Source organism: Actinorectispora metalli (assembly GCF_056323685.1).
Window position 1 is genome coordinate 2,836,893 of the sequence record NZ_JBREYE010000001.1, and the last position, 57,671, is coordinate 2,894,563.

51 protein-coding genes (2 of these 51 cut by a window edge) are annotated in these 57,671 nt (G+C 69.5%); 40 read left to right on the forward strand and 11 right to left on the reverse strand.

Annotated elements, in window-relative coordinates; genetic code table 11:
- Nucleotides 1–525 carry the 3' portion of an adenylate kinase gene (locus ACU6XJ_RS13365; protein ID WP_476313995.1) on the forward strand. The gene continues 30 nt to the left of window position 1, outside the view, so the window shows 525 of its 555 coding nt (coding positions 31–555); the start codon falls outside the window, past its left edge; the stop codon is at nt 523–525.
- A 58-nt stretch (nt 526–583) separates the two neighbouring features.
- On the forward strand, nt 584–1,354 hold the full coding sequence (map, locus tag ACU6XJ_RS13370; RefSeq protein WP_476313997.1) for a type I methionyl aminopeptidase: 771 nt from the start codon (nt 584–586) through the stop codon (nt 1,352–1,354).
- 4 nt (nt 1,355–1,358) lie between these two features.
- Here map and ACU6XJ_RS13375 read toward each other — a convergent pair whose 3' ends face one another.
- Nucleotides 1,359–2,576 (reverse strand): exonuclease domain-containing protein, encoded by a 1,218-nt coding sequence (locus ACU6XJ_RS13375; protein ID WP_476310500.1) that lies wholly within the window; start codon nt 2,574–2,576, stop codon nt 1,359–1,361.
- A gap of 248 nt (nt 2,577–2,824) precedes the next feature.
- Here ACU6XJ_RS13375 and hrpA point away from each other — a divergent pair, with 248 nt between their 5' ends.
- From hrpA to truA, 12 genes are all read left to right on the forward strand, one after another.
- Nucleotides 2,825–6,697, forward strand: a complete 3,873-nt coding sequence (gene hrpA, locus ACU6XJ_RS13380) for an ATP-dependent RNA helicase HrpA (protein ID WP_476313998.1) — start codon at nt 2,825–2,827, stop codon at nt 6,695–6,697.
- 10 nt (nt 6,698–6,707) lie between these two features.
- Complete coding sequence (locus tag ACU6XJ_RS13385; protein WP_476310503.1) at nt 6,708–7,583, forward strand: class I SAM-dependent methyltransferase; 876 nt, start codon at nt 6,708–6,710, stop codon at nt 7,581–7,583.
- Between the two features lie 57 nt (nt 7,584–7,640).
- Nucleotides 7,641–8,078 (forward strand): DUF1707 SHOCT-like domain-containing protein, encoded by a 438-nt coding sequence (locus ACU6XJ_RS13390; protein ID WP_476310506.1) that lies wholly within the window; start codon nt 7,641–7,643, stop codon nt 8,076–8,078.
- A gap of 143 nt (nt 8,079–8,221) precedes the next feature.
- Nucleotides 8,222–8,662: a DUF1707 SHOCT-like domain-containing protein gene (locus ACU6XJ_RS13395; protein WP_476310509.1), complete on the forward strand. Its 441-nt coding sequence runs from the start codon at nt 8,222–8,224 to the stop codon at nt 8,660–8,662.
- Nucleotides 8,663–8,867: 205 nt separating this feature from the next.
- The gene (gene infA / locus ACU6XJ_RS13400) at nt 8,868–9,089 is read left to right on the forward strand and encodes a translation initiation factor IF-1 (RefSeq protein ID WP_009948665.1); all 222 of its coding nucleotides are present in this window, start codon (nt 8,868–8,870) and stop codon (nt 9,087–9,089) included.
- 59 nt (nt 9,090–9,148) lie between these two features.
- Nucleotides 9,149–9,262, forward strand: coding sequence for a 50S ribosomal protein L36 (gene rpmJ / locus ACU6XJ_RS13405; protein WP_010148647.1), 114 nt, complete (start codon nt 9,149–9,151; stop codon nt 9,260–9,262).
- A gap of 173 nt (nt 9,263–9,435) precedes the next feature.
- Entirely contained in the window at nt 9,436–9,816 is a 381-nt protein-coding gene (gene rpsM, locus ACU6XJ_RS13410; RefSeq protein WP_476310517.1) for a 30S ribosomal protein S13, read from the forward strand.
- Between the two features lie 36 nt (nt 9,817–9,852).
- A complete protein-coding gene (rpsK, locus tag ACU6XJ_RS13415; RefSeq protein WP_476310520.1) occupies nt 9,853–10,260 on the forward strand; it encodes a 30S ribosomal protein S11 in 408 nt (135 codons plus the stop codon).
- 23 nt (nt 10,261–10,283) lie between these two features.
- Nucleotides 10,284–10,889, forward strand: coding sequence for a 30S ribosomal protein S4 (gene rpsD / locus ACU6XJ_RS13420; RefSeq protein ID WP_476310523.1), 606 nt, complete (start codon nt 10,284–10,286; stop codon nt 10,887–10,889).
- A 146-nt stretch (nt 10,890–11,035) separates the two neighbouring features.
- Nucleotides 11,036–12,088, forward strand: a complete 1,053-nt coding sequence (locus ACU6XJ_RS13425; protein ID WP_476310526.1) for a DNA-directed RNA polymerase subunit alpha — start codon at nt 11,036–11,038, stop codon at nt 12,086–12,088.
- A 35-nt stretch (nt 12,089–12,123) separates the two neighbouring features.
- Nucleotides 12,124–12,837 (forward strand): 50S ribosomal protein L17, sunset domain variant, encoded by a 714-nt coding sequence (gene rplQ / locus ACU6XJ_RS13430; RefSeq protein WP_476310528.1) that lies wholly within the window; start codon nt 12,124–12,126, stop codon nt 12,835–12,837.
- Between the two features lie 89 nt (nt 12,838–12,926).
- Complete coding sequence (truA, locus tag ACU6XJ_RS13435; protein WP_476310531.1) at nt 12,927–13,712, forward strand: tRNA pseudouridine(38-40) synthase TruA; 786 nt, start codon at nt 12,927–12,929, stop codon at nt 13,710–13,712.
- On the opposite strand, the gene ACU6XJ_RS13440 is transcribed toward truA, so the two are convergent.
- Both ACU6XJ_RS13440 and eccE read right to left on the reverse strand, forming a co-directional pair.
- Complete coding sequence (locus ACU6XJ_RS13440) at nt 13,709–14,434, reverse strand: hypothetical protein (protein ID WP_476310533.1); 726 nt, start codon at nt 14,432–14,434, stop codon at nt 13,709–13,711. The two genes, truA and ACU6XJ_RS13440, sit on opposite strands and share 4 nt — an antisense overlap.
- Complete coding sequence (gene eccE, locus ACU6XJ_RS13445) at nt 14,431–15,669, reverse strand: type VII secretion protein EccE (RefSeq protein ID WP_476314000.1); 1,239 nt, start codon at nt 15,667–15,669, stop codon at nt 14,431–14,433. Before eccE ends, ACU6XJ_RS13440 begins: the two co-directional genes overlap by 4 nt.
- Nucleotides 15,670–15,890: 221 nt before the next feature.
- Between eccE and eccB the strand changes: the two genes are divergently transcribed.
- The 3 genes from eccB (at nt 15,891) to ACU6XJ_RS13460 (ending at nt 18,898) form a co-directional block, all read left to right on the forward strand.
- The gene (eccB, locus tag ACU6XJ_RS13450; RefSeq protein WP_476310535.1) at nt 15,891–17,462 is read left to right on the forward strand and encodes a type VII secretion protein EccB; all 1,572 of its coding nucleotides are present in this window, start codon (nt 15,891–15,893) and stop codon (nt 17,460–17,462) included.
- A 72-nt stretch (nt 17,463–17,534) separates the two neighbouring features.
- Nucleotides 17,535–17,852: a type VII secretion target gene (locus ACU6XJ_RS13455; RefSeq protein ID WP_476310537.1), complete on the forward strand. Its 318-nt coding sequence runs from the start codon at nt 17,535–17,537 to the stop codon at nt 17,850–17,852.
- An 11-nt stretch (nt 17,853–17,863) separates the two neighbouring features.
- Complete coding sequence (locus ACU6XJ_RS13460; protein ID WP_476310539.1) at nt 17,864–18,898, forward strand: WXG100 family type VII secretion target; 1,035 nt, start codon at nt 17,864–17,866, stop codon at nt 18,896–18,898.
- A 38-nt stretch (nt 18,899–18,936) separates the two neighbouring features.
- Here the strand turns inward: ACU6XJ_RS13460 and ACU6XJ_RS13465 are convergent, their stop codons facing one another.
- The gene (locus ACU6XJ_RS13465; protein ID WP_476310541.1) at nt 18,937–20,196 is read right to left on the reverse strand and encodes a tetratricopeptide repeat protein; all 1,260 of its coding nucleotides are present in this window, start codon (nt 20,194–20,196) and stop codon (nt 18,937–18,939) included.
- A gap of 558 nt (nt 20,197–20,754) precedes the next feature.
- On the opposite strand from ACU6XJ_RS13465, the gene ACU6XJ_RS13470 reads away from it, so the two are divergent.
- A complete protein-coding gene (locus tag ACU6XJ_RS13470; protein WP_476310544.1) occupies nt 20,755–21,411 on the forward strand; it encodes a bifunctional DNA primase/polymerase in 657 nt (218 codons plus the stop codon).
- A gap of 220 nt (nt 21,412–21,631) precedes the next feature.
- On the opposite strand, the gene mycP is transcribed toward ACU6XJ_RS13470, so the two are convergent.
- Complete coding sequence (gene mycP / locus ACU6XJ_RS13475) at nt 21,632–23,098, reverse strand: type VII secretion-associated serine protease mycosin (RefSeq protein ID WP_476310546.1); 1,467 nt, start codon at nt 23,096–23,098, stop codon at nt 21,632–21,634.
- Between the two features lie 44 nt (nt 23,099–23,142).
- Complete coding sequence (gene eccD, locus ACU6XJ_RS13480) at nt 23,143–24,537, reverse strand: type VII secretion integral membrane protein EccD (protein WP_476310548.1); 1,395 nt, start codon at nt 24,535–24,537, stop codon at nt 23,143–23,145.
- Nucleotides 24,538–24,857: 320 nt separating this feature from the next.
- Here eccD and eccCa point away from each other — a divergent pair, with 320 nt between their 5' ends.
- From eccCa to ACU6XJ_RS13540, 12 genes are all read left to right on the forward strand, one after another.
- Nucleotides 24,858–28,862 carry a type VII secretion protein EccCa gene (gene eccCa, locus ACU6XJ_RS13485; RefSeq protein WP_476310551.1) on the forward strand — a complete coding sequence of 1,335 codons (4,005 nt, stop codon included), beginning with the start codon at nt 24,858–24,860 and terminating at the stop codon, nt 28,860–28,862.
- Nucleotides 28,859–30,553, forward strand: coding sequence for a type VII secretion-associated protein (locus tag ACU6XJ_RS13490; protein ID WP_476310554.1), 1,695 nt, complete (start codon nt 28,859–28,861; stop codon nt 30,551–30,553). The genes eccCa and ACU6XJ_RS13490 overlap by 4 nt, the downstream gene beginning before the upstream one ends.
- Before the next feature lie 30 nt (nt 30,554–30,583).
- Nucleotides 30,584–30,970: a hypothetical protein gene (locus tag ACU6XJ_RS13495; RefSeq protein WP_476310557.1), complete on the forward strand. Its 387-nt coding sequence runs from the start codon at nt 30,584–30,586 to the stop codon at nt 30,968–30,970.
- A gap of 144 nt (nt 30,971–31,114) precedes the next feature.
- Nucleotides 31,115–31,429, forward strand: coding sequence for a WXG100 family type VII secretion target (locus ACU6XJ_RS13500; protein ID WP_476310559.1), 315 nt, complete (start codon nt 31,115–31,117; stop codon nt 31,427–31,429).
- Between the two features lie 79 nt (nt 31,430–31,508).
- Entirely contained in the window at nt 31,509–31,796 is a 288-nt protein-coding gene (locus ACU6XJ_RS13505) for a WXG100 family type VII secretion target (RefSeq protein ID WP_476310562.1), read from the forward strand.
- A gap of 242 nt (nt 31,797–32,038) precedes the next feature.
- Nucleotides 32,039–32,482 (forward strand): 50S ribosomal protein L13, encoded by a 444-nt coding sequence (gene rplM, locus ACU6XJ_RS13510; protein ID WP_476310565.1) that lies wholly within the window; start codon nt 32,039–32,041, stop codon nt 32,480–32,482.
- Complete coding sequence (gene rpsI / locus ACU6XJ_RS13515) at nt 32,479–33,078, forward strand: 30S ribosomal protein S9 (RefSeq protein WP_476310567.1); 600 nt, start codon at nt 32,479–32,481, stop codon at nt 33,076–33,078. Before rplM ends, rpsI begins: the two co-directional genes overlap by 4 nt.
- A 157-nt stretch (nt 33,079–33,235) precedes the next feature.
- On the forward strand, nt 33,236–34,570 hold the full coding sequence (gene glmM, locus ACU6XJ_RS13520) for a phosphoglucosamine mutase (protein WP_476310569.1): 1,335 nt from the start codon (nt 33,236–33,238) through the stop codon (nt 34,568–34,570).
- Nucleotides 34,571–34,771: 201 nt separating this feature from the next.
- Nucleotides 34,772–35,101 (forward strand): hypothetical protein, encoded by a 330-nt coding sequence (locus tag ACU6XJ_RS13525; RefSeq protein ID WP_476310573.1) that lies wholly within the window; start codon nt 34,772–34,774, stop codon nt 35,099–35,101.
- A 161-nt stretch (nt 35,102–35,262) separates the two neighbouring features.
- Nucleotides 35,263–35,571, forward strand: a complete 309-nt coding sequence (locus ACU6XJ_RS13530) for a hypothetical protein (RefSeq protein WP_476310576.1) — start codon at nt 35,263–35,265, stop codon at nt 35,569–35,571.
- Nucleotides 35,571–38,366 carry a hypothetical protein gene (locus tag ACU6XJ_RS13535; RefSeq protein ID WP_476310579.1) on the forward strand — a complete coding sequence of 932 codons (2,796 nt, stop codon included), beginning with the start codon at nt 35,571–35,573 and terminating at the stop codon, nt 38,364–38,366. The genes ACU6XJ_RS13530 and ACU6XJ_RS13535 overlap by 1 nt, the downstream gene beginning before the upstream one ends.
- Before the next feature lie 26 nt (nt 38,367–38,392).
- Nucleotides 38,393–38,794 (forward strand): hypothetical protein, encoded by a 402-nt coding sequence (locus tag ACU6XJ_RS13540; protein ID WP_476310581.1) that lies wholly within the window; start codon nt 38,393–38,395, stop codon nt 38,792–38,794.
- Between the two features lie 57 nt (nt 38,795–38,851).
- Here ACU6XJ_RS13540 and ACU6XJ_RS13545 read toward each other — a convergent pair whose 3' ends face one another.
- Both ACU6XJ_RS13545 and ACU6XJ_RS13550 read right to left on the reverse strand, forming a co-directional pair.
- Nucleotides 38,852–39,556 carry a hypothetical protein gene (locus tag ACU6XJ_RS13545; protein WP_476310584.1) on the reverse strand — a complete coding sequence of 235 codons (705 nt, stop codon included), beginning with the start codon at nt 39,554–39,556 and terminating at the stop codon, nt 38,852–38,854.
- Nucleotides 39,557–39,637: 81 nt separating this feature from the next.
- Complete coding sequence (locus ACU6XJ_RS13550) at nt 39,638–40,468, reverse strand: dienelactone hydrolase family protein (protein WP_476310587.1); 831 nt, start codon at nt 40,466–40,468, stop codon at nt 39,638–39,640.
- 62 nt (nt 40,469–40,530) lie between these two features.
- Between ACU6XJ_RS13550 and glmS the strand changes: the two genes are divergently transcribed.
- The 5 genes from glmS to tsaE all read left to right on the forward strand — a co-directional run bounded on the left by glmS (nt 40,531) and on the right by tsaE (nt 46,768).
- On the forward strand, nt 40,531–42,393 hold the full coding sequence (gene glmS / locus ACU6XJ_RS13555; protein ID WP_476310589.1) for a glutamine--fructose-6-phosphate transaminase (isomerizing): 1,863 nt from the start codon (nt 40,531–40,533) through the stop codon (nt 42,391–42,393).
- Nucleotides 42,394–42,458: 65 nt separating this feature from the next.
- Nucleotides 42,459–43,925 carry an NAD(P)H-hydrate dehydratase gene (locus ACU6XJ_RS13560; protein ID WP_476310592.1) on the forward strand — a complete coding sequence of 489 codons (1,467 nt, stop codon included), beginning with the start codon at nt 42,459–42,461 and terminating at the stop codon, nt 43,923–43,925.
- 94 nt (nt 43,926–44,019) lie between these two features.
- Nucleotides 44,020–45,183: an alanine racemase gene (gene alr, locus ACU6XJ_RS13565; protein ID WP_476310595.1), complete on the forward strand. Its 1,164-nt coding sequence runs from the start codon at nt 44,020–44,022 to the stop codon at nt 45,181–45,183.
- Nucleotides 45,180–46,286 carry an alpha/beta fold hydrolase gene (locus ACU6XJ_RS13570; RefSeq protein ID WP_476310598.1) on the forward strand — a complete coding sequence of 369 codons (1,107 nt, stop codon included), beginning with the start codon at nt 45,180–45,182 and terminating at the stop codon, nt 46,284–46,286. Before alr ends, ACU6XJ_RS13570 begins: the two co-directional genes overlap by 4 nt.
- Nucleotides 46,283–46,768, forward strand: coding sequence for a tRNA (adenosine(37)-N6)-threonylcarbamoyltransferase complex ATPase subunit type 1 TsaE (gene tsaE, locus ACU6XJ_RS13575; protein ID WP_476310601.1), 486 nt, complete (start codon nt 46,283–46,285; stop codon nt 46,766–46,768). Before ACU6XJ_RS13570 ends, tsaE begins: the two co-directional genes overlap by 4 nt.
- Here tsaE and ACU6XJ_RS13580 read toward each other — a convergent pair.
- Nucleotides 46,765–47,190 carry a hypothetical protein gene (locus ACU6XJ_RS13580; protein ID WP_476310604.1) on the reverse strand — a complete coding sequence of 142 codons (426 nt, stop codon included), beginning with the start codon at nt 47,188–47,190 and terminating at the stop codon, nt 46,765–46,767. The two genes, tsaE and ACU6XJ_RS13580, sit on opposite strands and share 4 nt — an antisense overlap.
- A gap of 16 nt (nt 47,191–47,206) precedes the next feature.
- Nucleotides 47,207–48,421 (reverse strand): FAD-dependent monooxygenase, encoded by a 1,215-nt coding sequence (locus ACU6XJ_RS13585; RefSeq protein WP_476310607.1) that lies wholly within the window; start codon nt 48,419–48,421, stop codon nt 47,207–47,209.
- Between the two features lie 150 nt (nt 48,422–48,571).
- Between ACU6XJ_RS13585 and ACU6XJ_RS13590 the strand changes: the two genes are divergently transcribed.
- Nucleotides 48,572–49,492 (forward strand): TetR/AcrR family transcriptional regulator C-terminal domain-containing protein, encoded by a 921-nt coding sequence (locus ACU6XJ_RS13590; protein ID WP_476310610.1) that lies wholly within the window; start codon nt 48,572–48,574, stop codon nt 49,490–49,492.
- On the opposite strand, the gene ACU6XJ_RS13595 is transcribed toward ACU6XJ_RS13590, so the two are convergent.
- On the reverse strand, nt 49,442–50,608 hold the full coding sequence (locus tag ACU6XJ_RS13595) for a lytic transglycosylase domain-containing protein (protein ID WP_476310612.1): 1,167 nt from the start codon (nt 50,606–50,608) through the stop codon (nt 49,442–49,444). The genes ACU6XJ_RS13590 and ACU6XJ_RS13595 overlap by 51 nt on opposite strands.
- Before the next feature lie 875 nt (nt 50,609–51,483).
- Between ACU6XJ_RS13595 and ACU6XJ_RS13600 the strand changes: the two genes are divergently transcribed.
- From ACU6XJ_RS13600 to ACU6XJ_RS13615, 4 genes are all read left to right on the forward strand, one after another.
- On the forward strand, nt 51,484–54,354 hold the full coding sequence (locus tag ACU6XJ_RS13600) for a plastocyanin/azurin family copper-binding protein (protein ID WP_476310615.1): 2,871 nt from the start codon (nt 51,484–51,486) through the stop codon (nt 54,352–54,354).
- Nucleotides 54,355–54,439: 85 nt separating this feature from the next.
- Nucleotides 54,440–55,561: a multicopper oxidase domain-containing protein gene (locus ACU6XJ_RS13605; protein WP_476310617.1), complete on the forward strand. Its 1,122-nt coding sequence runs from the start codon at nt 54,440–54,442 to the stop codon at nt 55,559–55,561.
- Between the two features lie 73 nt (nt 55,562–55,634).
- On the forward strand, nt 55,635–56,321 hold the full coding sequence (locus tag ACU6XJ_RS13610) for a YcnI family protein (RefSeq protein ID WP_476310620.1): 687 nt from the start codon (nt 55,635–55,637) through the stop codon (nt 56,319–56,321).
- Nucleotides 56,322–56,333: 12 nt separating this feature from the next.
- Nucleotides 56,334–57,671, forward strand: partial view of a copper resistance CopC/CopD family protein gene (locus ACU6XJ_RS13615; protein WP_476310622.1) — the 5' portion only. 393 nt of this gene lie beyond the right edge of the window; 1,338 of the gene's 1,731 nt are visible here — the first part of the coding sequence; its start codon is at nt 56,334–56,336; its stop codon lies off the right edge, out of view.

Here is a 57,671-nt window from a genome sequence, read left to right on the forward strand (position 1 = left end):
GGAGCGGGCAAGGGTACTCAGGCTGCTGTGCTCAGCGAGCAGCTCGGTATCCCGCACATCTCAACGGGCGATCTGTTCCGCGCCCACATCAGTCAGCAGACCGAGCTGGGCCAGCAGGTTCAGGAGTACCTCGACGCCGGTGAACTCGTACCGGACGAGCTGACCAACGAGATGGTGCGGGAGCGGCTGTCGCGGGACGACGTAGCGCCCGGGTGCCTGCTGGACGGGTTCCCGCGCAACGTCGCCCAGGCCATGGTGCTCGGCGAGGTCCTCGCCGAGCAGGGCCACTCGCTGGACGCGGTGCTGGAGTTCCGGATCGACGAGGACATCGTGGTCGAGCGCCTGCTCGCCAGGGGCCGGGCGGATGACAAGGAAGAGGTCATCCGCCACCGGCAGAAGCTCTACCGCGAGGAGACCGCGCCCATCCTCGACTACTACGGCGACCTGGTCATCACCATCGACGCGGTCGGCGAAGTCGAGGAGATCACCGACCGCGCACTGGCCGCCCTGCGGAGCAGGAAGTAACCCCGCGATGGGGCTGCTCGGTGCGCTCACCGCACCGTGGAAACGGATGCGTGGACGCATGATCGAACTGAAGACCCCCGGTGAGCTGGAGGCGATGCGGGAGGCAGGCCTGTTGGTCGCCCGCACCCTCCAGCTCGTCGCCAAGCACACCCGCCCTGGTGTGAGCACCGCCGAGCTGGACGAACTCGCCGAGCAGAACATCCGCGACGCGGGCGCCATCCCCTCGTTCAAGGGCTACCACGGCTTCCCCGCCTCGATCTGCGCCTCCGTCAACGAGCAGGTCGTGCACGGCATCCCCTCCCACGACCAGCTACTCGCCGACGGCGACCTGATCTCGGTGGACTGCGGCGCCATCCTGGACGGCTGGCACGGCGACTCGGCCGTCACCCTGGCCGTCGGCACCGCGTCCGAGGTCGACCTGGCCCTCTCCGAGGCCACCAGGAGCTCCCTCTACGCGGGCATCGAAGCCGCCAAACCCGGCAACCGCCTAGGCGACATCTCCCACGCCATCGAGACGGACATCCTCGCCTCGATCCAACGCGACGGCCGCGAGTACGGCATCGTCGCCGACTACGGCGGCCACGGCATCGGCACCCAGATGCACATGGACCCATTCCTCCCCAACCGCGGCGAACCCGGCAAGGGCATCCTGCTGCGCCCCGGAATGGCCATCGCCATCGAGCCCATGCTCACCCTCGGCACCGACCAAACCGAGGAACTGGACGACGAGTGGACCGTCATCACCACCGACGGCACCCGAGCCGCCCACTGGGAACACTCCGTCGCCATCACCGACAACGGCCCCTGGATCCTCACCGCGTTGGACTAGGGCACTAGCCCGGCAGCAGGTCGGCGAAGGTGTCCTCACCGACGATGGGGATGCCGTAGGTCCGAGCCTTGCGGGCCTTTCCGGAAAGCGAGTCGAGGTCGGCTGCTATGACCAGGCGGGTCTTCTTACTGACATTCGTCGGACGAACGGACAGTCCGGCCTCCACAGCCTGCCGTTCAAGGCCTTCCCTTGACTGTTCGCTCGCGCCGGTGAAGACGACGTGGTCGCCCGCCCTCAGCGAAAACCTCTCAAACCCTGCGGCCCGGCCAGCCCGCGTTCGCGCGGAAGCGATGGCATCGTCCACGGCCGACGTTGGCAGCCCGAGAAGCCGCGCGACCAGGGCGAGGTCGGCGTGCTCGGCAACCGTGATCACCCCGTCCGACAGCGCGATGGCGGACAGCGAAGCCAGGTAGTCGCGGTGCAGCAGCGCGACTGTCTGCCGGGACAGCTCGAGGCAACTCGCCAACTCGACGAGCTGGTCCTCTTCGGAGTCCGTCAGCACGCGGTCCACCAGAGCGGCATCCAGCAGAGCCAGGTAGGAATCGGCTTGCGGCGGGTTCGGAACCCGCGGCAGGCGATCGACAAGGCGCGAGAGGAAGTGCGCCGCCGAGGCGGCCTGTCCGGTGCCGCGGCGGACCGCGCGGGTCACCCCCGCCGGAATCGGTTGCCCACCGACTGCTGCCGCGGTGTGCACGAGCTGCTGCCAGGGCGCCGGGCAGCCCGCAGCCGCGAGGTAGTTCGTAAACAGGTCTGCCGTCGCACGGGCGTCGTCCAAGGCGGAGTGGGCGTTGTGCAGTGGAACTCCGGCGGCAGTGCAGCAGGCGGCCAAGGAGCGGCCGACCGGGCCCAGGAACTCGGACGCCAGCCGCATGGTGCAAAGCCCATGCTCGGGTTCCACCGGGAGTGGTTCTCCCGTCCGGCCGAACTCGACCGTGAGGAAGCCGCGGTCGAATGCCAGGTTGTGGGCGACAAGCACCCGTCCCGCGATACGGGCGCCGATCTCGGTGGACAGTTCGGCGAAAGACGGCGCCCTCCGGACATCCCGGGCCGTGATCCCGTGAATGGAGACCGGGCCGAGGTCGCGTCGGGGATTGACCAGCGAGCACCACTCGTCGACCACGTTGCCTGCTGCGTCCAGTCGGATCACCGCGATTTCCACTATTCGATCGGTCCGCCAGCGGAGACCTGTGGTTTCGGTGTCAATGACAGCGTATCCAGACAAGGGTCACTCCTCGTGAGTGGGCGATGACGTTCCGCCCGCCTTGTCCTAAGCGGACCTCGGTTCATTAGCTGGCTGACACGGATCGTGACGGAGCGGATGCGGAGTGGATACACCGGTGATCAGGGTTCGACCGTCTCCTGGAGAATTAATCCGCTGGCCGATCGGCGTCGGTTGCCTATGCTTGCCGGGGTTTGTCGGAAGGGCCGCTGGTGAGAGTTGCTGATCTGCAGGGACGCCTGCCGGATCTGATGTTGCGTGACCAACGCAGGTTGCGGCGCAGGATCGACGGCATTCGCAAGATGCGGGACGAGCAGGGGCGGCAGCGGGTCGCCGAGCAGATCCTGGGCGAGATCGAGAACGCCGAGCGGCGGGTCGAGCGGCGGCGGGCCGCGGTGCCGAAGATCTCATACCCCGCCGAGCTGCCGGTGAGTCAGTGCAAGGACGAGATCCTGGCGGCGATCCGGGACAACCAGGTCGTGATCGTGGCCGGTGAGACGGGGTCGGGCAAGACCACCCAGCTGCCCAAGATCTGCCTTGAGCTGGGACGGGGCGTGCAGGGGCTGATCGGGCACACCCAGCCGCGCAGGCTGGCCGCGCGGACCGTGGCCGATCGGATCGCCGAGGAGTTGGCGACGCCGTTGGGTGCCGCGGTGGGGTACAAGGTCCGGTTCACCGACAAGGCCAGTGAGAACACGCTGGTCAAGCTGATGACCGACGGCATCCTGCTGGCCGAGCTTGGGCAGGACCGGGCGCTGCACCAGTACGACACGCTCATCATCGACGAGGCGCACGAACGCAGCCTCAACATCGACTTCATCCTCGGCTACCTCAAGCAGCTGCTGCCGCGTCGGCCCGACCTGAAGGTGATCATCACCTCGGCGACGATCGACCCGGAGCGGTTCTCGCGGCATTTCGACGACGCGCCGATCGTGGAGGTGTCCGGGCGGACCTATCCGGTCGAGGTGCGGTACCGGCCGGTGGTGGACCCCGACGACCCGGCGGCCGATGAGGACCGCGACCAGGTCCAGGCGATCGCCGACGCGGTGGACGAGCTGGCCGCGCAGGGGCCGGGGGACGTGCTGGTGTTCCTCTCCGGGGAGCGGGAGATCCGGGACACCGCGGACGCGCTGGCCAAGCAGGAGCTGCGCAACACCGAGATCCTGCCGCTGTACGCGCGGCTGTCCACCGCGGAGCAGCACCGCGTGTTCCAGCCGCACGGTGGGCGGCGGGTGGTGCTCGCGACCAATGTGGCGGAGACCTCGCTGACCGTGCCGGGCATCAAGTACGTCATCGACCCCGGCACGGCGCGCATCTCGCGGTACAGCCACCGCACCAAGGTGCAGCGGCTGCCCATCGAACCGATCTCGCAGGCCTCTGCCAACCAGCGCAAGGGGCGCTGCGGGCGCACCTCGGACGGCATCTGCATCCGGCTCTACACCGATGACGACTTCGACGCGCGGCCCGAGTTCACCGACCCGGAGATCCTGCGCACCAACCTCGCCTCGGTGATCCTGCAGATGACCGCGCTGGGCCTCGGCGACATCGCGGCGTTTCCGTTCATCGACCCGCCGGACCAGCGCAACATCAACGCGGGCATCCAGCTGCTCGAAGAACTCGGCGCCCTCGATCCGACCGTGTCGGACCCGAACAAGCGGCTCACCCCCGTCGGGCGCAAGCTCGCCCAGCTGCCGGTGGACCCTCGGCTGGGTCGGATGGTGCTGGAGGCCGACCGGCTGGGCTGCCTGCGCGAGGTGATGATCATCGCGGCAGGGCTCACCATCAACGACCCCCGCGAGCGGCCCGCCGACGCGCAGCAGGCCGCGGACGCCAAACACGCCCGCTTCGCCGAGCCGGACTCCGACTTCCTCGCCTACCTCAACCTCTGGAACTTCCTGCAGGAGCAGCAGAAAGAGCTCTCCTCCAACCAGTTCCGCAGGCTGTGCCGGTCCGACTTCCTCAACTACCTGCGGGTCAGGGAGTGGCAGGACATCAACAGCCAGCTCAAACAGGTTGCCAAGGACCTGGGGCTGACCATGAACGACAACCCGGCCGAGCCGCAGCGCATCCACTTCGCCCTGCTGGCCGGGATGCTCTCCCACATCGGGCTGAAGGACGTGCCGACCAAGGGCACGCCCGCCAAAAGCGCCGCCAAGGCCGACTACCTCGGTGCGCGCGGCGCGCGGTTCGCGGTCTTTCCCGGTTCGGCGCTGTTCAAGAAGCAGCCGCGCTGGGTGATGGCCGCCGAACTGGTGGAGACCTCGCGGCTGTGGGGCCGGGTCTGCGCGCGCATCGACCCGGAGTGGATCGAGCCGCTGGCCGGGCACCTGATCAAACGCACCTACAGCGAACCGCACTGGGAACGCAAACAGGGCGCCGTGCTCGCCATGGAGAAGGTGACCCTCTACGGCGTGCCGATCGTGGTGGCCCGCAAGGTCAACTTCGGCCGGATCGACCCCGGGCTGTGCCGGAGCCTGTTCATCCGGCACGCGCTCGTCGAAGGCGACTGGGAGACCCGGCACCGGTTCTTCCACGACAACCGCAAGCTGCTGGCCGAGGTGGAGGAGCTGGAGAACCGGGCCCGGCGCCGCGACATCGTGGTGGACGAGCAGACCCTGTTCGAGTTCTACGACCGGCGCGTCGGCGACGAGGTCGTCTCCGCCCGGCATTTCGACACCTGGTGGCGCAAAGTGTCGCGAGAGCAGCCGAACCTGCTCGACTTCGACAAGACCATGCTGCTCAACGAGACCGCGGACGGCATCACCCCCGAGGACTACCCGGACAGCTGGTCCTCCGAGGGCCTGCGGGTGCCGCTGACCTACCGGTTCGAGCCCGGCAAAGTCACCGACGGCGTGACCGCGCATGTGCCGCTTCAGGTGCTCAACAAGGTCGGCGGCGACAACTTCGCCTGGCAGGTGCCCGGTCTGCGCGAGGAGCTCGTGGTCACGCTGCTCAAATCGCTGCCCAAGCAGCTTCGCCGTAGCTTCGTGCCCGTCACCGACTACGCCAAGGCGCTGGTGCCACACCTGAACCCCGGCGACGAACCGCTGCTCGACGTGCTGGAACGGGAGATCCGCAGGCACTCCGGGGTGGTCATCAACCGCGACGACTGGCAGCTTGACCGCGTCCCGGAGCACCTGCGGCTGACCTTCCGCGTGGTGGACGAGCAGAACCAGACGCTGGCCCAGGGCCAGGACCTCGGCGTGATCAAGGAGCAGCTCAAACCCGAGCTGCGCGCCACCCTCTCCGCCGCGGCGGAGGGCCTGGAACAACGCGGGCTCAAGGACTGGACCTTCGGCGAGCTGCCCCGCAAGGTCGAACGCGAACGGTCGGGCTTCCTCGTCACGGCCTACCCGGCGTTGATCGACGAAGGCGAGAGCGTCGCGATCAGGATGCTGGAGACGCCCGGCGAGCAGGCCGAGGCGATGTGGCGCGGCACCCGCAGGCTGGTCCTGCTTGGCCTGCCCGTGCCCAACAAGCAGCTGGTGAGGGGCCTGGACAACCAGGCGAAACTCACCCTCGGCCGCAATCCGCACGGCGGGGTGGCCGAACTGCTCGACGACTGCGTGAGCGCCGCCGCGGACGCGTTGATCGCGAAGGCGGGCGGCCCGGTGTGGACGCAGGAGGCCTTCAGCTCGCTCAAGGAGCGGGTGAAAGCAGGCCTGATCGGCACCGCCTTCGGGGTGTTGCAGCAGGTTCGCTCGGTGCTGACCGCCTGGCACACCGCCGAGGCCAGGCTCCAGTCGATGCCGGGCCACCAGAGCACCCGCGCCGCGTTGGAGGACGTCCGGGAACAGCTGGCCGGGCTGGTATACCCCGGTTTCGTCACCGCGACCGGGCTTGTCCAACTGGCCGAGCTACCGCGCTACCTCCAGGCCGTCGAGCGCAGGCTGGACAAGCTGCCCGAGAACCCCGCCCGCGACGCCGAGTCCATGGACCGGCTGCACGCGGTGCTCGAGGAGTACGCCGAGCTTCGCAAGGCCCTGCCGCCGAGCCCGGCGTTGGACCGCATCCGCTGGATGATCGAGGAGCTTCGGGTCAGCTACTTCGCGCAGACCCTGCGCACCGCGTACCCCGTCTCGGACAAGCGGATCTACCGCGCCATGGACGAGGTCGCCGGATAGGGTGATCACCGTGGGTTCCCACCATCACCATCATGAGATCGACTGGGCAGCGCGGCTGGTGCAGATGCGCCGCGCCGACGCCATCGAGGCCGACCACAACCGGCGGCTCGCGGCGCGGCTGATCGAGGACGGCACCAGGGCCGTCGTGGACATCGGCCCCGGTGCGGGCGGCATGAGCGCGGCGCTGGCCGCGGAACTGGCCGAGCGCGGCGGCGGCGAGTTGGTGCTGGTCGACCAGACCGAGTTCGTGCTGGAGACCGCGGCCGCAGCGGCCTCGGTGGCGGGCGGTGCGAGCGTCGAGGTCAGGACCGTCAACGCCGATGCCGCGGGCGAGCTGGAGCCGCTGCTGGGCCCGGTCGACCTGATCTGGGCCTCCCGCGTCGTGCACCATCTGCCGGACCAGCAGCAGGCCGTCACCAGGCTGGCCGGGCTGCTGCGACCGGGCGGCAGGCTGGCGCTGGCCGAGGGCGGTCTCGAGGCGAGGACGCTGCCCTATGAGCTGGGCATCGGCGAACCCGGCCTCGAACTGCGGCTGCTGGCCGCCCGCAACGCCTGGTTCGCCGAGATGCGCGCCGACATCCCCGGCGCGGTGCCGATGCCGTTCGGCTGGCCGGTCGCGCTGGCCGTCGCCGGGCTGACCGACGTCAGCGCGATCAGCTACCTCATCGACTTCCCGGCACCCGTCGAGGACGCCGTGCTGGAGACCATCCTCGACCGCGTCCGCTTCTTTCGGGAGGTCCTCGGGGACCGGCTCTCGACCGGCGATGTCGCCGCACTCGACGTGTTGCTCGACCCGGGGCACGCCGACTATCTGGGCTCCCGCCCCGACCTCTACCTGCTGGAAGCCCCCACCGTGCACCTCGGGCGCCGCACCGAGACCGAATAACGCCCTGTCCTACCCGCCGCCACTTCTGTAACGTTGTTATCGGAAGGGGTGGTGGACATGAGCGAGCCCGTGCGAAGAGATGGTCTGCGTGCCTCCGACGCCGACCGCCAAGCCGTCGTGGACCGGCTTACCCAGGCGCAGGCCGAGGGCAGGCTGGACCTGTACGAGTTCGACGACCGGGTGCGGCAGGCCTGGGCCGCCCGCACCTACGCGGACCTGGGCGCCCTCACGGCGGATCTGCCTGCCGCGCGACCGGTGACCGCGGCGGGCACGCGGCGCTCCTGCGCATCGAGGTCCCGCGACCCGCGGGCGATGTTCGTGCCGTGGCTGGTGGCTGGCGGGATCAACTTCGTGATCTGGCTGATCGTGTGGGTGGCCAGTGGCTTCGGCAATGTCCATCCTTGGTGGATCTGGGTGGTCGGACCCTGGGGTGTGGTGCTGGCCGTGAAGTGGCTCGGAAACAGGTACTCCACAGTTCCCAGAGTGGCCCGCTGAGGGCCGAACAGTGCGCGTTTCCTACAAAGCGTCCGCCGATACTTGCGCCTACCGGCAGGGTCTCGCACAGCGTCATTGAGCGATTTCCCTCGGCGTCGTTAGCGTGCCGAGACCACCAGTTTTCGGCACCTACAGGGGTTGCGATGGGCAGGCGAACGACCGGCCGTGATGTGCGGGCTTCGGATTCGGACCGGAAGGTCGTCGTCGACCAACTGCACCAGGCTCAGGCCGACGGCAGGCTGGACCTGTACGAGTTCGACGACCGGGTCCGGCAGGCCTGGGCGGCCACCACCTATCGCGAACTGCGCAGGGTGACCTCCGACCTGCCCGCCCAGTCCCGCAACGGCGGCGGCGCGGAGCCTGCGCCCCGTGGTGGGCGGCCCGGCTGGGCGCGGCTGACGCTGCGCATCATGGTCGCGGCTTGGGCGTTCGTGAGCGTGCTGAACGTGGTCATCTGGGCACTGACCCTGGCGGGCAGCGGCGGCAGGCTGAGCTACCCCTGGTGGATCTGGGTTGCGGGACCGTGGGGCCTGGTGATTCTGGGCTTCTGGTACTTCACCCGCCCGGGGCAGTGGCGCCGATAGCGCACTCGCGACCCGCAGGCAAGACCCCGGTTTGGTGGCATCACCGGCCGCGGCCTACACTAGGTATTCGGCGCATGTTCTCGTGCGGTTCCGTTGTGTCGTCACAAGCCTGTTTCGGCTGGAAACACTCATCGGGGCGGACCAGACGTGTGCCTGCTACATGCACTGAACCTGTTGATGAACACCGTCACGAAACGCGGAGGACATGGGCAAGAAAGACGGGGCCATCGAGGTCGAAGGCCGCGTGATCGAGCCGCTACCCAACGCGATGTTCCGCGTCGAGTTGGAAAACGGCCACAAGGTCTTGGCTCACATCAGCGGCAAGATGCGGCAGCACTACATCCGTATTCTGCCCGAGGATCGAGTTGTCGTGGAGCTTTCGCCCTACGACCTGTCTCGCGGCCGAATCGTCTACCGCTACAAGTGACGTGACGTGCGCGTCCGGGCGCCGCCCGGACGTACGGCCGAACCAGGAGAGCGACAGCTGTGAAGGTCCAGCCGAGCGTCAAGAAGATCTGCGACAAGTGCAAGGTGATCCGCCGTCACGGCCGGGTCATGGTGATCTGCGAGAACCTGCGTCACAAGCAGCGTCAGGGCTGATCAAGCGCCTGTTCGGAGAGACTTCCGGCGCTTAACCAAAGAAGAGCCTCCCCGCTCCTGCCAGACCACACGGGACTGGTACACCCCCGGACTCCAGGCCGGGGCCCTGATCTTTGAGTCGATCAGGGACGGAAGGGGAGCAGACCTGGAGCGAGAAGAGGAGACAACGCCGAATGGCACGACTCGCTGGCGTCGACCTCCCCCGCGAAAAGCGGATGGAGATCGCGCTGACCTACATCTACGGCATTGGCCGTACCCGCTCGAAGGAGCTGCTGGCCTCCACCGGCATCAGCGCCGACCTGCGCGTCAAGGACCTGTCCGACGACGACCTGGTCAAGCTCCGGGACTACATCGAGAACAACTTCAAGGTCGAGGGTGACCTCCGCCGCGAGGTTCAGGCCGACATTCGCCGCAAGATCGAGATCGGCTGCTACCAGGGGCTGCGGCACCGCCGTGGCCTGCCCGTGCGTGGTCAGCGGACCAAGACCAACGCCCGCTCGCGCAAGGGCCCGAAGAAGACCGTTGCTGGCAAGAAGAAGGCCGGAAAGAAGTAAGACTTCGCCTCGCTTTAGGTAGGAGACCACCCAAGAATGCCCCCCAAGACTCGCCAGGGCGCCGGAGTCAAGAAGGTCCGGCGCAAGGAAAAGAAGAACGTCGCGCACGGCCACGCGCACATCAAGAGCACGTTCAACAACACCATCGTGTCGATCACCGACCCGACCGGTGCTGTGATCGCGTGGGCCTCCGCCGGACACGTCGGCTTCAAGGGTTCGCGCAAGTCGACCCCGTTCGCCGCGCAGATGGCCGCCGAGAACGCTGCCCGCAAGGCCGCCGAGCACGGCATGCGCAAGGTGGACGTGTTCGTCAAGGGCCCCGGCTCCGGCCGGGAGACCGCGATCCGTTCGTTGCAGGCCGCAGGCCTCGAGGTCGGCACGATCCAGGACGTGACCCCGCAGCCGCACAACGGCTGCCGCCCGCCCAAGCGGCGTCGGGTCTGAGGGCCGGAAGGAGTAGATAAGAAATGGCTCGTTACACCGGTCCTTCTACGCGTATCTCCCGTCGTCTCAAGGTCGACCTTGTCGGCGGTAGCCAGGCCTTCGAGCGTCGCCCCTACCCGCCCGGCCAGCACGGCCGAGCGCGGACCAAGGAGAGCGAGTACCTGCTCCAGCTTCAGGAGAAGCAGAAGGCTCGCTACACCTACGGCATCCTGGAGCGCCAGTTCCGCAACTACTTCGAAGAGGCCCGCAAGGTCACCGGCAAGACCGGTGAGGCCCTGCTGCGCATCCTCGAGTCGCGACTGGACAACGTGGTGTACCGGGCGGGCATCGCCCGTACCCGCCGCCAGGCCCGTCAGCTCGTCAGCCACGGCCACTTCCTGGTCAACGGCCGCAAGGTCAACGTCCCCAGCTTCCGGGTGAGCAAGTTCGACATCATCGATGTCAAGCCCAAGTCGCTGAAGACGCTGCCCTTCGTGGCTGCCAAGGAGTCGGTCGGCGACCGCCCGATCCCGGCGTGGCTGCAGCTGGTCCCGTCCAACCTGCGGATCCTGGTCCACCAGCTTCCGGAGCGTGCGCAGATCGACGTTCCGGTTCAGGAACAGCTGATCGTCGAGCTCTACTCGAAGTGACGTGATCCTCCGGCTCCGGCTGGAGGGCACTCACGGGCGGCGGCGCGAAGGGTGTGCCGCCGCCTTGCCGGGTCTCCAGGGACCCGGTACGCCATCCCTATCGGCGTCATATGGCGGGCGTCGGTGTGGAAAGGAACCAGAACACCATGCTCATCTCTCAGCGACCCTCACTCGCCGAGGAGTCGATCAACGACACCCGGTCCCGGTTCGTCATCGAGCCGCTCGAGCCCGGCTTCGGCTACACGCTCGGCAACTCGCTGCGCCGGACCCTGCTGTCCTCGATCCCCGGTGCCGCGGTGACCAGCATCCGTATCGACGGTGTGCTGCACGAGTTCACCACGGTCCCCGGTGTCAAGGAGGACGTCACCGACATCATCCTCAACCTCAAGGAGCTGGTGGTCAGCTCCGAGGAGGACGAGCCGGTGACGATGTACCTGCGCAAGCAGGGCCCCGGTGAGGTCACCGCCGGTGACATCGTGCCGCCCGCCGGCGTCACGGTGCACAACCCGGACCTGCACATCGCCAGCCTGAACGCCAAGGGCAAGCTGGAGATCGAGCTCGTCGTCGAGCGCGGTCGCGGCTACGTCCCGGCGGTGCAGAACAAGCAGGCGGGCGCCGAGATCGGCCGCATCCCGGTCGACTCGATCTACTCGCCCGTGCTGAAGGTGACCTACAAGGTTGAGGCCACCCGTGTCGAGCAGCGGACCGACTTCGACAAGCTGATCCTGGACGTCGAGACCAAGCCGTCGATCACGCCGCGGGACGCGGTCGCGTCGGCCGGTAAGACGCTGGTGGAGCTGTTCGGTCTGGCCCGCGAGCTCAACATCGACGCGGAGGGCATCGAGATCGGCCCGTCGCCCGCGGAGGCGGACACCATCGCCGCGTTCGCGATGCCGATCGAGGACCTCGACCTGACGGTGCGTTCGTACAACTGCCTCAAGCGCGAGGGCATCCACACGGTGGGTGAGCTGGTCAGCCGCAGTGAGGCGGACCTGCTGGATATAAGGAATTTCGGGGCCAAGTCCATCGACGAGGTCAAGATGAAGCTGGCCGGCCTGAGCCTGGCGCTCAAGGACTCGCCTCCCGGCTTCGACCCCGGCCTGGCCGCCGCGGAGTACCCGGAGACCAGCTGGACCGCCGCCGTGGACCACAACCACCACGACGACGGCCACGACTACGCCGAGACTGAGCAGCTGTAGCGGCTCGACCGCCAGCCTTTGACTAGGAGCGAGAAATGCCCACCCCAACCAAGGGTGCCCGACTCGGTGGGTCGCCTGCGCACCAGCGGCTGATGCTGGCCAACCTGGCCACGTCGCTGTTCGAGCACGGCAAGATCAAGACCACCGAGGCCAAGGCACGTCGGCTGCGTCCGTTCGCGGAGAAGCTGATCAGCAAGGCCAAGCGCGGCGACCTGCACAACCGCCGCGAGGTCCTGAAGGTCATCCGCGACAAGGACGTGCTGCACAAGCTGTTCGCCGAGATCGGCCCGCAGTTCGCCGAGCGCAACGGTGGCTACACCCGGATCACCAAGACGATGCCGCGCAAGGGCGACAACGCGCCCATGGCGGTCATCGAGCTGGTGGCCGAGCAGACCGTCACCGCCGAGGCGGAGGCCGCTCGCAAGACCAAGTTCGCCAAGGACGCCAAGAAGAGCGCGTCCGCGGCGGAGGGCCCCTACGGTGCGGGCAGTGTCGCCGCACCGGAGGACGGCTCGCAGCCCGAGGGCTTCCCGGTGAAGGGCAACGAGGACTCGAAGCTGTACCACGTGCCCGGCAGCGCCTTCTACGACCGGACCGTCGCCGAGGTGTGGTTCGCCACCCCCGAGGACGCCGAGAAGGCGGGCTTCGCCCTGCCGCCGTCGCAGCAGGACGACCAGGATGCCGACGCGCCCGAGTCGGCCACCAAGGACGCCACGGAGGAGCCCGCCGAGGGCGCCGACAAGTCCTGACGCTTATCCCGACGAGCCCGCCGCCTCTTTCCGGACGCGGCGGGCTCGTCCTTTTGTTGACCTCGCCAGGCCTCCCTAGGGTGTGTTCGATGCGCATTCGGCTCGACCTCGGCTACGACGGCACCGACTTCTCCGGCTGGGCCCGCCAGCCGGGGCAGCGGACCGTGCAGGCCGTCCTCGAAGAGGCGCTCAGCCTGGTGCTGCGCACCGACATCGCGCTGACCGTCGCGGGCCGCACCGACGCGGGCGTGCACGCCACCGGCCAGGTCGCCCACTTCGACGCCGAGCCGTTCGACGCGGATCTGGTCCACCGGCTGGCCAGGATGCTGCCACCCGATGTGCGGGTCTTCACCGCCCGCGAGGTGCCAGCGGCGTTCGACGCCCGCTTCGGCGCCCTGCGCCGCCACTACGAATACCGCGTCAGCACGGCCCCCTACGGCGCGATGCCATTGCGCGCCAGGGACACCCTCGCCTGGAGCCGCCCCCTCGACCTGGCCGCGATGAACGCGGCGAGCGCGCTGCTGCTGGGCGAGCACGACTTCTGCGCCTTCTGCAAACGCCGCGAGGGCGCGACCACCGTCCGCGAACTCCAGCGCTTCGAGTGGATCACCGCACCCGACGGCGTGCACACCGCCCACGTCTCCGCGGACGCCTTCTGCCACTCCATGGTCCGCAGCCTCGTCGGCGCCCTGCTGGCCGTCGGCGAGGGCCGCAAGGAGATCACCTGGCCGGCGACCCTCCTGCACGCCACGGAGCGTTCCAGCGCCGTCTCGGTGGCCCCGGCGCACGGCCTCGCCCTCGTCGGCGTCGACTACCCGCCGGACGAGGACCTGGCCGCACGCGCCGACCTCACCCGCAACGTCCGCGTGCGTTAGTCGCCGCGGCGGACGGGGCCCAGGATCTGGGTTTCCTTCTGGTTGGACACCAGCGTGACCGGGGCCCACAGCATGTTGCCCAGGGCGATGATCTGGTTGTCTTTCAGCGTGGTGAGCTGCTGGACCATCTGCGGGCTCAGGTTCCACATGCGCTGAGCGACCTGGCCCTGCTGGGCGGGCAGGCGCTGAAGCAGCACCAGGTCCGCGGAGTTCGCGGTCTGCCCGGACTGGGGATGCAGGTAGGGCAGCACGTAGAGGGTGGTCTGCCACGGGGACCGAGGTGGGAACAGCTCCTGCGGGACCGCGCCGCCGTCGTGGATCACCAGCAGCGGGCCGTCCTCGGAGGCGCGGGGCAGTTCGACAGGGGACAGCCTGCGGATGTGCACCAGCGGCGACGGCTTGCCGTCCGGGCCCTGGCCCGCGGCTTGGGTGAGAACCTGCCAGGCGGCCGGCCGGCCGGTGGCGATGACCACCCAGGCGCCGGTGGCCATGGCGCGCAACGCGACCTGGCGGGCCAGGTACAGCCCGCCGATCAGGGCGATGCGGGTGGGGGCGGGCCGCAGCAGGGACATGGTGAGCGGTTCCTGCTTGGGGCCCATGCCGATGACCATGCCGCCACGGTCCCCGGAGGGGCTCACCACGTCCAGCATCTCGGCGGGCACCACGAACTTGGGCGCGACCTCCGAGCTGGTCATCGCGGCATCGTGCAGCCTCGTGCTCATGCGGCACCTCCCAGCGGCAGCGTGGCGGAGTACCCGGCCAGCTGCATGCCCCGCAACGGGGTCAGCGTTGTTCCCAGTCGTTCCGACAGTGCGCGCAGGCGCTGGTCCGCCGTGGACAGCTCGGCGGAGTTGCGGGCGCTGACCCTGACCAGACCCCGCAGCCCGATCTGGCCCTCGTCACCGCTTGGCGAGATGGACAGCGCGACCGTGCTGGACAGCGCGCGGACCCCCGTGAAGACGTTGAGGTTGCCGATGTTCTTCGGCCAGCCGGTGATCGCGTAGCTTGCGTGGCCGACGCCGCCCGCGGTGACGCCGGTCCAGCGCTCCCGCAGGCTCACCGACGCGTCGTTGCCCGCCACCGAGGTGAGCTCGGCGGCGGAGATGCCCGCCTTCATGAGCTCGTCGGCGTCCAGCGGTCGGGTCGGGATGCCGCGTGCCTCCAAGGCGTTGCGGACCCGGTTCAACGCGCCGATCAACGCGCGGTGCGCGCCCTCCACGCCGCCGCCGCGTTCCTGGATGGCCTTGGGGCAGCGGCGCGGGTCCAGCCGCACCGCCAGCCAGGTGGTCCGCCGCGCCACCGCGGGCAGCGGGCCGAGAACGTCCAGGTAGGAGGCCATGGCGGGCGCGCTCGGCGACAGCGCGGTGCTGCCGGGGTAGCAGTGCCAGATGGCCTGGATGCTGTCCAGCACGACGCCGCGGTCCTCAAGGCAGGGCGCGAGCGCGCCCAGCGGCAGGCTGGGGCTCTCGCCGAGCGGGGTGACCAGCCGCGGCGAGGGGTCGACCAGCAGGACCGCGGTCCAGGTGCCCTCGTGCCAGGCGAAGCCGACGTGCCTGCGGTCGTGGTCCATGCCGTGTGCCACCACGAGATCGGGCACCACCAGCCGCAGCAGCGCGACTCTGCGGTCCTCAGGGCCGAACAGGCCGTCCTCGTCCTCCTCGGCGGGACGGTCGACGGCGGCGAGGTGCTCGCGGGTCACCGAGCGGGTGTGCCCGGCGAACATGTACCGCATCGTCAGCGGCCACCACTGCGTGAACCAGCGCCCGCGCCACCGCAGCAGCGCGAGGATGAGCGCGAGGCCCGCGACGCCCGCGGCGACGGGAAGCAACGAGGTGTTGACCGCCAGCAGGATCAGCCCGATGGCCAGACCCACCTCGATCAATACGACATTGGCCACCGGCAGCGAGCCGAAGGCCGCTCCAATGGTGTGACGGCGAGCGCGAAATGCCCTGCGCATCGCTCCCGCCGCCGTCGCTGCCTGCGTGGCAGCGGGCGCGGCCGGTTGTGGTGTCGTCACGGACAGTCTCCCCCTGAGCTAGTGCGCACCGGCGGTCGTGAGTGGCGGCCCCTGGAAAGTCAACCGCTACCGGACGCATCTTTGCGGATCCGGCCTCGGCGTGACTCCAATGGGGCTATCCTGCCGAACCGTACCGCGAAGGGGAGAGGCGTAGGACGCGAATGCCATCAACACCTACCACCAAATCTCAGGTTCAGGCGTATCGCTTCGTACTGCGGCGGATGGAATCGGCGCTGGTACGCAAGGACGCCGTGATGCTGCACGATCCGATGAGCACCCACCAGCGGGCATTGACCGTGGGTGCGGTGCTGGCGGTGGTGGGGCTTCTCGGCTTCCTGATCGTCGGCGTGCTGAACCCCAAGGGCTCCATACCCGACGACGGCATTGTGATCAGCAAGGATTCGGGCAGCGTCTACGTGGTCGGCAAAAACCCGACCCGGCTGATCCCGATGCTGAACCTGGCCTCGGCGAAACTGTTGCTCATGTCACAGGGCGGCGGCGCCAACGGTGATCCGAACAAGGTCACCGCGGTGGCCGACTCGCGGTTGGTGGACGCGCCGCGTGACCGCCTGACCGGCATCCCCGGTGCCCCGGACTGGCTGCCCAACGCCGACCAGCGCACCGCCGCGGACTGGGTCGTCTGCGATACCACGGAGCTGAACAGCGACCAGGTCGGCGCCGAGGACAGGGCCAAGCCCAAGACCACGGTCATCGTGGACCCCGGGGTGAAGCGGGCGCCGATGCCCAAGGAGAAGGCCCTGCTGGTGCGCACCGCCACCCAGGAGCACTTCCTGGTCTACGCGGTCGATGGCGACGGCGTGCCCAACAGCGCCAAGACGGTGCGAGCCAAGATCGACATGGGGGACGCCAAGGTACTCACCGCGATGGGTATGAGCGGCGCCAAGCCGAGGGCCATCTCCACCGGCCTGCTCAACGCCATCCCCGCGGTCAACGAGCTCAAGGCGCCGCAGATCGAGCAGGACGGCACCACCCCGAGCTACTCGGCGGACGGCCACAACGTCGGTGACCTGCTGAGCCTGGACGGCACCTCCGGCAAAGAGTTCTACGTGCTGCTGCAGGACGGCAAGCAGAGCATCTCCGAGGGTGTGGCCAACCTGCTTCGCTTCGGCGGAACCGGTGCCACCAAGCGCATCTCCGAGTTCAACGGCAACATCGTCAGCATCCCGGAGAGCAAGAACCCGCTGCCCGTCAAGGACTTCCCCGCCAAGCAGCCCGAGATCGAGGAGCTGGACGGGGGCACCGCGAACGCGGTCTGCCTGAACTGGAGCCGCAACGGCAACGACGAGAACACTTTTGTCTCCGTCTCCGATCAGCTTCCGCTGCCCGCGCCCAAGAACAAGGTGGACATGACGCCGGTGACGCTGGCGCAGGCCGACGGCGACAGCGGGGACCGGCTGGACGCGTTCTTCATGCCGCCGGGCAAGGGCGCCGTCGTGCAGGCCGTCAACTCCAAGGCAGGCTTCGACAGCGGGGAGCTGTTCCTCGTCAACGACCGCGGCATCCGCTTCGGCATCCCCAACGCGGACACCGCGGAGAAGCTCGGCCTCGGGAAGCCGTTCACCTCGGCGCCGTCGTTCATCCTGGCCCTGCTGCCCGAAGGCCCGCGGATGGAGCCCGACGCGGCCCGGCGCACCTTCGACACGGTGCCGCTGGACAACGACGGCCCGGTGGTCCGGCAGCCGATACCCAACCAGCAGGCGGGCGGCCAGTAGCCGCACACGAGGCAAGGATTCAACGGAACCTGGGACGCGGTCGTCGCGTCCCAGGTTCTGTTCGTTTCGGGCGTGGGGAAGGGCGATATGGACAAGGTGCGGGTCGAGCCCGACCGGTTGCGGGACTACGCCGCCCGGTTGGCCGAGGCCGCCGCGGAGGTCGAGCGGCTGCGGGCACCGCTGACCGGTGAGCTGGACCTCGGCGAGGTCGGCGCGGCCGCCCGGCTGAGCCAGTCCTACGCCTCGGCGGCGGAGCACCTGCGCGGGCAGCTTCGGCGGGCCGAAGAGGTGCTGACCGCGGCCGCGGACGGACTGCACAAGGTGGCCGAGCACTACACCGGTCACGACGAGGACAGCGCGGACGCCCTGCGCCGCAGTGACCAGCGGTGAGGAGTCAGCCGATGCACGCCGACCCGGTCCGCGGCCGCGAGCCGCACCTGACCTACCTGTCCGACCTCAGCAAGCAGGTCGGCACCCCGGACCTCGTCGCGCAATACGCCCAGCCGCTCCTGGGCAGCTGGGATCGGCTTGCCGAGCAGGCCGAAGCGTGGCGGAGCGCCGCGGCGGGGCTGGAGGAGATCGCCACCGCGGTGACCAATCCCCTCGGCGACCTGGACTCGGTGTGGGACGGCGCCGACTCTGGGGCGTTCATCGAGCACATGCGCCAGGTGGGGCTGGCCGCGACCAGTGCGGTGGATGCCATGACGGCGATGGCGGAGGCCTGCCAGTCCACCGGCGACGCGGTGCATGACCTGACCACCGAGATGGTCGATGTGCTGACCGACAGCGCGGAGTCGCTGTCGGAGGCCCTCGTGATGCCCGACCAGGGCGAGGACCGGGTGCGGGCGCGGCTGGTCGAACTGGAGGGCCCGGTGCGGGCGATCTTCGCCTCCGCGGGCGAGGCCGTCGCGGCCTTCACGGCGATGTGCGAGCGGTTCGGCGGGGGCGAGGACTTCGACCGGATTCGCATGGCGCACACCTTCCCCGCGCAGAACTTCTCCTTCGCCGACGTGGCGCCGCAGTCGGCACCCGAGCCGGTCAAGGCAAGCCAGGCCGAGACGAAGGAACCGGCTGCGGAGGCAGCAGGCGGTGGCGCGGGCAGCGGTGGCGGCGCCGGGGCGGCCGTCGGCGGCATCGGCGGTGCAGGCGCCCAGCCACCTCCACCTAGCAGCGCGGTGGCCGGTCCGCCGCCCGCCGCGCCCGGTGCGGTGGCTCCCGCGGTGGTGGCGGGTACAGCCGCGGCGGGTGGCGCCGCCGCGGGCGCGGGCATGGGGATGATGCCGATGGGCATGATGGGCGCCATGGGGCCGGGGCAAGGCGGCGACGAGCCGCGCCGCAACAAGTCCCGACTGATCTCCAGCTCCGAGCAGATCTTCGGCGAACCAGAGAAGACCGCCCCGCCGGTCATCGGCGACGAGGAAGACGACAAGCGCTGACGGGACAAGCTGTTCGTCGCTTCGAACCGGGTGCGGGGTCAGTGGGCGGCCGACAGCAGCGTTTCCCGCATGCGGTCGAAAAAGCCCTCCACAGTGGGCTGTTCGCGATAGGGCTCCAGCAGTTTGCCGACCGTCGTCAGCCGGTCATCGCTGCGGGAGGACGAGATTGTGGCCGTGAGACCGAGGATTTCGTCGGCCAGCGCCACCGCCTGGTCGATATCGCCCGCCAGCACATAGGCCTCGGCCAACCAGCTCAAATACAGCGCGCGTTCCCGTGTCATCCGGTAGTCGTAGGAGTCGAGCGCGCCGGTGAGCAGATAGATGGCCCGTTCCGGTTCGCCGAGTTCGACGTAGCAGCGACCGGTCATGATGGTCATCTCGGACTCGCTCATCCAGTAGACCCAGTTCGGATCGCTGTCCGGGTTGCGGAACTCGAACTCCGACTCCATGCCCGCCAGCGTGCGCTCGGTGCGCCGCTTGTCGCCGGTCAGCGCCAGCGCCCAGGCCAGCCTGCCGCTGAACAGGGCCTTCGTGGTCGCCGAGGCGTTCTGCTTGGAACCGACCACCGCGGTCTGCGCGAGCAGCACGCCCTCCTGCGGGTTGCCGCCGTTGGCCACCTGGTAGGAGAGCGTGGAGATGATGTTGCCCGCCAGCGGCCGGTCACCGGCGGCGTGCGCGGCGCGGATACCGGCGGAGTAGTACCGCCTGGCCAGCGCGGGTTCGCCGGAGTCCGCCGCGATCCAGCCGCCAAGCTGGCACAGTTCGGCGAGGGTCGCCAGCACCCGGCGCCCGGTCGGATCGCTGTAGCGCGCTTCCTTGATCAACTGGGCGGTGGCGGTGATCTCCCGCTCCACCATCTCCCGCAGATGCGGCCCGGTGATGTAGTCGTCGAGGCGGCGAAGCTGGAGCACCCTGGCCTCGATCCGCTCCACCATCCCGGAACCGATGCACCGGCCGTTGGTGAGCTCGACCACCTGGGGCGGTTCGGTGATCAGCCACTCATGCGCGATCCGCTGAATGTCCTGTGTGGATTCACCAGGTCCGTTTTCGCCATTGAGGATCGCGGTGAGTTCGGCGGCGTCGGTGCGTGACCATTCATTGCCGTCCAGATCCATCGGTGACAGCGCGGGCCCGTCGCTCTCCTGATCGCGCTGGTAGGGCGCCACTTCGACCTGGGGAGAACGGGATTGCCCCGGCATGTCGAACCAGAGCACATCGGCCGGGATTCGCAGCACGCGCGCCCAGTGGATCAAAGTGTCGAGATGTTTCGGCGGCGGCCCGGTTTCGGTCCTGCTCACCTGCGCCTGGGTCAGCCCGAGCCATTGCGCGATCAGGTTCTGGCTGATTCCCCGCGGACCATGTGTTGAATTATGGAAAGAATGAGTCCGGTAGGCCCGGCACACGCGACCCATATGCTTTGTCACCAGTGCCGTGACCATCTGCTGGCTGTTCCAGAAGTCCCTCGGCAAAGCAGGCGGTTCCAGCAGCGGATTGCGTTTCCCCTTGTGGCAGGCGCCGCAGAGCAGGTCGCCGTTGCCGCTGGCTAGGCGTGTTCCACAGCTGCAGTAGCGGGCCTCTGCCGTGGCCATCAGTCAACCCCTGCCTACGTAGTGCTGCCGATCTTGAGGTTAGGCGGCAAGGGTCACAGAACAGATTCCACAAGGACGCAAACGCATGAATGCAGCTCATGTATACGTTTCACGTATGTCCGCTATACGTATTCCGACATGGCGAACGGCAAGACAGGCCTTCACAGTCGTTGTTGTACCGCGGCAAGCGGTGCAGCCGGTGGCTGAGCCACCCCCCGGCGCTTGGCCACCGGCAACCGAGCAAGGCATCCGTTTTCGGAGGCGGGTATGGCTGACATCGAGGCGGCGAAGGAGACCCTGGTCGCGGTGACCGCGAGCGCGGCCCGCCGGACCTCTTGTGTGCAGGCCGCGTTGAGCTGCGCCGCACGCGGCTGGCCCGTGCTCCCCGGCTCCGCCTGGGACGGCCAGCGCTTCGTCGTACCGGGCAAACCGCAGGTGACGCGGGGCCCCGCGCCCACGGTCAGCCCGGCGGAGGCGACCACCTCGCCCGAGGCGATCCACAAGTGGTGGTCGCAGCGTTCCGCGCAGATCCCGTCGCTGCTGCTGGTCGCGGGCGTCTGCTTCGACGTGGTCGCGGTGAGCCAGCCCTTCGCCGAATGGGTGTTGCGCAGCAGGACGTTCCGCCGCGAGTTCGGCCCCGTGGCCTACCGGCCGGATCAGGGCCGCGCCTACTTCCTGGTGCGGCTGATGCGGGAACTGCCCTCGTTCGGCGCCCCGGCGGGCACGGTCGAACTGCTGCCGCCGCGCACGCCGTTCGCAATCCCGCCCACGCTGGTCCGCGGCGGCGGGGTGCGCTGGTGGGTTACGCCGCAGTCGGCATCGTGGCGGCCCGCCAAATCAGAGGTGTTCGCCAGCGCGCTCGCAGCCTCGCTGTGGAACGTGCCTGCCCAACAGCTCTCCCCAGCAAGCACAGCCGCGCGCTGACAGTCGGCCCGGCGCTAGTGGCAGGCGCCGAAGTCCGATTGCGCGGCTTTCCCGGGCTGGCACCGGGTGGTGCGGTGGACAACCCCGCCCAGGTGCCCCCACCCGAGCTGGTTCCGGCGGCCGGTGACCGCCCGGCCGCCGGAACCGGCTCAGTTTCACACCAGCCCGAAAAGCACGGTGCCCGTCCTGCCAGGCAGAACGGGCACCGAGTGGCAGTGCGTCAATGCAGTTGGCGAGGCTTCGGCGCGGCGTGTGCCCTGGAGCGTTTCACCGCGTTGACGACGAACAGCGTCAGGCCGAGCAGCAGCACACCGGCTCCCGCGCCCGCCAGCGCGACGACCATCGGCACCGGGCTGGGGTTGCCGAGGTTGATCGTCATCGGCTTCTGCTGCATCGCGGCGGGCTTGACGCCGTTCTCCTCCGGGATCACGGCGGTCACCGCGGCCAGCGGGTCGATCATGCCGTAGCCCACGGACCAGCTTCGGCCGTCCGGACCCTCGGCGTGGTGCGCGGTCCGCTTGATCCGCTCCATCACCTGCTGCGGCTTCAGATGCGGATACCTCTCCCGCACCAGGGCCACCGTGCCCGCGACATAGGGCGCGGCGAAACTGGTGCCGTTGATCGGGTTCTGCCTGCCCTGCTCGACCAGCATGTTCGCCAGGCCCGACCCCGAGGTGTCCAGCGAGACGATGTTCTCCCCCGGCGCGGCCACGTCGACCCACGGCCCCTGCACCGAGAACTTGGAGACGGCACCGCTGCGGTCCAGCGAGGCGACGGTCAGGACGTAGTCGTCGTACCAGGCGGGCGAGACCACGGAGTTGATGGAGTCCACGCTGTTCTGCTGGCAGCTTCCGGGAGTGTTGGCCGCCGCCGCGACGATGACGGAACCCTGTTCCACCGCCCACCGCACCGCGGCCTGTAGCGAGGCCCAGTTGCTGTTGGGTTTGATGCAGGCGGCTTCCGAGATGTTGATCACCTGGGCGCCGCGGCTCGCGGCGTAGACGATCGCCCTGGCGAGCGATTCCTCATCGCCCGCGGTGACATCCTCGTTCTTGGCGTTCTTCTTGATGTACGCCTTGCTGGTCTGTCGGATGGACAGAATGCGGGCCTCTGGTGCGACGCCGACGACGTTGTCGTCATTGCTCTGGCTCGCCGCGATGATCCCCGCGACGATCGTGCCGTGCGCGTCGCAATCCTCAAGGCCGCTCTTGCCATCGACGTAATCGCCGCCGTTGTCCAGCCGCCCGCTGAGCCGGGAGTGGTTGTTGACCCCGGTGTCGATCACCGCCACCGTGATACCGCGGCCCTTCGCGAAGCGCCAGGCGTCGGTGAAGCGCAACTGCTTCTGCGGTTCCGGTGTCGCGTCGAGGTTCCCCCCGCTCCGACCGGTCGAGATGCAGTCCTTTTGCTTGGTGAAGCTGTCGTATTTGCCCGGTGTCGCCACCGCGGGCGGCGCGGCACCGGGGTTCGGCGGTGGGATGCCCGGACCGGTCTTGACAGGCGGGGTGGTGGTCGGCGCGGTCGACGACGGAGTGGTGGTCCCGGTGGTCTGGGCCCGCTGCGCCGTCGAGGTCGGGGTGCCGCGGGAAGTGCCGGTGGGCTCCGGCTGCTGCGCACCGGCCAGTCCGATCGGACCGGCCAGCGCGACAACCAGGGCCGCGGTGCCCGCGGCGATCACTCTGATCACTCTGTTCGAACGGGAAGTCCTGCTGTTGCTCTGCATGCAGCGCCTCAGGCGATCAGGTTGCGGAACGTGGTGTACAGCTCCATCACGGCCAGCGCGATCGGCAGCACGGACGCGATCAACGCGGCCTCCAGCAGGTCGACGCTGCGGCGCATGACCGGGGAGAACTTCTGGTCGGGGAAGACCACACCGAGCACCAGCGCCAGCACGCCCAGGATCAACAGCGTGCCGAAGATCCACAGCAGCCTGCCGAACGGGTCGGCCATCCACAGCCAGCCGATCATCAGGCCGCCCAGCGCGATCATGCCGCAGACCAGCAGCGCGACCGACTGGGTGCCGTTGGCGTACGTCCTGGCCCGCAGCATCAGCACCGCGGCGACCACAGCGGCCAGGATCGGGCCCCACACGTTTTCCGAGCCCGCGGCGATGACCGCGGAGAGGGCGGCGGTGACGCCGCTGCCGATCATCATGCCGGTGAGGTAGGCGTGCGCCAGGCCCGAGCGGTGCTCGATCAGCGCGTAGTCCGGGAAGCCGCCGTCGTCCTTGAGGTCCTCCGCCGAGCCAGGGACCTGCGGCAGCGGCAGCTTCGCCAGCTGGATGGTGAAGCGCGGCAGCGAGGACAGCGCCACCAGCGCGACGGCTGCGGTGCCCGCGGCGATCGCGGCCGGGGGCACGTCCACCAGCGTCGCCACGAGCGAGCCCAGGGTGCCGAGCACAGCGGCGGTGGCCGCCGCGATCAGCACCGTGATGCCCGCGCCCAGCAGCATCATCGACGCCGCGGCGAAGATCAGCACCAGTGCGAAGGCCAGCAGCAGGCCCGCCCTGCCGGGTACTCCAGGCACGATGTAGAGGCCCGCCACGAACGCCATCGGCAGGCCGCCCGCGGCCGCGATCACCACCCCGGTGTCGGGTGCGCGGTAGACGCGGGTGATCACCGCGCCGATGGCGACCGCGAAGATCGCGCCGACGGCGCCCGCGATGGCGGGGGCCAGCCGGAAGCCCTCCGGGTCGAGCGTGCCGCCGAGCAGCAGCGCGACCGCGGCGGCGATCAGCGCCAGCGCGCCCGCCGCGTGGCCCAGCTTGCGGGCCGTCTCCTTGGTCCACGGCCGGTAGCTCTCCGGCGTCGAGTCGGCGATGGCGTCCACCACGTCGTCGTACAACGGCGGCGGCGGGTTGTCCGAGCGGCGGCGCAGTTGCAGCAGCTCACCGTCGGTGATGCCCAACGAGGCCAGCGTCCGGCTCGGGTCGAGCGGCGCGTCGCCCAGCTTGGCGAGGCACCAACCCCCGTGGCGGGCACCGCCGTCCGGCGTTGCTTCTTTGGCCATGTCGAGCAACATCGGCATCAAGTCGGCGACCGACACGTCGGCGGGCAGCGCGACGTCGATGCGTGTTCTCGGCGCCACCACCGTTACCCGACTGAACACGGTTGTTCCGGCAGCCACCTAGCGCCCCCTCGTTTTCGATCAACGTGTCCTGGGTTCCGCATGCCGGCCTGGCGTGCCCGAGCGGCCAGTTGCGTCAACACCGTGCAGTCTGGCCAACCCGCCCACCCCGGCGGCAGGCGGCCCCTAGTATGGCCCCACCTACTGCGGCCGGATGGCGGATTGGCAAAGTTCGACATCGAGTTTCAGGTTTTGTTCCCAAAACCGGGACAGCACGACCATCGGTGCGGTAGTCCGTATGTGGGCGTTTGTGTTGGGATGCGACCATCCCCGCGAAGCGTTGCGATGACAGGTCAGTACGACTTGAGGGGTGTCACCGGGTGAGCACGCAGCAGTTCAAGCGATCACCGCGCCTGCCGATTCCACGGCCACCGGGCGGTGAGGTTCACCTCGAGCCACCACCGGAGATCCCGAGGGTCATCCCCGGCAACGTCTTCATGAAGGTGCTGCCGATCGTGATGATCGTGGCCTCGCTGGGCATGATGGCCTTCATGTTCCAGTTCGGGCGTGGCAACCCGATGATGCTCATGTTCGGCGGCATGACCGTGCTCTCCACCATCGGCATGATGATGGGCGGCATGGGGGGCGGCAACAAGAGCCAGAACAAGGCCGAGATGAACGAGGACCGCAAGGACTACCTGCGCTACCTCGGTCAGATGCGGGAACGCGCCCGCGAGGCCGCCGACGAGCAGCGCCGCTCCCTGGAGTGGAGCCACCCGGACCCGCAGACGCTGTGGGCCTTCCCGCGCACCCGCCGTATGTGGGAGCGCCGCCCCAACGACGGTGACTTCTGCCACCTGCGGGTCGGTCGCGGCTCGCAGCGGCTGGCCACCAGGCTGGTGCCGCCGCAGACCGGGCCCGTCGACGAGCTTGAGCCGATCGCCACGCTGGCGCTGCGCCGCTTCGTGCGCGCGCACTCCATCGTGCAGGAGTTGCCGATCGCGATCTCGCTGCGCGGGTTCGCCGCGGTGGGCCTGTCCGGCGAGAAGGAACGGGTGCGCGGTCTGGCCAGGGCCATGATCAGCCAGCTCGCCACCTTCCACACCCCCGACGACGTGTTGATCGCGGTGGTCGCCGCGGGCAAGGCACGCGCGGAATGGGAGTGGTGCAAGTGGCTGCCGCACGCCCAACACCCCACCGCCATGGACGGCATCGGCCAGCTGCGCATGATGGCGGGCTCGCTCGCGCAGGTGGAACAGATGCTGGCCGAGCAGATCGCCGACCGGCCGCGCTTCTCCCGCAACGCCCAGCCCAGCAGCGATGAGCCGCATGTGGTGATCGTGCTGGACGACGGGGACATCACCGGCGAGGAGAACATCCTCATCCAGGACGGGCAGGTCGGCGTCACGATCCTCGACCTGTCCGATTCGCTCGGCAAGCTCGCCGCCCGCCGCGGCCTGCGGCTGGCGGTGGAGGAGGACCGGCTCGGCGCGCGCAGCCAGAGCGGTGTGGAGTGGTTCGGGCGTCCCGACACGCTGTCCATCGCCGAGGCCGAGGCGGTGGCCCGCAAGCTGGCGCCGTACCGGATCAGCGTGCTGGAGGCGGCGGGCGATGACGAGCCGCTCAACGCCAATCCCTCGATCCTCGAGTTGTGCGGTATCCCCGGCGACCCGATGACCTTCGACGTGCAGGCCGCCTGGCGGCCGCGGCCGATCCGCGAGCGGTACAGCGTGAACTTCGGCATCGGCGAGCACGGCCAGCCGGTCTACCTGGACATCAAGGAAGCGGCCGAGGAGGGCATGGGCCCGCACGGGTTGTGCATCGGCGCCACCGGTTCCGGCAAGTCGGAGTTCCTCCGCACGCTGGTGCTCGGCATGCTCTGCACGCACTCCTCGACCTCGCTGAACTTCATCCTGGTCGACTTCAAGGGTGGCGCGACCTTCCTCGGCTTCGAGGACGCGCCGCACGTCGCGGCGACGATCACCAACCTCCAGGGCGACCTGACCATGGTCGACCGCATGAAGGACGCGCTGGCGGGCGAGATGTCCCGGCGGCAGGAGGCGCTGGCGCACGCCAACGCCAAGAACGTCTGGGACTACGAGGCCAAGCGCGAGGCCGGTGCCGACCTCGACCCGCTGCCCGCGTTGTTCATCGTGGTCGACGAGTTCTCCGAGCTTCTGTCGGCCAAGCCCGACTTCATCGACCTGTTCGTGGCCATCGGCCGATTGGGCAGGTCGCTGCAGATGCACATGCTGCTGGCCTCGCAGCGCCTGGAGGAGGGCAAGCTGCGTGGTCTGGACTCGCACCTGCGGTACCGGATCGGTCTGAAGACCTTCTCCGCATCGGAGTCCCGCGCCGCGATCGGCGTGCCGGACGCCTATGAGCTGCCCTCGGTCCCCGGTTCCGGCTACCTCAAGGCCGACGCCGAGATGATTCGGTTCAAGGCCGCCTACGTCTCCGGCCCCTACCGGCCGTCGGGCATCCGCAACGCGACCACGTCGGCGCCGATCACCAGCGACAAGCGGCCGCGGTTCTTCGTGCCGGACTACATCGAGATCCCCAAGGAGCCGGTCGCGCCGGTCGAGGCGGACAAGCCCAAGGTCGAGGCACCCAAGGACGGTCCGGAGAAGAGCGAACTCGACGTGATGGTCGAGCGCTTCAAGGGCCAGGGCCCGCCCGCCCACCAGGTGTGGCTGCCGCCGCTGGAGAAGCCCGAGACCCTGGACGAGAAGCTGCCGCCGCTGGCGGTGACCGACGACCGCGGTCTCTCACCAGCGGGCTTCTACGCCAACGGCCGCCTCGCGGTTCCGATCGGCTCGGTGGACAAGCCGTTCGAGCAGCGCCGCGACGAGCTGTGGGCCGATGTCTCCGGTGGCCAGGGCCACGGTGTCGTGGTCGGTGGCCCTCAGTCCGGCAAGTCGATGCTGCTGCGGACGTTCGTCATGTCCATGGCGCTCACCCACACCCCGGAGGAAGTGCAGTTCTACTGCCTGGACTTCGGTGGCGGTGGTCTACAGACCCTCAACGGCCTGCCGCACGTCGGCTCCGTAGCGGGCCGTCTCGACGTGGACTTGGTGCGTCGCACCATCTCCGAGCTGACCGGTCTGCTGACCGAGCGCGAGGAGCGGTTCCGGGCGCTGGGCGTCGACTCGATGAACACCTTCCGGACCAAGAAGCGCCGGGGCGAGATCCCCGACGACCCGTTCGGCGACGTGTTCCTGGTCATCGATGGCTGGCTGACCTTCAAGCAGGAGTTCGAGGCCCTCGAGCAGCAGGTCGTGAGCCTGGCCAGCCAGGGTCTGTCCTACGGCGTGCACGTGTTCATCGCGGCCACCCGATGGGCCGAGATCCGGCCCGCGCTCAAGGACATGCTGGGCACCCGCTTCGAGCTGCGGCTGGGTGACCCCACCGAGTCCGACATCGACCGCAGGGTCGCGGTGAACATCCCGCAGGGTCGTCCCGGTCGCGGTCTGACCAGGGACAAGCTGCACTTCCTCACCTGGCTGCCGCGCATCGACTCGGCCAACTTCGGCGAGGAGGGGGTGAGCGCCGACGATGTCACCGACGGCATCCACGACGCAGTGGCCAAGATCTCCTCGGCGTGGAAGGGCCCGCACGCTCCCGCGGTGCGGATGCTGCCCGCGACGCTGCCCTACGAGCAGTTGCCGGTGCCCGCGACGCAGGTGCCGCGGCACTGGATCCCGATCGGCGTCAACGAGGAGGAGCTGGCCCCGGTCCACCTGGACTTCGCGGCCGACTCGCACTTCATCGCCTTCGCCGACAGCGAGAGCGGCAAGACCAACCTGCTGCGCACCATCTCCCGCGGCATCGTCACGCACTACGCGGCGGACCAGGCCAAGATCATCCTGGTGGACTACCGCCGGACGATGCTGGGCTTCCTGCCGGACAGCCACGTGATCGGCTACGCCGCATCGGCCAACCAGCTTGGCGGCATCGTCGGCGATGTGCGCAAGTCGATGCAGAAGCGCATGCCGGGACCGGACGTCACCCAGGAGCAGCTGAAGAACCGCTCCTGGTGGAAGGGCCCTGAGCTGTTCTTCATCGTCGACGACTACGACCTGGTGGCCACCCAGAGCGGAAACCCGCTCCAGCCGCTGGCCGAGTTCCTGCCGCAGGCCAAGGACGTCGGCCTGCACATGGTCGTGGTGCGCCGCAGCGGTGGTGCGGCCCGCGCACTCTACGACCCGATCCTCGGCAAGCTGCGTGAGCTGGCCGTGCCGGGTCTGGTCATGAGCGGCAACAAGGACGAGGGCGCGCTGGTCGGCACCGTCCGCGGCGCGCAGATGCCGCCCGGCCGGGGCAACCTGGTGACCCGCAAGCGAGGCACCGAGTTGATCCAGGTCGCCTGGATTCCGCCGGAGTGAGCCTGCGGGTAGCCGTCGATTTCGGCACGTCGAGCACCTGCACGGTGGCCTCCTTTGCGGGGAGGCCACCGCAGGTCGTCGTGGTGGACGGGGTGCCGCTGGTCTCCTCCGGGGTGTTCGGCGCCCCGGACGGCACCGTGTTCGTCGGGCAGGAGGCCGAGCGGCAGGCCGCGGTCGACCCCTCGCGGTACGAACCGCATCCCAAGCGCCGCATCGACGAGGGCGAGTTGCTGTTGGGCAACACCGTCTTCGGCGTGCTCGACGTGGTCCGCTCCGTGCTGACCAGAGCGGTGTCGGAGGCACGCAGGCTGGCCGCGGGAGCGCCGGTCGACCTGCTGGTGCTGACCCACCCCGCCGACTGGGGCGCGTTGCGCACCGGAGTCCTGCGGCAGGCCGCGGACGGCCTCGGCCGCACCGTGGCACTGGTGCCGGAACCGGTGGCCGCCGCGGTGTTCCACGCGGGCGGACACGCCGTTGCCGAAGGCCAGGCCCTCGCCGTGCTGGACCTCGGCGGCGGCACCGTCGACGCGAGCGTGGTGCGACGAACGCAGGGCCGGTTCACGGTGCTGGCCACCAAGGGCGATCCGGGTTTCGGCGGCGCCGACATCGACCAGGCGCTGCTGGACCACATCGGCAAACTGGTCGCGGGCGGTGATCTCGAGACCTGGCAGAGCCTGGTGGAGGGCAGGACCCCCGAGGAGCGCCGCCGTCGCCGGGTGTTGCGTCAGGACGTGCGCGGCGCCAAGGAGACGCTGTCCCGGCACGCCTACACCGATGTGCCGATGCCGACCCCGTTCCCCGACGCCCACGTCACCCGCGCCGACCTGGAGGCGCTGATCACCGAGCCCCTGCGGCGCGCGGCCGAGTTGGTGATGGCCACCGCCTCCACGGCGGGCGTGCCGCCGAACGAACTGGCGGGCATCTTCCTGGTCGGCGGCTCCAGCCGCATCCCGTTGGTGTCCCGGTTGGTGCACGAACGCACCGGGATCGTGCCGACCACTTTGGACCAGCCCGAAACCGTGGTGGCCAGGGGCGCGTTGTCGGCGGTCGCCCCACCCCAGCCGCCGCCCAGACAGCCGATGCCCACCGGCGGTCCCGGCAGGCAGCGAGCCGAGACGTTCAGCCCTGCCCCGCCGCGACCGCCCGCCCCGCCACCGCAGGGTCCGCGCCGATCGGTTCGGCCCTGGCTGATCGCGGGTGGCGTGGCGGTGCTGCTGGTGACCGGGCTCGCCCTGTTCTTCGCGTTCCGGCCATCGGGCGAGACCCGGGAGATCGCCCAGTACAGCTACCGGTTCGCGGTGCCCGCGGGCTGGGAGCAGGCGGGTGGCGACGCCGCCAAGCGGCAGGTCGTGGTCAAACCGGAAGCGGCCGCGGATGGCACGGACCTGGTCGTGGTGCAGGAATTCCCGCTGGACTACGACAGCACCGCCGATCGCCCGAGAGCGGTCTCGGAATTGCGCAGGCTGGTCGAGACCGGCGGCGCGGCCTATTCGGGATTCGACTCCGACGCCAGCTTCGGCGGCCGGGATTTCGCCTACTACCGCGAGCAGCAGCAGAAGGCCATGGTGGAGTGGTTCGTGTTGTTCCAGGGCCGCACCCAGGTGAGCATCGGCTGCGGCTATGGTCCTGCGGAGAAGGACAGGGTGCGCACGGCCTGCGAAGAGATCGCACGAACTGTTTTGGTGGGCTGAATCACTCTTGTGGGGGAGCGAGGAAAACAGTTGGTCGATTACTCGCCACCTGGTGGCAACTCGCTGTCGAATTTTCGACTATCCGTGGAAACCGCGGTCCACAACGGCCGAAGTGCGGCCACTCAGGCCAGAGAAGGCGATCACGAGTTTCGGAAGCAAACGCAGCGAATCGGCGAAGGTATTCGCAAGCGTGAAGTCCAGACACATCCCGCCGCGCCGAATCTCCGCGACCACGCCGCGGGCTTCCGCCGTGCCCAGCGGCTGCCGCTGCCCGAGCTCACCCGGCCCGACCAGGACCTTCCCCAGTCTGTCGACGGTCCTTCTGAACAGGCAGTTTCGCCCGACAGTAGTGCCGGAGCCGAGACAGCGGTGATCGATGACGACGAGGACTTCTCCCGGCGGCAGATCCTCTACTGACGCCAACCGCAGCATTCGCTGCCGCAACGGCCTGCGTTAACAGCCGCAACGACTTGCCGCGAAATGGCGGCAGGGTGGAACCAAACCTGGCAGGGTTCCCGTCGGAAGGTCTGCCAGACAAACCGGATTGAAGGGGGTAACCCAGTGGGTGGCTCTTACGGGACTTCGTTCGACGAGATGCAGAAGGCCGGTCAGCACGTGCTGGACGTCAACGAGCAGGTTCAGCAGCGGCTGAGCAGCCTGCGCAGCCAGCTTGAGCCGCTGGCGGGTGCCTGGCAGGGCTCGGCGGCGACGGCGTTCACCAAGCTGATGCAGCGTTGGGACGAGGATGCCCGCAAGTTGAACGAGGCGCTCCGGGGTATCGGTGAGTCGATCAACACCTCGACCAAGACCTACGCCCAGTCGGAAGAAGAGCAGCAGCAGTCGATGTCCAGCATCGAGAACGCACTCGGCGGCTGACACATTTCCGCATCCGCTCCACGTTCTTCTTACCGACTTTTCACGATTCACCGCAATGCTCATCTGAAGGGGAGTTTCAATGGGTGAGGTCAAGGTCACCTTCGGCGAGATCGCCAATGCTCAGGGCAACGTGCAGTCCACCTCCACCGACATCAACAGCCAGCTGGACGACCTGAAGTCGTTCCTGGCGCCGATGGTGTCCACCTGGGAAGGTGCCGCCGCGGAGGCCTACAACGAGAAGCAGCGTCAGTGGGACACCGCCGCCGCCGACCTGAACCAGGTGCTCGGCCAGATCGCGGTCGCGCTGGGCCAGGCGAACGAGAACTACCAGCAGGCGGAGAACCAGAACAAGAACATCTGGGGCTGATGATCTGCCCGCGAACGGCCCCCGAGATCGTTTTTCGGGGGCCGTTCGCATGCCTGGGGGTGGTTTGACGGGGGCCGTTTTGACCGCGTCGACTGCCACCAGGTATCTTCTGTCGCTAGTTGTGTGGTGTGTGGCGCCGCGTTGCTCAGCTCGCGCTTGCCGCCGATGTCCAGGCTCCGAATGCCGGTGATCGTCGACCCACCACACCAACATCCCAGACGCGATTGACTACGAGGTAAACCGTGCGCACGTACAGCCCGAAGGCCAGTGAGGTGGAGCGCGCCTGGCACGTGATCGATGCCCAGGACGTCGTGCTCGGTCGCCTGGCGACGCAGGCCGCAACGCTGCTGCGCGGCAAGCACAAGCCCATTTACGCTCCGCACGTTGACACCGGTGACTTCGTGGTGATCATCAACGCCGAGAAGGTTGCCCTCACCGGCAACAAGCGTGAGCAGGCCTTCGCTTACCGGCACAGCGGTTACCCCGGCGGCCTCTCCAAGCGCTCGTTCGGCGAGATGATCGAGAAGCACCCGGAGAAGCTGCTGGAGAAGGCCATCACCGGCATGCTGCCCAAGAACAAGCTTGGGCGCGCCATGGCAAGCAAGTTGAAGGTCTACGCCGGCGCCGAGCACCCGCACGCCGCGCAGAAGCCGCAGCCGTTCGAGATTGGTAAGGCCGCCAAGTGACTGACCAGCCAGCAGAAGAGACCCAGACCATCGGCGAGGCCACCGAGGCTGTCGAGGCCACCGAGGCTGTCGAAGCCCCCGAGGCCGTAGAGACCCCCGAGGTCACCGAGGCCCCGGAGGCTGTCGCCCCGGAGGCCGTCGAGGTCACCGAGCCCGCTGAGCAGGACGAGGCCCCGGCCGCCCCGGTCGTGCCGGTCCCCGCGGGCCAGTTCGGCCTGATCCAGACCGTCGGCCGTCGCAAGCAGGCCATCGTCCGCGTTCGCCTCGTGCCCGGCACCGGCCAGTTCAAGCTCAACGGCCGCACCCTGGACGAGTACTTCCCGGACAAGGTGCACCAGCAGCTCATCAAGGAGCCGCTGGTCGCGCTGGAGAAGGCCGAGGCCTACGACGTCATCGGCAACCTGATCGGCGGCGGCATCTCCGGTCAGGCCGGTGCGCTGCAGCTGGCCATCGCCCGTGCCCTGATCGAGGTCGACGCGGACACCCGCCCGACCCTGAAGAAGGCCGGTTTCCTGACCCGTGACCCGCGGGCCAAGGAGCGCAAGAAGTACGGCCTCAAGAAGGCCCGCAAGGCGCCTCAGTACAGCAAGCGCTGATCATCAGCACACTTCCTACGGGAGCAGTTCGTTGTCGGGAGCACTTCGGCCCGCGGACTGCTCCCGTAGTGCGTTTCCGGCTGTTTTCACACTATTGATCATCTTCTCGTCGCCGTCTCGCCAGCCCGGTGTTGCGTTCTAGGAGGTTGCCAGTCCGATGGCCCGTCTCTTCGGTACCGACGGCGTGCGGGGTCTCGCCAATGCCGAACTGACCCCGGAACTCGGGTTGTCCGTGGCGGCGGCCGCCGCCAGGGTGCTGGCCGAGAAGGACCGCTCGCACCGGCCGGTCGCGGTGGTCGGCCGCGATCCGAGGGCGAGCGGCGAGATGCTGGAGGCCGCCGTCACCGCGGGTCTGGCCTCGGCAGGCGCGGATGTGCTGCGGGTCGGCGTGCTGCCGACTCCCGCGGTGGCGCACCTGGTGTCCGAACTGGGTGCCGATCTCGGCGTGATGATCTCCGCCTCGCACAACCCCATGCCCGACAACGGCGTCAAGCTGTTCGCCGCGGGCGGCCACAAGCTGGCCGACGCCGTCGAGGACGAGATCACGACGCGGCTGAACGAGGACACCAGCAGGCCCACCGGGGCGGCCGTCGGCCGCATCCGCGATGTCGACGACGCCGTGCAGCGCTATGTCGACCACCTGCTGCTTGCCACCCCGCAGCCGCTGGGCGGGCTGAAGGTCGTGGTCGACTGCGCCAACGGGGCCGCCGCGACCGCCGCACCGCAGGCCTACCAGCGAGCGGGCGCCGAGGTGGTCGCCATCCACTGCGCGCCGGACGGCCTCAACATCAATGAGGGCTGCGGCTCCACCCACATGGACAACCTCCGCGACGCGGTGCTCGCGCACGGCGCCGACCTGGGCATCGCTCACGACGGCGACGCCGACCGCTGCCTGGCCGTGGACGCCGCGGGCGAGGTTGTCGACGGCGACCAGATCATGGCCGTGCTGGCGATGGCCATGAAGGACGCCGACCAGCTGGTGGACGACACCCTGGTCGCCACCGTGATGAGCAACCTCGGCCTGCACCTGGCCATGCGGGCGCACGGCATCGAGCTGCGCACCACCGCCGTCGGCGACCGCTACGTGCTGGAGGAGCTGCGTGCCGGCGGGTTCTCGCTCGGTGGGGAGCAGTCCGGCCACGTCGTGCTGCCCGCCCACGCGACCACCGGCGACGGGCTGCTCACCGCGCTGCGCCTGATGGCGCGGATTGCCGAGACCGGCACTCCGCTGGCCAAGCTGGCGGGCGTGATGACCCGCCTGCCGCAGGTGCTGATCAACGTCAAGGTCGCGGACAAGGCCGCGGTCGCCGCAGCCCCCTCGGTCGCCGAGGCGGTGGCCGCGGTGGAGGCCGAACTCGGTGACACCGGCCGGGTGCTGCTCCGTCCCTCCGGCACCGAACAGCTGGTCAGGGTCATGGTGGAGGCCCCGAGCCAGGACGCGGCCCAGGGCGCCGCCGACCGCTTGGCGGGCGTGGTCGCCGCCATCCGCTGACATCTCGGCTGGCGCCGGTCCCGGACTGGCGCCAGCCTGGGAGCATGCGGAGGTTCCTGTCGGATGTCTTCAGCGTGCTTCTGGTGCCCCTCGCGGGCTTGCTCGTCCTGCTGACGCTGGTGGTCTTGATGATTTACGTGACGCACAGCGGAGGCTGAGAAAAGCGCTCCCCAACGGTGATCGTTGTGGAATGCTGGTCTGGTGAGCATCGGCTATTGGTTGGGCCAGGTCGTCACCTACGGACTGGTCATCGGACTCGTCGTGTTCGTCATCGTGAAGGCGACCGGAAAGCGCAAGCGGCCGCCTGCACGACAGTGGTATGGGGCTGATGGAAAGCCGATCCCACCGGGGCCACAGGCGTTCGCGCCACAGCGCCAGCCGATGCAGGGGCAGCAGCCGATGCCGCCCGGCGGGCACGCCCCGCCGCCCCAGCAGTGGCAGGGTCAAGGGCACGGCCAGGCCGGCCAGCCGCCGTACCCGCCCCAGCAGGGTCAGCAGCCCTACCCGCCACAGCAGCCGCCCCCGCACTAGCCCATATACCCGTATTCGCGTTAGCAAGGCAATCCCGGGTTCTGGTCTGTACCGTCATGCCTTCTGGGAGGCTGGGAACCGTTCGGCAATTCGCGACGTCCGAACGGTGTTCAGCGCAGTGGGCGAGTTGCCCTAACGGGTGATACGAGGGGACGGCCAGGGTGTCCGGATACGAGGCGAATGCCGGGGAGATGCTGTCGGCGGCGACCGTGATCGACGGCGACGCCGGCGAACTCGACCAGGCCAAGAACAAGGTCACCGCCGCGGGCGTATCCGCACAGGACTTCGGCGAGGCGCACACCGGTCCGGGCGGCACCTACGTCGGCGCCGTGCCGAGGCTGGGCGAGATCGTGGGGGCACACGCCGAGGCGCTGCGCGGCATCTCCTCCCGGCTGCGCAAGGCCGCCAGCGGCTACGGCTGGGCCGAGGACACCGCGAAGACCGGGCTCAACAACACTGGGGGCAAGTGATGGGCGCTCCGTCCTGGGATGACGTGAAGAAGGTCGTCGAGAACCCGCAGGTTCCGGACGACCAGAAGAAAGCCCTCCTTGCCGCGTACTACGCCTACGACACCGAGGACAACCTCTTCGGCACGCACAACGACGAGCTTGAGGTCTACCTCGACAAGTACGACATCGGCTACTGGGAAAACGAGTGGCAGAAGACCAAGAACGACATGCCGTGGGCCGACTCCAACGAGGAGCGGCTCAACAACGCGTACAAGGTCGGCAAAGAGACTTCTGACAAGGCAGGCAAGGAAGTCGCCGAGAACAAGCAGGCCAAGCAACGCGGCGAGACCACCCTTAACGATGCCGAGACCCGCGCTCGGGACGGCGGCACCGGGGTGGCCAACTCCAATGAGCTGCTGGACGCGGGCAAGGTCGCGCTGAAGTACTTCCACAACTTCGTGCCCGTGTACCAGGACTGCAAGGCCGCGCTCGGCTGGGAGGGCGCGGCGATCAAGGGCGACGGCAAGTACTTCGAGAAGCGCTACAACGAGCAGCGCAACATCAACTTCCAGAAGATCGCCGAGGACGCGAACGAGCTTCGCGAGGTCGCCAAGTCGATGCGCACCCAGCAGTCCGAGACCGAGACGAAGCTGAACAGCGTCTGGGACGGCTGGACCGGCGGGGCCTCGAGCAACTCCAAGAAGTTCGTCGCGAACATCTCGGAGAAGGCCTCCCAAGCGGCCACCAGCCTGGAGAACATCGCCGAGATCAACAAGCTGAAGTCGCACGACGTCTCGGCACATGTGATCGGCAAGGTCCGCACGATCCTGACCAGGATCGGCAGCGTCGACGACATCGCCGGTCTGTCCGCCCCGCAGCTCAAGGACGTGCTCGGCGCGACAACGACCAAGGACAAGAGCCACGCCCAGCGAGTCGCGGGCTACTGCGGTATCGAATGGGATGACGGCGCCTGCGACGACGAAGACCTGATCGAGAACGTCAACAAGGAGTCCAGGGCCTGGCTGATCAGGGTTTTCAAGGCTGACGTCGACGGCAAGGCGACCGCGTTCGAGCAGGCGTGCACCGCGGCCAAGGACGCCGTGGACAAGAGCTGGGGCGAGCTGAACACCGCGATCAACGACGCGGTCGGCAAGAACCCGTTCACCGCCCAGCCCGCCGACGACAAGGGCGGCAACAAGGGCCAGAACGACCACGGCGGCGGCGGTGGTGGTGGAGGCGGCGGTGGCGGTGGCGGCGGAAGCCCCAGCGGTGGCGGCGGTGGAGGCGGCGGTACCCCGCCGCCCCCGTTCAAGATGCCCGAGGCCACTCCGCCGGGCAGCATGACGCCCGCGGGCATGCCCGGCGCCGGGCAGCTGCCAGGTATGGACCCCAGCCAGACGATGCCCGCCGGTATGCCGCAGGAGAGCGTCACGATCCGCGAGGGCGACCGGCAGATCACCGTGAACAGCCCCGACGGCAAGGGCGATGTCAAGATCTCGGTGACCGGGCCGGACGGCAAGCCCAAGACGTACAACATCGACTTCGGCCAGCCCAACGACCAGCCCGGCGGTGCGGGACCGCAGGGCCAGCGGCCCGGCATGCCCTACCCGCAGCAAGGCGGCTTCGGCCCCGGCAGCGGACAGCCCGGCTTCGGACCTGGCGCGCAGCCGGGTGGCTTCGGCCCCGGTTCGCAGCAGGGCGGGTTCGGCCCCGGGTCGCAGCCAGGTGCCTTCGGCCCCGGCTGGCAGCCGGGTGGCTTCGGTCCGGGCTCCCAGCCCGGCGGGTTCGGGCCCGGCTTCGGCCCAGGACACGGGACCGACATGGGCTACGGCCAGGGTGGCGGCCAGGGCTTCCCGCCCGGTGCGGGCGGCGGCGAGCAGACCCTGCGGCCGGGTCCGGACGGCAGGGCCGTCATCCACGACGGCCCCATGACCATCACCGCCGAGCACCCGCCGGGCAGGCCCGACGAGCTCAAGGTCACCGTCGACAACGGCGACGGCAAGCCGCCCACCGTGTACGAGATGGACTTCGACGAGCAGGGCAACGCCACCACCAACCAGGCAGGCCCCGCCCAGGGCACCGCCCCGCAGGGCGCCCCCGGGTACGGCGGCCCGCAGGCAGGCCCCGGGTACGGCCAGCCGGGCGGCTACGGCGGTCCGCAGCCGGGCATCCCCGGCCCGGGCTACGAGCCCGCGGGCGCAGGCCCGGCGCAGGCTGCCGGTTACCAGCAGGGCCCGCCGCCCGCCATGCAGGCCCCGCAGGCCTACCAGGCCGACTACGGCCAATACTCGGGCCCGCCGCAGGGCGGTCCCGGTCATGGTCAGCCCTATCAGTTCGGCCCCACCGGCTCTGATACCCCACCGGGCGGCCCCGGCCATGTCGGCACGGCCTCCGCGGGCTTCGGCCCCGGCAGCCAGCCCGCGGGCGGCGGCTACGCACAGGCGGGGCACGGCTACACGTCCGCTGGCCAGTTCGGCCCCAGCGGCGGCTACAGCGAGTCCAACCAGGGCCCGGCCGACCAGTCCGGGGTGGGCCTGGGCAGCACGAACTCCCAGCAGGCAGGTGCCGCGGGCGGTCCGGGCCTGGGCTCCTACCCGGGTGGCGGTGGCCAGTCCGGTGGTGGGGGCATGGCGGCGGGCGGCATGCCGATGATGGGCGCCATGGGCGGTGGTGGTGCGGGTGGTGGCCAGGGCGGCGACCAGGAACGCGGTGCCAGCCAGTGGCGCACCCAGGGCCAGTACTTCGAAGATCCCGATGACGGCAGCGTGCACCGACTGCGCGGCGTCCTCGGCGAAGACGACGACAACCGCCGCTGACCGGTGCGCGAGGAGGAGGAGCCGTCGTGACGGACAACGAGGTGCTTGCCGCGGCCAGGGCGCAGTCGGCCGCGACCCGGTCGGAGTTCTCGGCGCAGATGGAGTTGGCTTCGAAGAAGTTCGACCAGGCCAACGAGTCAACCAAGGAAGGCCACGAGAACTTCGTCAAGTCCAAGCAGGCGCTGGTGAAGCGGCTGCGTGAGATGGGCGAGCGGCAGCGGGAGAAGGACCAGACGCTGTCGTTCGACATCGAGGACGATGAGGACGAGGAGACCCCGGACCGGGCGCCCGCCCATTCCTTCCCGGAGCGGATGCCGCCCCCACCGGCACCGGCTCCCGTGCCGCAGCGCCCGACCCCGCCGCCTGCCCGCAAGCCGGTTGCCGTGGACGACGACGAGGACTACTCGAACCAGAGCTGGCTCCAGTAGCGCCGTCGGCTCCCCACCGGCAGGCAAGCCGGTGGGGTCAGCATGCTCGCTGTCCGGTCAGAAGCGCGGCGGCGCGGCGAATCCCGGCGGCGGTCCCTGGGCCGGTGCCGGTCCGCGCAGCGAGGAGACCACCGGCGGCAGGAACACCAGGACCACTGCCGCCACGCTCAGGATCGAACCCACGATCAGGTTGTCGTCAAAGTAGTAGAGCGATGAATGGGTGGTGCCCAGCGGCGGTGTCATGAAGTCATACACCGCCTCGGCCGCATCGGCGACGATCGCCAGCACGAGACCGGCCGCGACCAGGTAGGTCGCGACTTTTCGCCGCATGATCAGCAACACGGCGCCGATGAGGAACGGCAACGAGGCGACGCCCATGGCGACGATCTTGGTCACGTACCAGAAGCGTTCCGTGTTGTCCTTGTTGGCCCAGTACTTGGGGACACCCACCCCGTAACCGATGGCCAGCGACAGCCAGTAGATGCCGACGCCGAGCGCGACGACCGCGGCGATCCACAGGATCGGCGACGGCTTGCCCTGCGGGGCCTGCTGCATCGGCTGCTGCTGCCAGCCTGGCGGCGGCTGTTGAGAGGCCTGCTGCCATTGCTGCTGGGCAGGCTGCTGGCCGGGTGGCTGTTGGGGCGGGAAGCCCGGCTGCTGCGGCGGACCGAAGCCCCCGGGTTGGCGCTGCGGCGGGCCGAAACCAGGAGGCGGACCGCCCTGCGGCGGCTGTCCGGGTGGGGGTTGCTGTTGCCAGGTCATGTGATCCTCGCTGCGCCCGGGGCGAACCTTCTCGCCGCTACCGTAGCGAGACCTGCCGGTCCGGCAGGGCCGAATCGCCGGTCAGGCCGCGATCGGCCCACGGGCGTGTTGGTAGTCGACCGGGCAGCCGCGAACCGGCGAGTCCAGCAACGCGTCGTAGCGGCGGTTGTCGCACAGGGTGCGCAGCAGGAACGCCGTCGTCAGCGCGTAGGCCAGCTTGTGGGTGCGCCGCTCGGGCTTGCCGTCCAGCAGCAGGGTGCTCCAGTGCGGGCCCTCGGTGAACCCGAGATGAGTGGCCTTGCTCACGGTCCGGAGCTGGCACGGCCCCGCCCAGGCCTGCGCGATCGGCTCGGCGTGGCCGATCACGGGAGCGACCTTGTCATCGGCCGCGGCCAGGTGCAGGCCCGGCATGGTGCACTTCCGCGCGGAGTCCAGTGTGGAGGGGCGGATCTCGGCGGCCGCCAGGGTGACCACCGAACGCACTCGCTCCGGGGCGCCCGCCGCGGCGAGCACCGCGCTGCCCGCGCCGACGGCGTGCCCGACCAGCCCGACCTTGGCGGGGTCCACGCTGATCTCGCCGTCGCCGAGCCGGACACCGGTGCAGATGTCCAGCGTGGTCAGCAGATCCGCCGCGAACAGGCGGAACGAGGGCAGCGGGCCGCGGTGGGTATCCGGGGCCGCCGCGACGATGCCCCAGGAAGCAAGATGGCGCAGCAGGCCGCGGTAGCGGACCGCGGGCTGGAGCCAGCCGTGGCCGAACGCCACCGCGGGCAGCGACAGGCCCTCGCGCGGGGTGTAGACCACACCCGGCAGGCCGACCAGGTGCAGGTCGCCGCGACGGACGTCGTGCGGACCCTGGCTGGTGAGCTCGTGCAGCGCCTGCTTGGCGGTCAAGTGCGAGGACGAGGCCATGGTCGCGACGTTAGCCCATGCGCGAGCCAGTACCGAGACAAGGCGTCGGTAGTGTGTGGCCAGTGTGCGGGATCGTGGGATACGTAGGACACCGTTCGGCCCTGGAAGTCGTGCTTGACGGGCTCCGCCGTTTGGAGTACCGAGGCTACGACTCGGCGGGCGTCGCCGTTCTGGATGGCGCGGGCGGGCTGGCCGTGGAACGCAAGGCAGGCCAGCTTCGCAACCTGGAGACGCGGCTGGAGGAGACGGGCAAGGAAGGCTTCGCCGGGACGACCGGCATGGGCCACACCCGGTGGGCGACGCACGGCGGTCCCACCGACCGCAACGCCCATCCGCATCGGGACGCCGAGGCCAGGGTGGCGGTGGTGCACAACGGCATCATCGAGAACTTCGCGGTGCTGCGTGCGGAGTTGGAGGACGCGGGCCTGGAGATGGCCAGCGACACCGACACCGAGACCGCGGCCCACCTGATCGCCCGCGCCTACGCCGACGGTGAGACCGCCGGTGACCTGCCCGCCAGCGTCCGGGCCGTGTGCCGTCGCCTGGAGGGCGCGTTCACCCTGGTCGTGACGCACGCCGACCACCCGGACATGGTGGTCGCCGCCCGGCGCTCCTCGCCGCTGGTGGTCGGGCTGGGCGATGGCGAGAACTTCCTCGCCTCCGACGTCGCCGCGTTCATCGAGCACACCCGCAACGCCGTCGAGCTTGGCCAGGACCAGGTCGTGGTGATCACCCGCGACTCCTACGAGGTGACCGGCTTCGACGGCGAGCCCGCCGAGGGCAAGCCCTTCGAGGTCACCTGGGACCTCTCGGCCGCCGAAAAGGGCGGCTACGAGTACTTCATGCTCAAGGAGATCGAGGAGCAGCCCGACGCGCTGGCCAACACGCTGCGCGGGCACTTCGCCGATGGTCGCGTGGTGCTGGACGAGCAGCGCATGTCCGACCAGGACCTCCGCGATATCGACAAGGTCTTCGTGATCGCCTGCGGCACCGCCTACCACTCCGGGCTGGTCGCCAAGTACGCCATCGAGCACTGGTGCAGGCTGCCCGTCGAGGTGGAACTGGCCAGCGAGTTCCGCTACCGCGACCCGGTGCTGGACCGGGACACGCTGGTGGTGGCCATCTCACAGTCCGGCGAGACGATGGACACCCTGGAGGCCGTCCGGCACGCCCGCGAGCAGAAGGCCAAGGTGCTGGCCATCTGCAACACCAACGGCGCGCAGATCCCTCGCGAGTCCGACGCGGTGCTCTACACCCACGCGGGTCCCGAGGTCGGCGTCGCCGCGACCAAGACCTTCCTCGCCCAGATCGTGGCCAACCTGCTGGTCGGCTTGGCGCTGGCGCAGGCCAGGGGCACCAAGTACCCCGACGAGGTGGCCCGCGAGTTCCGCGACCTGGAGCAGATGCCCGCCGCGGTGGCCAGGGTACTGTCCACTGTGGACCAGACCCGCGAGCTCGCGCGCAGCCTCGCCGACTCCAAGGCGGTGCTGTTCCTCGGCAGGCACGTCGGGTTCCCGGTGGCGCTGGAGGGCGCGCTCAAGCTCAAGGAACTGGCCTACATGCACGCCGAGGGCTTCGCCGCGGGCGAGCTCAAGCACGGCCCGATCGCGTTGATCGAGGAGGGCCTGCCGGTCGTCGTGGTGATGCCGTCGCCGAAGGGCCGGGCGGTGCTGCACAGCAAGCTGCTGTCCAACATCCGCGAGATCCAGGCCCGCGGCGCCCGCACCATCGTGATCGCCGAGGAAGGCGACGAGACGGTGCGGCCCTTCGCCGACCACCTCATCGAGGTGCCCGCGGTACCCACCCTGCTCCAGCCGCTGGTCTCCACGGTCCCGCTCCAGGTCTTCGCCGCCGAGGTGGCCAGGGCCAAGGGCTACGACGTGGACAAGCCCCGCAACCTGGCGAAATCCGTCACGGTCGAGTAAGAAACCCGAGAGTGGCGGCGGCGTTGGACCGGTAGTCACGCGAACGTCTTCGAAGGGCGGCGCCGGTGCTGGGTGCGTGGACCACGGAACAGGTGCGGGCGACCGAGGAGAAGGTGCTGGCCCGCACCCCGCCCGGCGCGTTGATGCGCCGCGCGGCCTTCGCCGTCGCCTGCCACGCCGCCGAACTGCTCGAAGAACACACCGGAGCCGTCGCTGGGCGCCGGGTCGTGCTGCTGGTCGGCGCGGGCAACAACGGCGGCGACGCGCTCTGGGCGGGTGCCTTCCTGCGTCGCCGGGGCGTCGCCGTGACCGCGGTGCTGCTCAATCCCGCCCGCGTGCACGCCGAGGGCCTCGCCGCGCTGCGCGGGCTCCGCGGCCGGATCACCACCGACGGCGCGGCGGTGGCCGAGGCGGACCTGGTGATCGACGGCATCGTCGGCCTGTCCGCCCGCGGCTCACTCCGCCCGGCGGCGGCCGACCTGGTCCGGCGGGTCAGCGCCCCGGTGCTGGCCGTCGACCTGCCCAGCGGCGTCGACCCCGACACCGGCACCTGCGACGGGCCCGCGGTCCGCGCGGACCGCACCGTCACCTTCGGCTGCCGCAAGCCCGTGCACGTGCTCGGCGACGGCGCGTCCCGCAGTGGCGAGGTGCACGTGGTCGACATCGGCCTCGGCGGCGACTTCGGGCCAGGCGAACTGGACGAGCCGGACCTGTGCCTGCTGCAGGAGGTGGAGATCGGCGCGCTGTGGCCGGTGCCCGCGGCGGCCGACGACAAGTACACCCAGGGCGTGGCGGGAATCGCCGCCGGTTCGGCCACCTACCCGGGTGCCGCGGTGCTCACCACCGGCGCCGCGGTGCACGCCACCTCCGGCATGGTCCGCTACGCCGGGTCCACCGCCGATGTGGTGCGGGCCAAATACCCCGAGGTGGTCGCCACCGGCAACATCGGCGACGCCGGACGCGTCCAGGCCTGGGCGGTCGGGCCGGGCCTCGGCACCGGCAGCGCCAGCAGCCAGGTACTGGCGCACGTGCTGGACGCGGGAGTCCCGGTCTGCGTCGACGCCGACGGCCTCACCCTGCTGGGCGCCAAACCCGACCTCTGGGACGCCCGCGAACCCGGCAGCCCGCTGGTGCTCACCCCGCACGACCGCGAGTTCGCCCGCCTGACCGGCGAGGAGCCGGGGGCCGACCGGGTCACCGCCGTGCGCGCCGCGGCCAAGCGCTTCGACGCCGTCGTGCTGCTCAAGGGCAACACCACCCTGATCGCCGCCCCCGACGGCCGCGTCATGGTCAACCGCGCGTCCTCCGCCTGGGCCGCCACCGCGGGCTCCGGCGACGTCCTGACCGGCCTGATCGGCGCCCTCCTGGCCGCGGGCATCGACCCCTGGCTCGCCGCGGGCGCCGCCGCGGGCCTGCACGTGGTCGCCGCCGAACTGGCCGCCACCCGCGACGGCATCGGCGCCCCCATCGGCGCCTCCGCCCTCGTCGAGGCCATCCCCGACGCCATCCGCGCCCTCCGAACCCGGACTTAGTGTCCTAAGTCCGGAAATGGGGGCGCCACTCCTGGACTTAGGACACCAAGTCCGGGCGGGCGGGTGCCGTTGGGTGTGACACCATTGTTGGCGTATGGGTGAAGCAGCCTTGGCCCGGACAGAGGGCAACTCCTCGCGCGCGGAGATCGTCATCGATCTCGGCGCGATCACGCACAACGTCAGGCGGCTGGCGGGGCCCGCCGCGGCGAACGGCGCCGCCACGATGGCGGTGGTCAAGGCCGACGGCTACGGGCACGGCGCGGTCGAGGTGGCGCGGGCGGCGTTGGCGGGCGGCGCGACCTGGCTGGGGGTGACCTCCACCACCGAGGCGCGGGTGCTGCGGGACGCGGGCATCGAGGCACCGGTGCTGTCCTGGCTGAACCTGCCAGACGAGGACTTCGCCGCGGCGGTCGCGGCCGACGTCGACCTCTCCGCGTCCTCCGTGGCCGAACTCGACGCCGTGCTCAAGGGCGCCGCGCTGGCGCACCGGCCCGCCCGGCTGCACCTGAAGATCGACACCGGGCTGAGCCGCAACGGCTGCCAGCCCGCGGATTGGCCCGCGCTGGTGGACGCCGCCGCTGCCGCCGAACGCGAGGGGGCGGCGGAGGTCGTCGCGGTGTGGACCCACCTGGCCACCGCCGACGAGCCGGAGCGGCCCGCCACGGAGCGGCAGCGCACGCGGTTCGAGCAGGCCTACGAGGTGGCGTTGCGGGCGGGGTTGCGGCCGATCCGGCACGCCGCCAACTCGGCGGCGACGCTGGCATTCCCGGAACTGCACTACGACCTGGTCCGCCCCGGCATCGCGGTCTACGGGCTCGACCCCGTGCCGCACCTCGGCGATCACGGGCTGCGTCCCGCGATGACCTTCCGCTCCAGGGTTGCGCTGGTGAAGCGGGTACCCGCAGGTGAGGGCGTGTCCTACGGCCACCTCTGGCACACCGACCGCGAGACCACGCTGGCGCTGGTTCCGGTCGGCTACGCCGACGGCGTCCCGCGCTCGCTGTCGGGCCTCATGCGGGTGTGGCTTGCAGGCAAATCGCGCCCCGTCGTTGGCAGGGTGTGCATGGATCAGTTCGTGGTCGACTGCGGGGACGACGCGGTGACCGAGGGCGAGCGGGTGGTGTTGTTCGGCACCGGGGAGCACGGCGAGCCCACCGCGGCGGAGTGGGCGGAGAAGCTGGGCACGATCCACTACGAGATCGTCACCGGAATGTACCGGCGGCGGGTCAGCCGCATCATGGTGGGGGAGCCCGCGTGAACCAGTTCTGGCGCACGGTGGGCGTGTTGGGCGGATTGGTCGGCGCTGCCGCCGCGGGCACCGCGGTCGGGGTGGCCGCGCACAGTGCGCGGATCTCCGCGCAGCGCAAGGGGGTCGGGGAGGATCCGTTGCTGGACGAGGCCTTGGGTGAACTCGCGCCGGACCGGGAGTGCACGGTCGTGGCGGATGACGGGGTGCCGCTTTCCGTCGAGGAGGTGGACCCCGCCGACGGCGGCACGCCGGAGCTGACCATCGTGCTGGTGCACGGCTTCTCGCTCGACCGCCGCAGCTGGCATTTCCAGCGCCGTGACCTGCCCAAACTGACCGGCCCCCGGGTGAAGCTGGTGCTGTTCGACCACCGCAGCCACGGCCGCTCCGGCCGGTCCCGGCGCCGGTCCTGCACGATCGAGCAGCTTGGCAGGGACATCGACGCCGTGATCAGGGCGGTGGCCCCCAAGGGCCCGCTGGTCCTGGCGGGCCACTCCATGGGCGGCATGGCGATCATGGCGCTGGCCGAGCAGCAGCCCGAGCTTTTCGCCGACCGGGTGCGTGGCGCGGCGTTCCTGAACACCTCCGCGGGCAAGGTCGGCGCGGCCGGTCTGACCCGGCCGGTGCTGTCCCGCCGCAACCCCGTCACCTATGCCTTGGCACGGCTGTCCCGCTGGCAGCCCCGCATGGTGGAGTGGGCCCGCGGCGTCGGCGATGACCTGGCCTGGGGGGTGACCAGGGCGCTGGCCTTCGGTGACGCCAAGGTCAGCCCGGCGCTGGTGGACCTGCTGGACCGCATGATCAGCGCCACTCCGGTCCGGGTGCTCACCGACTTCCTGCCGACGCTCGGCACCCACGACCGGTTCGCGGCTCTGCGCGGCCTGCAACACTGTCACGTGCTGGTCATCGGCGGCGACGCCGACCGGTTGATCCCGTTCTCGCATTCGCAGGCCATCGCCTCGGACCTGCCCGACGCCGAGCTTGTGGTGGCGGCGGGCGCCGGGCACGTTGCGATGCTGGAGCAGCCCGAGGTGGTCAACGAGGCGCTGGTCGCGCTGGCGAGGGCCAGCGGGAAGACACGCCCATGGAACAAGCGGTGGTGGAAACGAGCATGACGATGGTCGACACGGCCTCGATGGCGGGATTCCGGACCGAACTGCCCGAGGTCGGCGATACCGAGGCGTTCGGGCGACGGCTGAGCGCCGCGCTGCGCGCAGGTGACCTGGTGCTGCTGTCCGGTCCGCTGGGCGCGGGCAAGACCGCCCTGGTCCGCGGGGTCGCCGCCGGGCTCGGGGTGCGGGGCCAGGTGCACTCGCCGACGTTCGTGATCGCCCGCGTGCACAAGCCAACGCCCGATGGCCGCGGGGTGCCGCTGGTGCATGTCGACGCCTACCGGCTCGGCGGTCTCGACGAACTGGACACCCTCGACCTGGACACCGACCTGGAAGACGCGGCGGTGCTGGTGGAGTGGGGCGAGGGCGTCGCCGAGCAGCTTTCCGAGGAACACCTGCTGGTGCGCATCGAACGCCGCCCGGACGACACCCGCGTCGCCACCCTCCACCCGCACGGCACCCGCTGGCAGGACGTGCGCTTCTAGCTCCACCGCCTCATGCGGTATGCCCCTCGGGTCTCACCCTCGCGCGGCTGCGGCGCTTCCGTCTCGCGGGGCACCCGCCAGAGCAGGACGAGCCGCAGAACGCAGACCGCCAGGACGAGGTAGCCGAACACGGCGAACAGCACCGGGGCGAGATCCTGCGAACCAATCACCAACGAGGTGAGCGTGATCAGGGACATCGCCAGCCACACCCCGGCAAGAACCTTGCTCGCTACCGGCAACCTGCGGTTGGCGAAGAGGAAGTCGAACATCACCCACGCATAGGCACCGATCGGCCATCCCAGCCGATTCAGCCGCCGCAAACCCGGACTGTGATCCCGTGGTGCGAACGGATCCCGCCGGTCTTCCCCCTGAGTCGTGTCCACACCGGAATCCTCCGCAACGCCGTTGTCCCACAAGGTCATCGTTGCCGTTTCGGTATCAACTCACGGTCTGGAAGCCGTAGTCCTTCAGGTCGATCAGGTTCGCGGCGCGCTGCATGTCACCGCTGAGCCTGTTCTTGCCCGGCAGGTGCGGCAGCAGCCGCATGAACTGGTTGCGCAGCCAGATGCCGTGCCGCGTGCTGGGCGCGAAACCACTGGTGCCGCCCGGCGGGCGCTTCTGGTTCGCCGTGACGTACCCCCGCATTTCGTTGTCGAACCGCGCGAACGCCACCCGGTGATCGCCATCCGCGGCAAGCTCACCGGCCAGCACGTACGCGCCGACCAGCGCCATGCTGGTGCCCATGCCCAGCGATCCGCCGAACGCGGCATCACCGAGCAGCACGATCCGGCCGCGGGACCAGGCGTCCAGCCGGACCTCGCCCGCCCGCGCGAAGTACAGGTCGTCGGCGTCCCGAAGCTGGTCGAGCAGCTCGGGCAGCTCCCAGCCCCCGCCCGCGAACACCCTGGCCAGCAGATCCTTCTGCGCCCGCATGTCCCGTCGGTCCACGGCCAGGTCCGGGGAGACGAAGGCCAGCATGGCGCGGACCTCGCCGGTGTCGCCGATCGGGTACAGCATCACCACCCGCCCGCCGACACCGTTGCCCGCGGGCAGGTTGTGCATGAGCTGCCAGCCCTTCAGCTCCAGACGGGTGCGCGCGGTGAAGTAGGCGCCGTAGTGCCCGAGGTCGCGCACCGCGTCCGCACCGAAAGCCAAGCCCCGCACGGCGGAGCCGATGCCGTCGGCCCCGATCACCAAGTCGAAGGACCGCGCCGGGGCGTGCCGGAAGGAGACCTCGACGCCGTCTCCGTGCTCCACGAGGCCGGTGATCGTGTCGCCGTAGAGGCATTCGACGTCGGTGCCCGCGGCCTCGTGCAGGATGCGGACCAGGTCGCCGCGCAGGATCTCAATTTCGGCGATGATCCCGCCCGAGTCGCCGAACTCCTCCCCGGTCATCTCGGCCCGCCGCCGCCCGGCGGCGTCCACGATCGCGATGCCGTGGGTACCGGTGTGACAGGCCCGGACCTCGTCCAGGATGCCCATCCGCCGCACCACCTCCCGCGCGGCGCCGCGGATGTCGATGGCCTGGCCGCCGGAACGCAACTCGTCCGTCCGCTCCACCAGCGTCGGCGTGAAGCCGCGTCGCCGCAGCCAGTACGCCGCCGACAACCCGGCGATTCCCGCGCCGGAGATGAGAACGCTGCCCTTGCCCATGGTGTCCCCTCAGGTGTTCGGAAAGCCCCGCTGCGTACAACGTACAAACGCCCTGCGTACGATGTACAAGCCGGCGGCGAAAGCGTCCTAGTGCACTGGCGAGTTCCCAGCGGAACGCGCGGCGGTGCACTAGTGCGGACAGGAGAAACGATGGCCAATGAGGCGCCCTATCTGCGGATCGCGGCCGAACTCCGCGGCCGCATCGAACGCGGTGAGCTCCGCCCTGGCGACCGGGTGCCGTCCACTCGGGAGATCACCCGGGACTGGGGCGTGGCGATGGCCACCGCCACCAAGGTGATCGCGACACTCCGCGAGCAGGGGCTCGTCGACACCCGGCCCGGAACGGGCACCGTGGTGCGCTCCGACGCGGGCGGGCGGGAAGGCGACCTCACCCGCGACCGCATCGTGCGCGAGGCGATCGCCATCGCCGACGCCGAGGGCCTGGCCATGCTGACCATGCGCAGGGTGGCCACCCAACTCGGCGCCGCCACCATGTCGCTGTACCGGCATGTGCAGGGCAAGGAGGCCCTGCTGCTGTTCATGGCCGACACCGTGTTCGGCGAGTTCCCGCTGCCCGCCAAGGCACCCGCGGGGTGGCGCGAGCGGCTGGAGACCGCTGCCCGTCTGATGTGGACGGCGTTCCGGCGGCATCCGTGGGCGGCCGAGGTGCTGTCGATGACCCGCCCGCAGCTACTGCCCAACCTGCTGGCCTACGCCGAGTGGAACCTGACCGCGCTGCGCGAGGTGGGCTTCGACCTGCACGACATGATGTACATCCACCTCAGCGTCATCGGTCACGTCCGAGGCACTGCGCTGAGCCTGCAATCGGAGGCACAGGCCCGCCAGGACACCGGTATCACCAACGAGGAGTGGGTGGAGCGCCAGCAGGAGGGCGTGCGGAAGGTGCTGGCGGGCGGCAGGCTGCCGACCTTCGGCTGGGTGGTGTCGCAGGAGTTCGACCACGATCTGGACGCGGTGTTCGACTACGGCCTGCGGTGCCTGCTGGACGGCGTGCGGGCCTCACTGCCCGAGCGGCCTGCTGCCCTGCTGGAGCGAGATCAGCGCCAGTAGACCCGCGAGCGGGTCGCCCGGCTTCTGCTCGCCCGGCTGCTGGTCGCTGAGCTCGATCTCGCCGAGTTTGAGCAGGTAGTCCCGGCAGGCCAGGTCCGTCTCGAGCCCCAGTGCCTTGGCGTCGATGCCGAGCTCCGCCAACCGCAATAGGCACCCGTCGGCGTCGGGCGGTGGCGCACCAGGCGGGTTCGGAGCGCTGCCGGGCGGCCCGCCGGGTTGGGTGGAGGGCGGCAGGGAGGGCGATGAGGACGGCGGCATGGGCGGGAGCCCGCTGGGCGGCTGGGGGCGGGCCTGGTCCGGGGGCTGCGGGCGACCGGTCTGCGGTGGGCCGACCGGTGCGGCGGTGGCGCCTGCCGAGTAGGTGTTGGCCCAGGCCAGCACGGTCCGCACGTACTCCGTCGATGGGTTGTAGCTCAGCACCGCAGCCACCAGGTGGGTGCGGTCGGACAGGTCCCGCCCGCCCGCGCACAGGTAGCGGCCCGCGGAGGCGGTGGCGTCGAAGACGTTCTGCGGATTGGTGTTGCCGTCCCGGTTGGCGTCGACGCCGTGGGCCCGCCAGGTGCCGGGGATGAACTGCATGGGTCCGACGGCGCGGTCCCACTGGGCGTCGCCGTCCAGCTTGCCGCCGTCGGTGTCGCGGATCGCGGCGAACCCGCCCGCCCCGTCGAGCCGCGGGCCGTAGATCGGGTTCACCGCCGTGCCGCCGGGGTCGACATGCCCGTTGCGGGCGTGGTTGGTCTCCACCTTGCCGATGGCCGCGAGCAGCGTCCACGGCAGCTTGCACCGTCGGTGGCTCAGCGCGGTGGCGTATTCCGACCACCGGTAGGCGTACATCATCATCGCCGGGATGCCCGCGGCGCTCCCGGTGCCGACCGGCGTCACCGCGCCCGGCGGCTGCACGGCGCTGGGCTCCGGACCGGTGAGCACGCCCCCGAACACCCCATCGTCGGGCTGCACGTAGGTCGGCGGCCGCGAGGCGGGCGGCCCCGCGGCATCCGCAGTCTGCTTCTTCATGACCGCGTCCGCCGGGACGCTCGCGATCGCCAGGACCACCGCGCTCGCGGTGAGCAGCCGCAGGCGTCTGCGGCTCGGGTCCGGGCTGCGGTGTTTGGGCACGTCATCTCCCGCGGGTGGAAGGGCGGAAAAGGCACGGAGTGAAAATTAGCCTGCGCAATAACGCGCTCCGTTCCGGTGATGTTCCCGGCAAGTGACAACGCACGTCAACCGATTCCGTCGAACCGGGAATGGTGGTCGAGGTTCAAGGAAACTGTTTTGTGATCGGGGGTGACAAGAGTCTGGGAGCTCGATTGCCTGGAGGCAAAGGGTTACCCGTCGGTATCCACTCGGATGGAGCACCGGTCGCCGGCTCCATCACATGTCGGCTATTTGGCCGAGTTGTTTCGGGAGGTCGAATGGGCCGCCCGGACCAGTCCGGCGGGCCGGAAGGTTGAAGTGCGTCGTACGCCACGTGGCCCCGGTGGTCCACCTGTGCCGGGCAGCCGGAGAACCCGCAGGTTAAAAGCCTGACTGCCGCTCAGGGCCCGCAGGCCTGTGTGGACATGCCCTGACCGGCGGCGTTGACCTCACATCGACGGTCGGCGCGGTGTGCGGGCAGTCCTGAAAATGGCTTTTAATTGCGATGGCAATCATCTCTCACGCGGATTTATTCCTCGGAGTGAGGCTCTGATTACGCAGCCTTAACGGATCAGAGATGTGTTAGACGCACAAACTCGCAGTATTTGCGATGTATTTGTCCAACCAAACCCCCTGATGTCGGCTCCGCGGCAGAGAGCGCAAATGTCGGTGATTCTCTCCACGGTCGAGCGACTCTGTGTCGCCCATTTTCCAGGCCGGCTGACACAGGCGTCAGTGGATGTCTTCCACCGCAACGCACGCTGCCTGCCCGGTGCAGGAGGAGAGAAAGGGAAACCATGCGACCACCCCCCTGGACACGCGGACTGCTGTCCGCGAGGTCCCGGACCGTCCGGATCGTGGCGCCCGTAGTGGCGCTGACGATGACCGTGCTCGGCTTTGTGCTGGTGAACGTCGCCTCCGCGGCGACGTTCAACGTCAAGCAGCAGAACACCCAGTTCCTGCCGAGCACGCTGGACATCAGCGTCGGCGACACTGTCGTCTGGACCAACGACGAGTCAGACGGCACGATCCACAGTGTCGTCGGTGACAGCGGCACACCCCAGTCCGCCGACCAGGCACCCGGCCAGAACTACGAGGTGCAGTTCACCACGCCGGGCACCTACACCTACCACTGTCGGTTCCACCCGGACATGCTCGGCCAGATCACCGTGACCGGCGGCGGGGCTCCTCCGACGACCACGACCATGCCGCCCACCACGACCACCGCGGACCCGACGACAACCACGGCGGACCCCACCACCACGACGGCGGAGCCCACCAGCACCACGGCCCCTCCGACGACAACGACCGGCGGGACGACAACGCCCCAGCCGACCACCACCCAGCCGACCGTGCCCTCGCCGACCGGCGGCAACCCGCCTCCGACCTCGACGCACTCGGCACAACCGGGCCTGCCGGTCGGGGTCGGTCCGGTGCCGATCCAGTTCGACCTGACTGACAACCAGGGCGAATGGTTCGACACCAACCTCAACCTGTTCGGCACCCAGTCCTTGGCGGCCGCCGTGCTGCCCAGGGTCGGGCTGTCCAGCCTGCCGACCGATCCGAACGCGCTGCTGAACACCGACCTCGAGAAGCTGACCAACCTGCTTCCCGCGGCCCCCGGTCTCCCGCAGCTACCGGGTCTGCCGGAACTGCCGGGCCTGCCCGGTCTCCCGGGTCTGCCCGCGGTCGGTGGCGGGGTGCCCCCGCTGCCCACGGCGGCGATCCCGGCAGGCACCGCTCCGCAGCAGCAGGCTCCCACGCTGCCGCTGATCGGCAACCTGGGTGTCGACCCGCTGAAGCTGCTCAACCTGGACAACCTGCGTCAGTCGGTGACCACCCTGGTGGGCCCGAACGACGCGCGGGCCAAGAAGGCCAGCGTCCTGATCGAGCGGATGTCCAAGGACATCGCGGCGGCTCCGCCAGGCGTTCCGCTCACGCTCACCGACCTCCCGGTGGGCGTCGAGTTGGAGGGCCTGCTGGAGGACCTGCGGAACACCACGAAGCAGTTGACCGTGCCGTTGAAGGTCAACTTCGACGTGGCCGCCCCCGCGGCCGCCTCGGTGCACTCGGTGACCGGTCTGATCTGGCCGGAGGCCGCCAAGCACTTCGACCAGGCCGCCGCGTTCACCGGCAGCCAGAGCTACGAGATCACCGAGCCGGGTCTGTACGCCTGGGCGTGCAAGATCCACCCGTACATGCTCGGTGCGGCCGTGGTGGACGACCCGCTGACCATCGGCCTGGACTTCGGCAAGAAGCTCAAGGTCAACAGCCGGGGCCTCAACGTGCCGTCGTCGGCGGACATCATCCAGCAGCTGGTGCAGAAGTTCTTCAACATCACCGCCCCGCGTAACTGGCAGAACTTCAGCGCCGACAAGGAAACCACCTGGGACCCGGTGTACCCGGTCGCCCCGATCCTGCAATACGACGGTGAAGGCAAGCCGGTGCTGATCCCCAGCCTGGACGCCTACTTCCAGCAGAAGTTCAGCGAGCCGAAGACGCTTCCCGCGGCGAACCTGAAGCCGTCCGTGCCGGGTGTCGGCGAGGTCTGGATCGACGCCCAGATGGAGAAGACCAAGCGCAAGTCCAAGTCGGGCACGGCCACCAAGATCGACGCGACCACCTTCGAGGTGGCCCGCAAGGTCGCGTTGCCGGGCATCAACATGAACAACCCGCACAACATGTGGACCGACAAGGACTACAAGTACATCTACCAAACGGAGTGGTTCAACGACAAACTCGACGTCTTCGACCGCGCCACGGGTGCCTTCGTCCGGCAGATCACCGTCGGACCCGACCCGTCGCACGTGATGACCAGGACCGACACCGACCAACTGCACATCGCCATCAACGGCGGCAGCAGCGTGGTCGAGCTCAGTCCCGGCGCCACCAAGGTCGACCGCCGCATTCCGGTGCAGATGCCGGGCGAGAAGATCGCCCACCCGCACGCGCACTGGATGACCGGCGACGGCAAGACGATGATCACGCCGAACGTCAACACCTACGACGCCACCGTCGTCGACATCCCGACCGGCAAGATCAGGAAGGAAGCCACCGGCGAGCTTCCGATCGCCAGCGGCATGACCGCCGACGGCAGCAAGGCCTATGAGGCCAACTTCCTCGGCGCCAGCGTGTCCTGCATCTCGCTCACCGCGAAGGACGCGTGCAACACCGACAGCGGCGGCAAGGCCCACAACAAGACCATCGATCTGTGGGCGGGATACGACCCGGTCAGCGGCGTGAAGACGCCGGGTGCCTGGGGCGGTCTGCCGATCCAGCTGCCGGTCTCGCCGGACAACAGCGCCGTCTTGGTCGCGAACACGCTCACCAGCCTCATCACGGTGATCGACCCGAAGACGGACAAGGTCGTGAAGTACCTGCCCTGTGACGCGGGCTGCCACGGCATCAACTTCGGCCACAAGAAGGGCGGCGGCTACTACGGCTACGTCTCGTCCAAGTTCGCCAACGCCTGGATGGTGATCGACCCCGATCCCAACGGCGACGGCAACCCCGCCGACGCCGCGATCGTGGGCAAGAAGCTCCTCAACGCCACCGACGCCACCGCTACCGACGACGAGATCGTCGAGTACAACGGCTTCGGTGGCCAGGGAGTCCTTGCCATTCCGCTGGCATACGAGGGCTGGTCGCAGCAGGTTCCCGCGGGACCGATGCGTGAGCAGCTGACCTGCCGGCAGATCAACCCGGTCCAGCACCGGTCCGTCTGTTAGCGATTCCGCCGAGAAACGGGCCGGGAAGCTCAAGTTCAGGGGTGGGCTCCCCGGCCCCGCTCGGCGGTTCTCGGAAGGGAACCCCATGCAGATTCCACAGTGGCGGAACCGGCTGGCGTCCTACCGGCTGCGTCACCCCACCGGCCTGCCACGGCCGGTGTGGGGCGCGTTGTCGCTGACCCTCACGGCCGCGCTCATCGCCGGGATGTTCACCATCGCAGCCCAGGCACCCGCGGTGCGGCCCGCCGCGATGCCGATGGCACACGGCACCGCGCCGGGCACCCTGGCGGTGCCCGTCGCGGAGGGCGTGCCGGAGAACGTCGGCAAGGACCTCGGCGACGGCACGCGGCTGGCCAATGTCGACACCCAGGGCGGCGTCAAGGTGTTCCACCTTCGGGCCGCGCCGATGAAGCTGGAGACGGCGCCGGGCGTGTTCAAGGACGCCTATGCCTTCAACGGCGTCGTGCCCGGCCCGGTGATCAGGGTGAACGAGGGCGACAAGGTGAAGATCATCGTCAAGAACGATCTTCCCGAGGACACCTCCGTGCACTGGCACGGGATGGTCCTGCCCAACAGCCAGGACGGCGTCGCGCCGGTCACCCAGCCGCACATCATGCCCGGCGAGACCTACACCTACGAGTGGACCGCGGTGGCCACCGGAACCCACTGGTACCACTCGCATATGGACGGCACCCAGATCGGGCGCGGTCTGTTCGGCTCGCTGGAGGTGGTGCCCAGGATCGGTGACATCCACGCCGACCGGGACTACCGGGTGATGGTCGGCGACGGCCTGCTCGGCTTCACCATCAACGGGCGGGTCTTCCCCAAGACGACTCCGCTCAAGGCCAGGGTCGGCGAGCGGGTTCGGCTGCGGGTCATCGGCACCGGCCCGGAGATGATCCACCCGATGCACCTACACGGTGCGGCCTTCGAGATCGCCGCGCAGGACGGGTACCCGGCGTTCTTCCCGCAACGGGCGGACACCGTGAACGTCGGCGTGGGCCAGGCCTACGACCTGGTCTTCACCCCGACCAAACCCGGCAAGTGGATGTTCCACTGCCACATCTTCTCGCACTCCGAGACCAAGCAGGGCATGCAGGGAATCGTCACCTTCATCGAGGTGGAGCCTGCCGCCCTGCCCCTGCCGGACCTTCCGCTGCCGGTCCAACTCCCACCGGTACCGCCACTACCTCTCGGCTCGTCCTGACGCCGATCCACGCCGTGTGCCGGGCGGGTGGCCCGGCCCGGCACACGGCATCCCCTCTTACCAAGGAGCCACCATGGGTTCACGCCTGAAAGCCCTGCTGCTCACCGCTTTCGCCCTGATCGCCTTGGCGGCGCCCGCCGCCGCACACGTATCGGTGAGCCCCGACACCGCGGAGCCCGGCAGCTTCGGCACGTTCTCCTTCCGGGTGCCCAACGAACGCGACACCGCATCGACCGTCGCGCTGGAGGTCGTGCTGCCGCAGGACCATCCGCTGGCCTCGGTCTCGGTGCGGCCGGTGCCTGGCTGGACGTCGGAGGTCCGTAAGGAGAAGCTGCCCGCGCCCGTCAAGACCGGTCACCACGAGGTCACCGAGGCCATCACCGCGATCACCTGGCGCGGCGGGCAGATCGCGCCGGGGCAGTACCAGGACTTCGAGGTCGCGCTCGGACGGCTGCCGGAGCACACCGACCGACTGGTGTTCAAGGCGTTGCAGACGTACTCCAACGGCGAGGTCGTGCGCTGGATCGAGGTCCCGCAGGGCGATCTGGAACCGGAGAACCCCGCGCCGGTGCTCACGCTCGCCACCGCCGCTGCCGCCGCCCCGCCGGCCGCGGATGACCTCACCGCACGGTGGCTGGCGCTGGTCGCGTTGTTGCCCGGTGCCATCGCCATCGCGCTGGTGCTGCGCCGCAAGCCTGTGGCGGTGCCGGTGCCACCCGATGCCGAGGCGAAAAAGATCCGGGAACCAGCGCGGACCTGAAAGGCGGCCAACGTGTGCCTACCTCTGTTGCGGCGGATCGCGGCAGCTCTGCTGCTGTGCGCCGGAGCCCTGACCGTCTTCGCGGTGCCCGCCGGTGCACACGCGACGCTGCTCTCCGCCACTCCAGCGGCCTACTCGGTGCTCGCCGAGGCGCCCAAGGAGATCATGCTGACCTTCAACGAGCCGGTGGAACTCGGCCTGGCCGCGGTCCGCCTGCTCGACCCGGCGGGCAACGACGTGCTGTTGGATGCCCCAAGGCATGCAGGCGACCGCACAGACGTGATCGCGGTGACGGTGCCCGGCCAACTTGGCCAGGGCTCGCACACGGTGGCGTGGAAGGCCGTCTCCGCGGACACCCACCCGGTGCAGGGTGCGTTCGTGTTCAGCGTCGGCCGCCCCACCGCCGCCGCGGGCACCGTGCCCACCGTCGCCGACCAGGGCGGTACCGCAGGGACCCTGTTCACAGTCTCCCGCTGGCTCGCGTTCGCCTGCTTCGCGCTGCTGGTGGGCATCGCGTTCTTCACCGCGGTCTGCTGGCCCGCCGGCACGCAGCGCCGCACCGTCCGCGTTCTGCTGTGGACAAGTTGGGCGGGTCTGCTCACCGCGTCGGTCGCGGGCCTGCTCCTGTACGGCCCCTACGCCACCGGCGGATTCGACCTCGGCACGACCCTCACCACCCGCATGGGCATCGCGTTGGCGGCCCGGATCGTGTTGCTGCTGGCCGTGATTGTCGGGCTGGTGTGGTTGCTGCGCCACCCAGGTTCGCCTGCCTCGCGCAACCTCCGGCGCAGAGCCGCGGCAATCCTGGATGCGGCAGCGCTGCTCGCCGCGACCTGGGCGCTGGCCAACCACAGTGGCGCGGGCTCCCAGGTGTTCATCGCCGTGCCCGCCGACGTGCTGCACCTCGGCGCCATGGGCGTCTGGATCGGCGGCCTCGCCGCGCTTGCGGTGCTGCTGCGAAGCAAGGACGTGCAGGCGATGCGCGAAGGGGTGCCGCTCTTCTCCCGCACAGCGCTGGTGTGCGTCGGCATCCTGGTGGCCACCGGCAGCTACCAAAGCTGGCGCCAGGTCGGCACCCTGTCGGCGCTGACCAACACCTCCTACGGCTGGCTGCTCGTGGTCAAGGGCGCCCTGGTGCTGCTGCTTGTCGGACTCGGCGCGCTGGCCCGATCCTGGGTGCACCGCCACTACACCGTCGAGGCCACCACCATCGCCGGGAAACGCAGGGCGAGGCGCGGCCCCATCGACAGCGAGGTCACCCGCTTCGGGCGCCTGGTGTCGGTGGAGGTGGTGATCGCGGTGCTGGTCCTCGGCCTCACCGCGATGCTGGTCGACACCGAACCCGCGCGC

Bases quoted from the DNA above. Each gene is read 5' to 3' on its own strand.
- map (WP_476313997.1), top strand. From the start codon at position 584: ATGATCGAACTGAAGACCCCCGGTGAGCTGGAGGCGATGCGGGAGGCA.
- hrpA (WP_476313998.1), top strand. From the start codon at position 2,825: ATGTTGCGTGACCAACGCAGGTTGCGGCGCAGGATCGACGGCATTCGC.
- ACU6XJ_RS13390 (WP_476310506.1), top strand. From the start codon at position 7,641: ATGAGCGAGCCCGTGCGAAGAGATGGTCTGCGTGCCTCCGACGCCGAC.
- ACU6XJ_RS13395 (WP_476310509.1), top strand. From the start codon at position 8,222: ATGGGCAGGCGAACGACCGGCCGTGATGTGCGGGCTTCGGATTCGGAC.
- infA (WP_009948665.1), top strand. From the start codon at position 8,868: ATGGGCAAGAAAGACGGGGCCATCGAGGTCGAAGGCCGCGTGATCGAG.
- rpsM (WP_476310517.1), top strand. From the start codon at position 9,436: ATGGCACGACTCGCTGGCGTCGACCTCCCCCGCGAAAAGCGGATGGAG.
- rpsK (WP_476310520.1), top strand. From the start codon at position 9,853: ATGCCCCCCAAGACTCGCCAGGGCGCCGGAGTCAAGAAGGTCCGGCGC.
- rpsD (WP_476310523.1), top strand. From the start codon at position 10,284: ATGGCTCGTTACACCGGTCCTTCTACGCGTATCTCCCGTCGTCTCAAG.
- ACU6XJ_RS13425 (WP_476310526.1), top strand. From the start codon at position 11,036: ATGCTCATCTCTCAGCGACCCTCACTCGCCGAGGAGTCGATCAACGAC.
- rplQ (WP_476310528.1), top strand. From the start codon at position 12,124: ATGCCCACCCCAACCAAGGGTGCCCGACTCGGTGGGTCGCCTGCGCAC.
- truA (WP_476310531.1), top strand. From the start codon at position 12,927: ATGCGCATTCGGCTCGACCTCGGCTACGACGGCACCGACTTCTCCGGC.
- ACU6XJ_RS13440 (WP_476310533.1), bottom strand. From the start codon at position 14,434: ATGAGCACGAGGCTGCACGATGCCGCGATGACCAGCTCGGAGGTCGCG.
- eccE (WP_476314000.1), bottom strand. From the start codon at position 15,669: ATGCGCAGGGCATTTCGCGCTCGCCGTCACACCATTGGAGCGGCCTTC.
- eccB (WP_476310535.1), top strand. From the start codon at position 15,891: ATGCCATCAACACCTACCACCAAATCTCAGGTTCAGGCGTATCGCTTC.
- ACU6XJ_RS13460 (WP_476310539.1), top strand. From the start codon at position 17,864: ATGCACGCCGACCCGGTCCGCGGCCGCGAGCCGCACCTGACCTACCTG.
- ACU6XJ_RS13470 (WP_476310544.1), top strand. From the start codon at position 20,755: ATGGCTGACATCGAGGCGGCGAAGGAGACCCTGGTCGCGGTGACCGCG.
- ACU6XJ_RS13505 (WP_476310562.1), top strand. From the start codon at position 31,509: ATGGGTGAGGTCAAGGTCACCTTCGGCGAGATCGCCAATGCTCAGGGC.
- glmM (WP_476310569.1), top strand. From the start codon at position 33,236: ATGGCCCGTCTCTTCGGTACCGACGGCGTGCGGGGTCTCGCCAATGCC.
- ACU6XJ_RS13535 (WP_476310579.1), top strand. From the start codon at position 35,571: ATGGGCGCTCCGTCCTGGGATGACGTGAAGAAGGTCGTCGAGAACCCG.
- ACU6XJ_RS13545 (WP_476310584.1), bottom strand. From the start codon at position 39,556: ATGACCTGGCAACAGCAACCCCCACCCGGACAGCCGCCGCAGGGCGGT.
- ACU6XJ_RS13550 (WP_476310587.1), bottom strand. From the start codon at position 40,468: ATGGCCTCGTCCTCGCACTTGACCGCCAAGCAGGCGCTGCACGAGCTC.
- alr (WP_476310595.1), top strand. From the start codon at position 44,020: ATGGGTGAAGCAGCCTTGGCCCGGACAGAGGGCAACTCCTCGCGCGCG.
- tsaE (WP_476310601.1), top strand. From the start codon at position 46,283: ATGACGATGGTCGACACGGCCTCGATGGCGGGATTCCGGACCGAACTG.
- ACU6XJ_RS13580 (WP_476310604.1), bottom strand. From the start codon at position 47,190: ATGACCTTGTGGGACAACGGCGTTGCGGAGGATTCCGGTGTGGACACG.
- ACU6XJ_RS13585 (WP_476310607.1), bottom strand. From the start codon at position 48,421: ATGGGCAAGGGCAGCGTTCTCATCTCCGGCGCGGGAATCGCCGGGTTG.
- ACU6XJ_RS13590 (WP_476310610.1), top strand. From the start codon at position 48,572: ATGGCCAATGAGGCGCCCTATCTGCGGATCGCGGCCGAACTCCGCGGC.
- ACU6XJ_RS13605 (WP_476310617.1), top strand. From the start codon at position 54,440: ATGCAGATTCCACAGTGGCGGAACCGGCTGGCGTCCTACCGGCTGCGT.
- ACU6XJ_RS13610 (WP_476310620.1), top strand. From the start codon at position 55,635: ATGGGTTCACGCCTGAAAGCCCTGCTGCTCACCGCTTTCGCCCTGATC.